General features: G+C 65.9%; 42 protein-coding genes. 9 read left to right on the forward strand and 33 right to left on the reverse strand.

Features of this window, described 5'->3' with window-relative positions; genetic code table 11:
• A partial coding sequence (locus VGQ44_19350; protein HEV8449001.1) for a S41 family peptidase occupies window positions 1-1,382 on the forward strand: 1,382 nt, incomplete at its 5' end.
• On the opposite strand, the gene VGQ44_19355 is transcribed toward VGQ44_19350, so the two are convergent.
• From VGQ44_19355 to VGQ44_19370, 4 genes are all read right to left on the reverse strand, one after another.
• Window positions 1,289-2,638 carry a hypothetical protein gene (locus VGQ44_19355; GenBank protein HEV8449002.1) on the reverse strand — a complete coding sequence of 450 codons (1,350 nt, stop codon included), beginning with the start codon at window positions 2,636-2,638 and terminating at the stop codon, window positions 1,289-1,291. The genes VGQ44_19350 and VGQ44_19355 overlap by 94 nt on opposite strands.
• A gap of 24 nt (window positions 2,639-2,662) precedes the next feature.
• Window positions 2,663-4,606, reverse strand: coding sequence for a hypothetical protein (locus VGQ44_19360; GenBank protein HEV8449003.1), 1,944 nt, complete (start codon window positions 4,604-4,606; stop codon window positions 2,663-2,665).
• 63 nt (window positions 4,607-4,669) lie between these two features.
• Window positions 4,670-5,752: a hypothetical protein gene (locus VGQ44_19365; GenBank protein ID HEV8449004.1), complete on the reverse strand. Its 1,083-nt coding sequence runs from the start codon at window positions 5,750-5,752 to the stop codon at window positions 4,670-4,672.
• Window positions 5,753-6,000: 248 nt separating this feature from the next.
• The gene (locus tag VGQ44_19370; protein HEV8449005.1) at window positions 6,001-6,282 is read right to left on the reverse strand and encodes a hypothetical protein; all 282 of its coding nucleotides are present in this window, start codon (window positions 6,280-6,282) and stop codon (window positions 6,001-6,003) included.
• Window positions 6,283-6,660: 378 nt separating this feature from the next.
• On the opposite strand from VGQ44_19370, the gene VGQ44_19375 reads away from it, so the two are divergent.
• Window positions 6,661-7,584, forward strand: coding sequence for an alpha/beta hydrolase (locus tag VGQ44_19375; protein HEV8449006.1), 924 nt, complete (start codon window positions 6,661-6,663; stop codon window positions 7,582-7,584).
• Window positions 7,585-7,618: 34 nt separating this feature from the next.
• Here VGQ44_19375 and ligD read toward each other — a convergent pair whose 3' ends face one another.
• The 3 genes from ligD to VGQ44_19390 form a co-directional block, all read right to left on the reverse strand.
• Window positions 7,619-8,563, reverse strand: coding sequence for a non-homologous end-joining DNA ligase (ligD, locus tag VGQ44_19380; protein HEV8449007.1), 945 nt, complete (start codon window positions 8,561-8,563; stop codon window positions 7,619-7,621).
• Window positions 8,564-8,625: 62 nt separating this feature from the next.
• Entirely contained in the window at window positions 8,626-8,970 is a 345-nt protein-coding gene (locus VGQ44_19385; protein HEV8449008.1) for a hypothetical protein, read from the reverse strand.
• A gap of 82 nt (window positions 8,971-9,052) precedes the next feature.
• A complete protein-coding gene (locus VGQ44_19390; GenBank protein HEV8449009.1) occupies window positions 9,053-9,550 on the reverse strand; it encodes a VOC family protein in 498 nt (165 codons plus the stop codon).
• Between the two features lie 214 nt (window positions 9,551-9,764).
• Between VGQ44_19390 and VGQ44_19395 the strand changes: the two genes are divergently transcribed.
• On the forward strand, window positions 9,765-10,094 hold the full coding sequence (locus tag VGQ44_19395; protein HEV8449010.1) for a PadR family transcriptional regulator: 330 nt from the start codon (window positions 9,765-9,767) through the stop codon (window positions 10,092-10,094).
• Window positions 10,095-10,224: 130 nt separating this feature from the next.
• Here the strand turns inward: VGQ44_19395 and VGQ44_19400 are convergent, their stop codons facing one another.
• The 4 genes from VGQ44_19400 to VGQ44_19415 all read right to left on the reverse strand — a co-directional run bounded on the left by VGQ44_19400 (window position 10,225) and on the right by VGQ44_19415 (window position 14,266).
• Window positions 10,225-11,556, reverse strand: a complete 1,332-nt coding sequence (locus tag VGQ44_19400) for an ankyrin repeat domain-containing protein (protein ID HEV8449011.1) — start codon at window positions 11,554-11,556, stop codon at window positions 10,225-10,227.
• 138 nt (window positions 11,557-11,694) lie between these two features.
• On the reverse strand, window positions 11,695-11,970 hold the full coding sequence (locus VGQ44_19405; GenBank protein ID HEV8449012.1) for a DUF3303 family protein: 276 nt from the start codon (window positions 11,968-11,970) through the stop codon (window positions 11,695-11,697).
• 19 nt (window positions 11,971-11,989) lie between these two features.
• A complete protein-coding gene (locus tag VGQ44_19410; GenBank protein ID HEV8449013.1) occupies window positions 11,990-13,414 on the reverse strand; it encodes a tetratricopeptide repeat protein in 1,425 nt (474 codons plus the stop codon).
• Between the two features lie 279 nt (window positions 13,415-13,693).
• On the reverse strand, window positions 13,694-14,266 hold the full coding sequence (locus VGQ44_19415) for a hypothetical protein (protein ID HEV8449014.1): 573 nt from the start codon (window positions 14,264-14,266) through the stop codon (window positions 13,694-13,696).
• A gap of 131 nt (window positions 14,267-14,397) precedes the next feature.
• Here VGQ44_19415 and VGQ44_19420 point away from each other — a divergent pair, with 131 nt between their 5' ends.
• Genes VGQ44_19420 through VGQ44_19435 form a run of 4 tightly spaced genes read left to right on the forward strand, consistent with a single transcriptional unit; the run spans window position 14,398 to window position 17,186 of the window.
• On the forward strand, window positions 14,398-15,435 hold the full coding sequence (locus VGQ44_19420) for a hypothetical protein (protein HEV8449015.1): 1,038 nt from the start codon (window positions 14,398-14,400) through the stop codon (window positions 15,433-15,435).
• 35 nt (window positions 15,436-15,470) lie between these two features.
• Entirely contained in the window at window positions 15,471-16,019 is a 549-nt protein-coding gene (locus VGQ44_19425; GenBank protein HEV8449016.1) for an RNA polymerase sigma factor, read from the forward strand.
• Window position 16,020: 1 nt separating this feature from the next.
• On the forward strand, window positions 16,021-16,515 hold the full coding sequence (locus VGQ44_19430) for an isoamylase early set domain-containing protein (protein ID HEV8449017.1): 495 nt from the start codon (window positions 16,021-16,023) through the stop codon (window positions 16,513-16,515).
• Window positions 16,515-17,186, forward strand: a complete 672-nt coding sequence (locus tag VGQ44_19435; GenBank protein ID HEV8449018.1) for a hypothetical protein — start codon at window positions 16,515-16,517, stop codon at window positions 17,184-17,186. The genes VGQ44_19430 and VGQ44_19435 overlap by 1 nt, the downstream gene beginning before the upstream one ends.
• 38 nt (window positions 17,187-17,224) lie before the next feature.
• Here the strand turns inward: VGQ44_19435 and VGQ44_19440 are convergent, their stop codons facing one another.
• The 19 genes from VGQ44_19440 to VGQ44_19530 all read right to left on the reverse strand — a co-directional run bounded on the left by VGQ44_19440 (window position 17,225) and on the right by VGQ44_19530 (window position 36,814).
• On the reverse strand, window positions 17,225-17,908 hold the full coding sequence (locus VGQ44_19440) for a class I SAM-dependent methyltransferase (GenBank protein ID HEV8449019.1): 684 nt from the start codon (window positions 17,906-17,908) through the stop codon (window positions 17,225-17,227).
• Window positions 17,909-18,034: 126 nt separating this feature from the next.
• Complete coding sequence (locus VGQ44_19445) at window positions 18,035-20,398, reverse strand: ABC transporter permease (GenBank protein ID HEV8449020.1); 2,364 nt, start codon at window positions 20,396-20,398, stop codon at window positions 18,035-18,037.
• 94 nt (window positions 20,399-20,492) lie between these two features.
• Entirely contained in the window at window positions 20,493-21,185 is a 693-nt protein-coding gene (locus VGQ44_19450) for an isoprenylcysteine carboxylmethyltransferase family protein (GenBank protein HEV8449021.1), read from the reverse strand.
• A 5-nt stretch (window positions 21,186-21,190) separates the two neighbouring features.
• A complete protein-coding gene (locus VGQ44_19455; GenBank protein ID HEV8449022.1) occupies window positions 21,191-21,766 on the reverse strand; it encodes a GNAT family N-acetyltransferase in 576 nt (191 codons plus the stop codon).
• Window positions 21,767-21,773: 7 nt separating this feature from the next.
• Window positions 21,774-22,457 (reverse strand): class I SAM-dependent methyltransferase, encoded by a 684-nt coding sequence (locus VGQ44_19460; protein ID HEV8449023.1) that lies wholly within the window; start codon window positions 22,455-22,457, stop codon window positions 21,774-21,776.
• Between the two features lie 33 nt (window positions 22,458-22,490).
• Complete coding sequence (locus VGQ44_19465; GenBank protein HEV8449024.1) at window positions 22,491-23,207, reverse strand: ATP-binding cassette domain-containing protein; 717 nt, start codon at window positions 23,205-23,207, stop codon at window positions 22,491-22,493.
• Entirely contained in the window at window positions 23,204-23,512 is a 309-nt protein-coding gene (locus VGQ44_19470; protein HEV8449025.1) for a hypothetical protein, read from the reverse strand. The genes VGQ44_19465 and VGQ44_19470 overlap by 4 nt, the downstream gene beginning before the upstream one ends.
• Before the next feature lie 53 nt (window positions 23,513-23,565).
• Window positions 23,566-23,901: a gamma-glutamylcyclotransferase family protein gene (locus tag VGQ44_19475; GenBank protein ID HEV8449026.1), complete on the reverse strand. Its 336-nt coding sequence runs from the start codon at window positions 23,899-23,901 to the stop codon at window positions 23,566-23,568.
• Between the two features lie 16 nt (window positions 23,902-23,917).
• On the reverse strand, window positions 23,918-26,623 hold the full coding sequence (locus tag VGQ44_19480; GenBank protein ID HEV8449027.1) for an ABC transporter permease: 2,706 nt from the start codon (window positions 26,621-26,623) through the stop codon (window positions 23,918-23,920).
• Window positions 26,623-26,970: a PadR family transcriptional regulator gene (locus VGQ44_19485; protein HEV8449028.1), complete on the reverse strand. Its 348-nt coding sequence runs from the start codon at window positions 26,968-26,970 to the stop codon at window positions 26,623-26,625. The genes VGQ44_19480 and VGQ44_19485 overlap by 1 nt, the downstream gene beginning before the upstream one ends.
• A gap of 242 nt (window positions 26,971-27,212) precedes the next feature.
• The gene (locus VGQ44_19490) at window positions 27,213-27,716 is read right to left on the reverse strand and encodes a L,D-transpeptidase (protein HEV8449029.1); all 504 of its coding nucleotides are present in this window, start codon (window positions 27,714-27,716) and stop codon (window positions 27,213-27,215) included.
• 125 nt (window positions 27,717-27,841) lie between these two features.
• Entirely contained in the window at window positions 27,842-28,153 is a 312-nt protein-coding gene (locus tag VGQ44_19495) for a hypothetical protein (GenBank protein HEV8449030.1), read from the reverse strand.
• Between the two features lie 98 nt (window positions 28,154-28,251).
• The gene (locus tag VGQ44_19500; GenBank protein ID HEV8449031.1) at window positions 28,252-29,718 is read right to left on the reverse strand and encodes a serine hydrolase domain-containing protein; all 1,467 of its coding nucleotides are present in this window, start codon (window positions 29,716-29,718) and stop codon (window positions 28,252-28,254) included.
• Window positions 29,715-29,972 (reverse strand): hypothetical protein, encoded by a 258-nt coding sequence (locus tag VGQ44_19505; GenBank protein HEV8449032.1) that lies wholly within the window; start codon window positions 29,970-29,972, stop codon window positions 29,715-29,717. The genes VGQ44_19500 and VGQ44_19505 overlap by 4 nt, the downstream gene beginning before the upstream one ends.
• Window positions 29,973-29,992: 20 nt before the next feature.
• Window positions 29,993-30,511, reverse strand: a complete 519-nt coding sequence (locus tag VGQ44_19510; protein ID HEV8449033.1) for a hypothetical protein — start codon at window positions 30,509-30,511, stop codon at window positions 29,993-29,995.
• 233 nt (window positions 30,512-30,744) lie between these two features.
• On the reverse strand, window positions 30,745-31,080 hold the full coding sequence (locus VGQ44_19515) for a four helix bundle protein (GenBank protein ID HEV8449034.1): 336 nt from the start codon (window positions 31,078-31,080) through the stop codon (window positions 30,745-30,747).
• Window positions 31,081-31,297: 217 nt separating this feature from the next.
• On the reverse strand, window positions 31,298-32,809 hold the full coding sequence (locus VGQ44_19520; protein ID HEV8449035.1) for a M20/M25/M40 family metallo-hydrolase: 1,512 nt from the start codon (window positions 32,807-32,809) through the stop codon (window positions 31,298-31,300).
• The gene (locus VGQ44_19525; GenBank protein HEV8449036.1) at window positions 32,722-35,913 is read right to left on the reverse strand and encodes a protein kinase; all 3,192 of its coding nucleotides are present in this window, start codon (window positions 35,911-35,913) and stop codon (window positions 32,722-32,724) included. The genes VGQ44_19520 and VGQ44_19525 overlap by 88 nt, the downstream gene beginning before the upstream one ends.
• Before the next feature lie 94 nt (window positions 35,914-36,007).
• Window positions 36,008-36,814: an N-acyl homoserine lactonase family protein gene (locus VGQ44_19530; protein HEV8449037.1), complete on the reverse strand. Its 807-nt coding sequence runs from the start codon at window positions 36,812-36,814 to the stop codon at window positions 36,008-36,010.
• A 141-nt stretch (window positions 36,815-36,955) separates the two neighbouring features.
• On the opposite strand from VGQ44_19530, the gene VGQ44_19535 reads away from it, so the two are divergent.
• Window positions 36,956-38,548: an amidase gene (locus tag VGQ44_19535; protein HEV8449038.1), complete on the forward strand. Its 1,593-nt coding sequence runs from the start codon at window positions 36,956-36,958 to the stop codon at window positions 38,546-38,548.
• 320 nt (window positions 38,549-38,868) lie between these two features.
• On the opposite strand, the gene VGQ44_19540 is transcribed toward VGQ44_19535, so the two are convergent.
• Together VGQ44_19540 and VGQ44_19545 are read right to left on the reverse strand one after the other, a co-directional pair.
• Window positions 38,869-39,633, reverse strand: a complete 765-nt coding sequence (locus VGQ44_19540) for a hypothetical protein (protein HEV8449039.1) — start codon at window positions 39,631-39,633, stop codon at window positions 38,869-38,871.
• A gap of 70 nt (window positions 39,634-39,703) precedes the next feature.
• Window positions 39,704-42,295 (reverse strand): DUF5916 domain-containing protein, encoded by a 2,592-nt coding sequence (locus VGQ44_19545; protein HEV8449040.1) that lies wholly within the window; start codon window positions 42,293-42,295, stop codon window positions 39,704-39,706.
• Window positions 42,296-42,629: 334 nt separating this feature from the next.
• Here VGQ44_19545 and VGQ44_19550 point away from each other — a divergent pair, with 334 nt between their 5' ends.
• A complete protein-coding gene (locus VGQ44_19550; protein HEV8449041.1) occupies window positions 42,630-43,109 on the forward strand; it encodes a hypothetical protein in 480 nt (159 codons plus the stop codon).
• A 37-nt stretch (window positions 43,110-43,146) separates the two neighbouring features.
• Here VGQ44_19550 and VGQ44_19555 read toward each other — a convergent pair.
• The coding region (locus VGQ44_19555) for a deoxyribonuclease IV (protein ID HEV8449042.1) at window positions 43,147-43,562 on the reverse strand (416 nt) is incomplete at its 5' end.

Consider the following 43,562-nt stretch of genomic DNA (forward strand, 5'->3'; position numbering starts at 1 on the left):
GCGCCTCGCCCGAGGTCGTCGGCACGACGATCAGCCGCGCCGACGCGATCGCCGACATCGACACGATGATGCGCATACTGGAGGACGTTCACCCGGATCTGTACGCTGAGCGCCCGCGGGATTCGGTCTCCATGGCGCGAGCGCGCATCGTGGCCGGCCTCCCACCGTCGATGAGTCGGGCCGAGCTGTGGGTGCGACTGGCGCCATTGACGGCGTCGTTGGGCGACGGGCACACGAGCGTTTATTTCCCGGGCGAGGAAGTCTCGCGGATGGTCGCCGGCGGCGCGCGGCTGTTTCCGCCTCAGGTCGTGCAGGACGACGCTGGACACCTGATCGTCGCGGCACCGGTCGCGCGGGACGTGGAGATCGAGGCCGGCGACCGCATCCTGTCCGTGAATGGGTTAAACGCGGACTCTTTGGTACGGGCCTGGACGAACGAGGTGAGCGGCGAGAGCATGCGTTTTCGCGTGGCCGGCGTGACGAGCGGGTTCAGGAGCATGCTGTTGCTTCATTCGATCGGCGCGCCATACACGCTCCAATTCGAGCGTGCCGGCGGACCACCGCGGCGTGCCGTGCTCGCGGGTCTGACCCAGGATTCACTCCGGGCGCTCGTCTTGGGGAACGCGGCAGGGAGACGCCGAACCGCCACGCCAAACTTCAGCTATGAGAAGCTCTCGCCTGGCGTCGGATACATGAATTTTCGAACGATGGGCGGCGACCCGTCGGTCTTTCGCGGCGACGTCGCGAAGATGTTCGCGCAGGTCGGCGCGGATTCCGTCCAAACGCTCTTCATCGATCTCAGAAGCAACGGCGGCGGCGATTCACGCTTGGGGGATGAGCTCCTGCGCCATCTCACCACCAAGCCGTACCGCATGGGCGGCGGCAAACAGTGGAAGATGAGCGGCGAATACCGGACGTACTTCAAGACATGGGTGCCTGCGCCGCTCCGCTGGATCCATGCGTGGAATTTCTTCGGAGTGGGCCGCCAGCTGATGCACGGACCCGACGGCAAGATCGTCGACCTGCCCGAATCGGCGGAGGCGCATTCATCGGCCGGCCCGTTCTTCACCGGTAACGTGTGCGTGCTGATCGGACGACAGACGTTTTCGAGCGCGGCGGACTTGGCCGACGGGATCAAGACCTACCGTCTCGCGACGCTCATCGGCGAGGAAACGGGCGGCCGGCCGAACGGCTTCGGCGAAGCCTACGTGTTTCGCCTACCCAAGTCGCAGCTCGCGGTGTCGGTGTCGTCGGCGCGATTCGTCCGCGCGAGCGGCGACACCTCGGATCACCGAGGCGTCGTCCCCGACGTCGCGGCCGGACCGTCCGAGCTCGCGGCGTCCACTCTCTCGATCCAGTCGCGCAACTGCTCGAAGTTCTGAGCGCCGAGCTTTTTGTCGACGAGCAGACCGTCGCGGAACAGAAGCGTCGTCGGCATCTGGTTCCGTGCTTCCGTGAGCGCGAGCCCCTTACCTGACAGCGGGACGCGAGGAACGCTGGTCTGGAACGCCGTCCACTGGCGCGTGATTTCGGCTTCCGAGCTGCCCGGGTCGGCCGCCGCCTCGATCGAGACGTCGGCGTGCGCGAAATAGTCGCGAGCTTGATCGAGGTTCGTGAACGCTTCCTGGCTGTGCGCACTCCACGGCGCCCAGATCATCACGACGTTGACCCGGTGACTCGGTCGTGCCGCGGTCCGGAAGATGTCGTCCCACGTCCGGCGATGGGGCAATGGCTCGGCGACGGCTGGCAGCGGTTGCGATGGAATGTCGAGCACGTTGCTCGCCATCATGAAGCCGCGATAGTCCGGTCCGTCGTAGCGGAAGCAGAGACGCCCGTCCTTCGTCCAGCTCGGGAACAGCGCCGAGCCCGCGAGCCCCGGGAGCGTGCGAATCGTGTGCTGCTGCAAATCCACGATCTGAATGTTGTATCCCGAACCCTGCGGCTTGAGCGAATGGAACGCGATGTAGCGCCCGTCCCATGAGAAATCGGCCTTCGCGCCCTTGATGCCGGTGTCGAAGATGTCGTCGCAGTTGTCGAGACCGCGCACGACGATGTTGCCGTCGACGAACGTCGTGATGCGCTTGCCGTCCTTCGAGATCAGCGGACGTTCGCCGGTGCCGATCTTGTCGCACGATTTGACCTTCTGGATCGGCAACACGGCTTTGTTGCCCTCGAGATAGTAATAGTTGCTCGTGATGGTGAGGATGAGGTCCTTCCCGTCGCGCTGCGCCCAGCTGTAGTAGTCGCCGAGGCCGGGAGGCGCGACGTTGCGCGTGACCTCGTTGGAGCGCGTGTCGCGAATCGAAACGCTCGGGCCGCCCGAGTAGATGACACGCGTTCCGTCGAGCGACCAGTACGCGTCGATGCCGTCCTCGCTGAACAGAATCTTCTTCGACGCGAGATCGACCATCGTCTCCGCGGTCTTGATGCCGTTGGGATGGCGCGCGTCGCTCTTTTCGGACGCGTACACGAGCGTGCGTCCGTCGGGCGAGATCCGCGCGTACGCGAACACGCCTTCCTTGGGCTTGAGCGTGAAGAGACGCGCGTACTTCGGCCCGGCTGTGGGAGCGCGCGCGCCGAGCAACAACACGCCTGGCAGCGCGAAGAAGAGAGCGGGGCGGGCGTGGACGAGGCGCATGAGAGGACTCTCAGAGAGGGCCGCTTACTGGCGGCCGGTGGTCCGAATCGACGACAGGTCCATCGTGTAGACCCGCGGTGTCGTGACGTCGTTCGTCACATACAACACCGTCTTGCCGTCCGGCGAGAGTGAGAGCTCGCCGGTGAACGACGGGATCGGAATGGTGAACAGCTTTTGCACCGCCTTGGTATCCACCGTTATCGCGTAGACGCCGACGTCGCGCTCTTCGGCCCACGGCAGTCCCATGACGACGACCTGCGAGCCGCCCGGCAGCACGCGCAGCCCAGTCGGGCCGTTGAGCATCTGAAAGGGCAGCTCGATCGTCGTGCGCCCGGTGCCGTCCGACGACACGACCTCGATGGCGTCGAGGTCGCCGTCGGCGGTGCGGCTCTTTCTGACGGCGAATCGGCTGGCCGTGCCGGACGAAGTCGGGTAAGGCGGCACATAACGCCCCGGGGTCTTTGGGAGCAGCGGAGTCTCGACCGAATCACCATCGATGACGAGACGCTTCAACTCGCCGCCGACCGAAACGAGCGCGGTCTTGGAATCGATTGCGAAGCCCGTGTTCGGAGCCGGCCCGATCACGAACTCGCGAAGCACCCGCGGAGGCGAGCTTCCATTCAATTCGATTCGTAGAAAAGACAGGTGCCGCGTGGCGCCGGCGCCGACCGCCGACGAGAGCACCAGCTCTTGGGAATCCGAAGTCCAGACGAGCAGTCCGCCGGTGAGACGGACGGTCGCGAGGCGCTGAACCTTGCCGGTCGCGATCTCCACGGCGGTCACGTACCGGTCGTTGTTCGGCAGACCTCCGATGTACGCGATCCATCGCTGGTCGGGAGACCACGCGCTCGCGAACCCCGATCTGTCGGATAGGTCGATCGACGCGCGGGGCGTGCCGTCGGCACGATTGATTCGAAGCTGGCACGCCGACGGCGAGCAGCGAAGCGACGAGATCATGCTGCCGTCGGGCGACCACGTCGCTTCGGTGATCGGATCCACCGAATCGTCGAGCAGCCGACGCGAGCCGTCGGCGATGGAGAAGCTGCGCATCCGCCGCGTGTCGCCGCGGTCGGAGAAGAGCAGCGTCGTGCCGTTCATCCACCCCTCGGCGGTCTGTCGCGGAACGAGCGGGAACGACGTGAGTTGTTTTCCCGTCGTGTCGGCGACGATCATGCGACCTGGAAAGCCGCCTTCGGCGTACGCCAGCAGAGAACCGTCGGCCGAGAGTCCGGGCCATCCGCCACTGACTTTGGATGCGACCGTCGTTTCACTCTTTCCGTCGATGGCGACGCGATGGATGCTCCCGGTCGTCTGCTTGAATTCCTCGTGGAGCGGGAGGCAGCTCCATTCGGGATCGCATGCCACCGGAGGATTCACGCCGTAATACAGCGAACGGCCATCCGGCGACCACCGGATGCTGCTCACGCTCGCGCGCATGGACGGGACGACGACGCGCTCCGGCCCGCCCATTAGGGGAACGATCACCAGGCCTTGACCCACGCCGACCGAATCGTCGGCCGCGAAGGCGAGCCACTTTCCGTCATTCGAGATCGACGGTGTGTCACCCTGCCGAGCGCTCGCTTGGCGAGCCGGCCCCGTCGCTTCGCCGGATCGCGGATCGAGCGGAAGAATCCAGACGTACTGGTCGGCGGAACCGGCGCTGACTTTCTTGAACGCCAGCGCGTTGCCGGCGGGTGACACGGCGAGATCCCACGCCTCGCCGTCGGCGAGCCGGACGTTGCGTTTGCCGGCACGATCGTACATCCACACGGCGCGCGCCGAGTCGCCGTAATAGACGCGCCGCGCGTCCGGCGTGAGGACCATCTGCGTGACGCGGACGTCCACCGGAAGCGCGTCGGTCAGCCGTGTCTGCGTCGGCGTTGCCGAGGCCGGCCGCGCGGGAGAGGTCGGCGTCTGTGCGGCGAGCGAAGTCGACGCGATCGCGAGCAATACCACGTGGCGCATCATGAACCGCGTGCTCCCGCGAAGGAGGTTCGACGAAATATCAGTGCTTCTTGAAGACTGCGCCAGCTAATTGCCGCGCGTCGGCGCGCAGCGTCGAACGTGTCGCACGAGTACCGTCGCCGGGACCCACGACTGCCACTTCGAAGGTCCAGTGCCCGGATGTCGCGTCGATTGAGTCGCGAGCCGCATTCCGGGCCACACGACGGTCTCGGTGTCGCGTCCGAAGGACGAAATCGCGGGCGGTCCCGCTGGCTTGGCCAACGGGACCGTCTCGAACGCAGAGAAGCCGCCTGGTCCCCACGTCCCTGAGAGAATTCTCGAGTACTTCATGTCGAGTCCGTTGACGTCGTCGGTCTGCAGCATGACGATGCGCACGCCATCGTCCTCCGGGGCGAGGTCGAAGCTCACAACGTCGCCGGGCACCATCGTCTGATCGAGCTGAAACGATTTGAAGTCGCGCGTCGTGGCGTGATGCAAGGTCACCGAATCCGGAGCGAGGCCGCGCCAAAAGACGTGAAAGGCGCCGTCGTGAGTGTGCGAAGGAATTGGTGCGGATCCCTCACGGTCGAGCACGCGAGTCTCGGGACCCCACGCGCCGCTCCAGGGGCGGTGACGAACGTAAAGTCCCGGACTCGCCGGGTCGCCCGGAATTCCTCCTGTCGACGCGGGCATATGGAAATACGCAATCGTCGCCCCCGACCGGTCCATCGCCGCGGCGAGCGGAAGCTCCCAGACCGGCTTGTGCGGCACGCTGAATCGCGCGACGTCCCACGTCCCGTGAGCACGAATGCCGGCAACCACGCCTGAGAACTGGTCGTCGGCGACCGGCAAAGCAACGATGACGTCGTCGCCTGCGGACGCGACGACATTTGGTCCGGGAAGAACGCTGAACGGAGCCGAAAACCCCGAGTCGGGGCGCGACCATCGAACGCCGTCCGTTGTGGCGTGGACCAGGTGTCCAGTTCCGAGCGTCGTCCAAACCACGTGGACCGTTCCGCGCAAGCCCGGAACGACCCACGCGTCCTCTCCGGCCACGTCGCTCATGAAGGGAGGCTTCGTGATCGGCGCCGCGTGTCCGTTCATGTCGAATGAGACGCCGAGGAGTCGTCCCCACGACCGCTGCGTCTCGGTATCGGCGTACGTGCTCATTCTGTCCGCGATCAGCGCCGTACCAGCGTCAAGCGGCAGCAAAGTTGGACCTTCTCGCCTTCCGCCGAACCCGAATGACGCTCCGTTGACGAACAGCGTTTCGGGACCCGTCCATTCCCACGTGCACGCCGAGCGATCGCTCAGTTGTTGCGATTCGGCCGGGATTGGGGAGCTCGATCGGGAACACCCGGCAAGCGACACGAGCGAGACCAACGCGGCGATCGCGCAGCGCGACCTCGCGGCGAGGTTCAGGACAGATCGATCTCCCTTCGGCCGCGGAGCGACGAAAGGAGCGCCACCACCGTGAGAACGATCAAGAACGGATCGATCACCAGCAGGTCGACGCGGCTGCACGAGTCCGGACAGAGCACCCCTAAGCTCATCAAGAACTCGTAGACCGCGTAGGCCGTCCAGATGAACGCGGCCCCCCACACCGTCGCGCGGTGGGTTCGAAGGGCGATGGCGAAAAACAGCGCGGCAGGCACGAACGCCGCCAGCGGCCACTCTCGCAAAAAGCCTAGCACTAACATGACCTGATGCCCGAACGGTTGTGCGACGGTCGACCCACGAGACGCGCCGAACGATTGTCAGACCTGCGACACCCCGAGAGGCCTCTCGCCCCGCAGGGGATTGGGTTCCATCATTAGATACGAATCCGGACAACCCGCTGCCTCACTCATTTCATTGCCATGAGACTCAATATTGCGCTTGCCCTGTTCGGTCTCGCTACACCCCTCGGCGGGGGCGGTCTTGGCGTAAACCTCGGTGCCGGCAGGTTCGGCCCCCTCAGCCCCCTCAGCCCCCCCAGCCCCCCCAGCCCACCCAGTTCCCCGGCCGCCGCGCCGTGCACGACGGCGACGGCACCGTGCGAGCGCTGGATCACCTTCGGTTCGGGGCCCGCCCGATCGATGGTGTACGCGTCGTACCCGCTCGACGTGGTCGACCCGGCGATCACGCGCGCCCTCGTCATGGTGCACGGCGCCGGGCGAAACGCGGACCACTATTTCGAGACCAGCACCGCCGCCGGCTTCCTCGCCGGCGCGCTCGAGAACACGATCATCGTCGCGCCGCACTTCATCGCGGGGCGGGACAAGCCGGCGGCCAACGAAGTGATGTGGCCGGAAGGGCAGAACTCGTGGCGCTCCGGCGGCATGTCGCCGACGAACCCTACCATCTCGTCATTCGATTTCTTGGATGAGATCATCCGCAAGCTGGCCGACAAAAAAGTCTTTCCCAACCTCACCAAAATCGTCGTCGCGGGTCACTCGGCCGGCGGGCAGGTCGCGACGCGGTACGAGATGACGAGCAAGACGTACGGGACGCCGGGTGTGAGCATCACGTACGTCGTCGCCAATCCGTCGACGTACGCGTGGCCCGCGGCTGTGCGTCCCCTGCCGACAGGAAACGCCGACCCGGCGACGGCCGACAAAGAAGCGCTCGGCCCCGACGGCGAGAAGGTCAACACGAGTTTTCAGTTCGGCGCGTTCGATACGACGAAAGCGCGCAACTACAATCGCTGGCCCGCGGGCCTCGAGAATCGGGCGGGCTACAGCGCAGGCCCGTCGAACGAGCAACTGGTGAAACAGCTCGTCGACCGGCCGACGACCTACCTGCTTGGTCAGGTCGACGTGCTACCCCTCGGCGGCTTCGACGGATCGGCGAACGCTATGGCGCAGGGTCCGACACGGCGGGCGCGAGGGGAAGCTTTCTTCAAGTACGTGACCGAAACGCTCGGCGCCAAGCACAACGCGATCATCGTTCCCGAGTGCGGGCACAACGATCGCTGCATCTTCACGACGGACATCGTATTTCCGGTGATCTTTCCCAAATAGCGGCGAAGGCGGGGGGCGTCCAAAGAGTTGCGCGTTATGTCGCCGTCTCGCGAATGACTTGGCGCGCTGCTTTGTCCGAGCGCAGCCCGAGGAAGCGCGGATGTCGAAGCTGCCCGTCTCTCGTCCATTCGGTGAACCCGATTTGCGCGACGAGGTCGGGGCGAACCCAATGGACGCCGCGGGTCGGCGTCCTGCCGCGAACGAACGGGGATCGCACGCGCTCTCGGGACGCGAGGCGGGCGGAGAGGCTCTTTAGAGTTCGCTCGTCGAAGCCCGTTCCCACCTTACCCGCGTACACGAGCGACCCGTCGTCGTAGTAGCCGAGCAGCAGGGCACCCAGGCCCGAGCGCGCTCCGGCCGGGTCCGTCCAACCGCCGATCACCAGCTCTTGCTCGTTCACGCACTTGAACTTGAGCCAGTCGCGCGAGCGTCCGGACTCGTAGCGTGAGTCGGCGCGCTTGGCGATGACGCCCTCGAGCCCGTTCGCGCACGCGTCGCGCCAGGCCTGTTCACCGTCTTCGGCACGGTGAGCCGTGAAGCGCAGGCGCCGGTTGAACGAAAGGAGACGCCGCAAAACGAGCTTTCGATGCAGAAGCGAGAGCCGGGTGAGATCGAAGCCGCCGGCATAGACGACGTCGAACACGTAGAGGTAGACGGCGACGCCGGTGCGTTTCGCGCGGACGGGGTCCCGGAGCTGCATTCGGCGCTGGAGCCTGGCGAAGCTGGTTCGCTTGCCCTCGAATGCGACGATCTCGCCATCGACGACGTAGTCGCCGGCGGGCTGAGCGCGAAAGGCTTCTTCGATCTCGGGATATTGGCGGTTGAGAGACAGCTTGTTGCGCGAGAGCAGCCGAACACCACGACGGTCCCGGAATACCAGACAGCGGACGCCGTCGAATTTCGGTTCGAAGATCCAGGCCGGGTCGGAGAAGCGCTCTTCGGTGAGCGTAGCGAGCATCGGCGGGACCCACCTGGGCATCGAACGTTCTCGCAGCCGAGACCTCGCATCCGCGGGCAGCGTCGCGAGCGGGGAGGAGGCGCTCAATGGGTGGCGTGCGCCGCGTTGTCGACGATGGCGTCGGCCCCCTCGGAGTGCGCGCAGTGCGCGCAACAATAGAAGGAGCCGTCGGCCTCGACCCCGTGGCCGATGACCTTGCAGCCGCAGTGCTCACACACGGGCGCCAGCTTCTGGATGGCGCACTCGAAACTGTCGAACGTATGCGCCTGTCCGGCGGTCACCACCTGAAACGACATCTCGTAGTCGTTGCCGCACACTTCGCATATGGCCATGGCGGATTCCTCGGCTGTGGGGGAGCGACGGATCGCACGGCCGAGATCGATAGAGTCTCGAGCCTCGTGCGACGCCACGGCGGGGGCGAGCAACATGTGTGCTAGACGTGAGAGCGCGCCGGCGCGGGACGCCGGCGCGGGACGCCGGCGCGCTCTCGGATAATTCCGCGGCAGGGAATCAGGCGTGCGTGCCCTGCGCCGCGAACTGCTCCATCCATGCGTCCTGACGCTGCTTCAACTCGTCCGATGTGAGATCCTCTTTGTGGGTGGCGATCGTCCATTGGTAGCCTTCGGGATCGATGATCGTCCCACAGCGATCGCCCCAGAACTGATCCGACATCTGGCCCATCGGTCCGTCGGCGGGCTTCGCACCGGCCGATTTCGCGCGGTTGTACAGCGTGTCGGCGTCGTCGACGTACACCCAGAGCCCGATCGGCGACGCGCCGAGGGCGTGGGCCGACTTCGCGCCCATCATCGCGTCGTGGAGCATGACGCTCGAATCGCCGATTCTGATTTCGGCGTGCAGAACCTTGCCGTCCGGTCCCACGGCTCGAGATCTTTCTTCTGCGCCAAAGGCGCGCTTGTACCAGTCAATGGCCTTGGACGCGTCGTCCAGAGTGAGCGCCGGGGTGACCGTGTGGAATCCTTCCGGAACTGCTCGCTTTGCTTTCGCCATGTGTCGCCTCCTGAGATGAGTCGGGGCGCAAGCCGCGGCGTCGAGGCTCGCGAGAGGGAATCCGCGCTGCAAAGACTGCGCCCGGCTCGCGGGCCGGCGACCAGTCCGCGCGTAAGAAACGTGTCGCGCAAAAGCGGCGCGCGCTTCTCCTCCTCTTGATTACCAACTGGAAGGCGCGTATCGTGTCTCCACTTGGTAGCCAAGTGGTGACCGAATGACCGACCGTTCCACCGACCTCATCGCCGGCACGCTCGACATGCTCGTGCTCAAGAGCTTGAGCCTCGAGCCGATGCACGGCTTTGGCATCTCCCGCCGCATCGAGCAGATCACGCAGGGCGTGTTCAAGGTCAACCCTGGGTCGTTGCTGCTGGCGTTCCAGCGCATGCAGCGCGCGGGGCTGATCGCGCCCGAATGGCGTGCCTCGGACAACAACCGCCGCGCAAAGTTCTACAAGCTCACACCGAAGGGAAAAAAGCAACTCGAGTCCGAGCGACGCGACTGGCAGCGGCGAACCGCCGCCATCGCGCGCCTGCTGGAAGCGTAGACGCCGTCGAGAACCACAGGGGGCGCATGAGCTGGCCATCGATCGCAGAGGGATTGCGCCGGTCTGTTTGCCGCCGCGATCGATCCAATCTCGGCGTTGAGACAGGAGTAGATCGCGCCAGCCAGAACTCCTACGTCGCGCTTCCCGCGCCGTGATGTCGCAAGAGCGCGTCGATCCGCTCGTCGCCCGATGGGTACGCCGCGTTCACGTCCGCGCCCGCGGCGATCAGCGTCTCGAGCATCGCGGGATAGTCCACGCCATTCACGGGCATGTGAACGGCGAAATGGATCGTGGAGTCGAGTACCGTCCCCTTCCAGACGTTCAGCACTTCGAGCGGAGCGCCGAGCGAGAGGAGGCGATGCACGACGGTCGTCATCCCGTTCGGCGCCGCCCAGTGTAGGGCGGTCATGTCGTAGCCGTCCTTCGATGCCGGGTCGACGCCCAACTCGAGCAGAAACTCCGCGACATTTGCTCGCGCGAACTTGCAGGCCCACGCGAGGGCGAGCTCGATGTGTGCGGTCGGATCGTCGGGCAGCTTCCGCCATCGAGGCGCGACCAGCGGAACACCAGGAGCGACCGAGCTCTTGTCGACGACGAAGCGTCGAATGAGATCGATCCGTCCGAGCGCGGCCGCTGTGACGACGTTGTCGATTCGCGCTCCGCGTTTGGCCAGCGTCTCAGCGGCATCGCCGTAGCCGAAATCCAGTGCGGTCATGATCGGCGACTCGTCGTCACCGACTCCATTCGCCGCGGCTCCGTAGTCCATGAGGACGTCCACGAGCGCCGGCATCAGGCCGGCTCCGGCGGGATGCGCGCTGGAGACGAGAAGGTTCATCGTCGTCTGCCAGTAGCCACCACCGTATGTCTCAGCGGCGGCGTCCACTTCGGCACCGGCGTCGAGCAGGAAGCGCGCGATCGCCACCGCGTTCTTCGGAGTCATCTGGCGGAAGTCCTCGACGCCGTTGGCTGCGACGTAGTGCAGAAGCGTCGCGCGGTGGACGCGGCGAGAACGCGCTCGAATGAGCGATGGATTCGCTCGCACGAGCGACTCGAGCGTGGCGAGGTCGCCGCTGACGACGGCGTCGGCGGCGCGCTCGAAGTCGTCGTACGGTCGCCGCTTGCCTTCGGCTTCCTCGACGTGCTGCGCGAACGCCCCCCAAGTCGCGAAGCCGTGCGCTCCGGCGATGAGATGTTGGGCGTCGGCGAGGAGAAACGGCTTCGCCGGCGCCGATCCTCCGCGTTCGTTCACCCGCGATTCAATGTGCTCGACCGCCCGGCCGATGCTGTCGCGCACGAATGGCGAGATCGAAGCTCCGAGGGAGGCGGCGAGCGATTCGAGCCACTGTCGAGCCCAATCCCGAACTGCTGATGGGTCGGTCGATCGGGCGGCGTCGACGAGTGCCTTCGCGCGCTTCTTGTATTGCTCGAGGCTAGGCGACGGCGGGAGCGGAAGCGTATCCATACGAAGCTCCTTTCAAGAGTCCGCCCGGAGTCCGCTCTGGTTGGGCGTGAAGGAGTTCGTACGCTCTCGATTGTCGAACTGACGGGTGGGCATGGCCCTTTCCGCGGACTGGATGCGCCCCTCGCGCTGAGGGGGAGGCTAGGCCTCCCGGCGCGGCGAGTCAAGCACGAGCGCCGCGGCCTCGGCCGACGTGACCACGGGGTGGACCTCGAAATCCACGATGTCCCGCCACGCGCCCATCCATTCGTCGAGCAACGCGCGATCGTCGCATTCCATCACTTGATAGCAGTGCGCGAGATCGGGAGTGACCCAACTCCCGAGGTAGCGCAGTCCGTCGGGCGCGAGGCGTCCGCCGCTTCGAAATCGAGCGTAGACGGGCTTGGCGTCACCGTTTCGAAAATGCTCGACGATCATGTAGATCACTCGCCCCTCCTCAGGCCGCCGACGCGACCGCATTCGCCGCCGCCGAGCGGCGTAGACGTTCCTGTCGCATCACCCCCTTCAGGAGATGGTGCTCGATGGCCTTGTTGATCGGGCTGAGCGAGAAGATGATCGCCATCTTCACGCCGAGCAGCAGGAAGTAATTGTCGTTGTTCAGCAGGCGCAGCGCGGTCCCGAGAATGGCGTCCTGGAAGATGAACAGCACGATCGCGACGGCGAGCGTCAGGGCTTTCGCCTTGCGCCCGATCTTCGCGCGCGTCAGCTCGTCGATCGAGTCCCGGAGCTCGCGATTCGTTCGCTCGATCTCCGCCTTCTGCCGCTTGATCACGACGTTTTCCTTGCGCGTCTGTTCGGCCTCGAACATCGCTTTCGCGTCGGCCAATGTCCTGGCGTTGTCCTCTCGCTCGATCTGCTCTCGCAGCTCGTGAAAGCGCTTGAAATGAGACAGGCTCTTGTCCGGGAGACGCATTCGTTCGTAGAGATCGGACAGTTGCCGGTGTACCTGGGCGATCTTCGGCTTCACCTTCAGTTCTTCGGCCGCCGACAGCGCGCGCTGAAGAAGCGCGCGAGCGTCACTCCAGCGAGCCCGCAAAACCTGGATTTCGGCGAGCCGCAGGAGATTCGTCACCGCGCCGGCCAGCAAGTGATGCTGCTGGCGAATGTCGAGCGCCTGCTCGCTCAGTGCCTCGGCCTCGTCCAGACGCCCGGCGCAGAAGTGAAACGAGGCCAGCTCGGTCAGCGAGTTCGATATGTGCAACGGATGTGCATTCCGTTCGGCCAGCGCGAGCGCGCGGTGGAACATCTCGGTTGCCTCGGCGTCGTTCCGCTGGCGCATGTAGACCCGGCCGAGCCCGTGTAGCCCGTAGATGCCGAAATAAAAGTCGTCGGCCCTGGCGCTCTCCTCGTAGGTGACGTTGTACATCTCCAGCGCCTCGTCGAGATGTCCCATCTCGAGATGGATACCGCCCATGCTGTTGGCCGTCGCGGCGAGGAAGATCGGGTACGTGCCCGACGCCTTGAGCAACTCGAACGCCTCGAACAGCACCTTGAGCGCGAGATCGAAGTTCCCGAACGTGCGATAGATGGCGCCGATCAGCATCGCCGATAGACCCAGCCCGTCCGGATCGTCTCGCTCGGAGAAGGCCGCGCGCGCCTCGATGATCAATTGGAGCGAGGCGTGGAGCTCTTCGGCGATGAACTGGTCGATCCCCTGGAGGAAGATCGCGTACGGCCGGGCGAACTCCGCACCGTCGGCCGCGTCCGCCCACTGACGGAAGTCATCGGCAAGAGCGCGGCGCTCATCCCGTGCGACGAAGCGAAATCGTCGTAGCGCGCGAGAGAAGTGGGTGTGCAGCTCCGACGGCGAAGAATTCCGGACGGCGGCGAGGTGCTGCGTGACCTCTTCGAGGTCCGTCATGGCGTTGCCCAGCGCCGGGCATGGAAGAACTCGCCAGAATGTGCACGGCACCCGGCCACGGAAACAACTCCGCTGATCTCAGACTCGCGAGCCGGCGCCTCGGCCGCTCGACTCGATCCTAGCCTCGAGCAGAAGCCTCGAGAAGAAGCCTTCAGCTCTACCTGCGACTCGCAGTTAGGGCTCAAAGCTCCTGCTCGAAGCTGCCGCTCGAGGCTAGGCTCGTTCCGCCGCCCGCGATGCCCGCTCCCAGCCGGAACCGAGACGGTCGCCGTTGCGCCGTTACCGACCGTGTAGCGTCACGAGAACCCTGACCGGATCGACGTACGCCTGGCTGATGATCACCGAGGCCGGTCCAAAGTTGGTCCCCGCCGGGCCAGCGACTTTGATCAGGTATTGACCTGTGCCTTTGAGATTCGGCACCGCGAAATCGCCATTCGCGTCCGAGATTCCGTTCCCGACGAGCGTCTGGTTGATGTTCACGGTGTCGGCGCCCGGATGCGGCGTGAAGGTGAACGTTTGTTCGTACACCGAGACCGCGGCACCCGCGATGGGATCGGTGGCGAGCGTGTCGGTGGCGCCGGGGCGCGGCGAGCCGACGTGGACTTGCAGCGTGAAGCTCGCGACTGGCTTCGGATTGGAGTTCGGCGGGGTGAGGTTGGTGTCGGGGTGTCCTCCCCCGGGATTGCCCGGCGGTGTCTTGCTGGAATCGCCCGACGATCCGCCTGCTGAAGTCGATGGATTCGGGCCGGTCAGGCTCGTTTGCGAGCCAGTCGTGTCGCTGCAGGCGCCGATGACAACCACGATGGCCGCGGTCATCAAGGTCGCGACCCGGCTCGTCACAACTCCGTTCATTCTCCCTCCACGATGTGAGACTTGGTGAACACGCCGAGTGATACCTCGAACCGCCGTGGTGAAGTCACTGTCCGGTCGCTGTGACTTTTCTCGGAAATGCGAGGGTATACGGCGGTAGCCAGGAGTGTGTCGTGAGCGACTTCGTGAGTCGTTGGTGCGGCAGGAGCCCCGGTTTGCGTGGCCTCATTCTTGTCCTCGCGGCGGGCGGCTGGACGCGGGTCGGCGGGCAGGTCGCGTTCAACCCGTCGGCGCAGTTGTGGCCGAGTAGCGCGGACGCAGCGCGTCCGGCCGTCTCTGTTTTCGGAAGCGCCGTCGCGTGCGCGCTCGTCACATGCGATCCTGCGCCTTCGTTCGGCCTCGATGTCGGCGTGCGGGGGCCGCTTCGTGTGGCGGTCGCCGGCCCGCGATCGACGCCGCAATTCGGCCTCTCGTATTCGTGGCGACACGTCGACATCGCGACACGCGTTGGGCAGGGGATGACGATCCCGTTCCTGCTGAAGAGCGGACCCGAGGACATGCAGGTTCACTTCGATAGCGACTCGTTTGGCCGCCTCCAATCCGAGACGACATATGTCACTCATGCGGCTGCCGCGCATTCAGCGAAATGGTCGTCGGCCGAGGCCAGGGTCACCTGGCGGGAAGACCGGTGGTGGGCGACCGCGCTGGTGAGTCGTGTGGCGATCGCGCGGCAAGGATCCGGGCTGTTGGCCGGGGTGCAACTCGGCGCGGAGCTTGGGCACGGTGTGTCGCTGCTCCTCGGGGCGACGTCGTCGCCGAGACTCCTCGAGAGCGCACAGCCGCAAGCCGGAGGTAGCGCGCTGAGCCTCGGCTTCGGCTTCAACGCCGGGGTGTTTTCTCGCCGATCGAGCGCTGACACGCGGAGCTCTTCGAGTGCCGCGTTTGCGATGTCGTCCATCGGGGCGGGACGGATTCGCATCGCTATCCGCGTAGCCGCGGCGGATTCGGTGGAATTCGCGTCCGACTGCACGCAGTGGCGCCCCGTTCAAATGACCAAAGACGCTGACCGCTGGGTCGTCGAAGTCGCGGCGATCGCCGGGCTTCACCGCGCCAACATTCGAGTCAACGGCGCCAAATGGACCTCGCCGCCGGGGCTCGCGCCGATGGACGACGATTTTGCGGGCGAGGTGGGAATGTTCGTCGTCCAGTGACGTTCGGCGGCCGTGCCGAGGTACCACCAATCGGAATGACGGACGCCGAGTTGGTGCGAAGTACCCTCGATGGCGATGCGCGAGCTTTTACCGAACTGGTCGATCGTCACGCGCCCGCGTGTCTGCGCTACGCGACGCGGATGCTGGGCGAGCGCGCCGACGCTGAAGACGCGGCCCAGGAGGCGTTTCTGCGCGCGCATCGGGCGCTGGCGAGCTACGATCGGCATCTGTCGTTTCGAACGTGGTTGTTCGCGATTCTCATCAATCGTTGCCGCACGGCGATGGCGCGCCGTGCGCGGCGCGAACGAAAGGTGGTCACAGACACCGACGCGATCTCGCTGTCGTTCGTCGCCGATGGCAGCGAAGCGTTGGAGTTGCGCAACGAGATCGAATGGGCGTTGGCCGCGTTGTCGGCCGAACAACGCGAGGCGTTTCTGCTGCACCACGTCGAAGGGCTGGGCTACGACGAGATGGCCGAAGCCACCGGGGCCGGCGTGTCGGCGCTCAAGATGCGAGTGAAGCGCGCCTCCGAACGACTGAAGGTCCTGCTCGAGGAAGGAGCGAAAGTCGATGACCGACCATGAAGTGACATCCACAGACGAACGGCTTGACCCAATCGTCGAGCGCGCGGCGGCGTTGCTGCGACGGCCGGAGCCGGTGGGGCAAGCCTGGCGCGACGCGCTGATGGCGAGCGTCGCTGTACCGGCGCAACGACGGGGTACGACGATGCGCGTGTGGGTTCCGCTTGGAATCGCCGCGGCCGTATGCGCGGTCGTCGGTGTACAGCGGCTCAATGCCGGAAATGGCGGCGATCAAGTGCGATTTGCCGTCTCGGCGCCGAGCGCGAAGCGGGTGTCGCTCGTCGGAGACTTCAACGGGTGGAATCCGACGGCAGTGCCGATGCGCCGTGGCTCGAGCGACGTGTGGGTCGTCAAGGTCCGTCTTCAGCCGGGGCGCCACGTGTTCGCGTTCTCGATCGACGGCGCGCTGCGTGCAGACTCGGCGGCGCCGCGAGCGGTCGAAGACGATTTCGGCGTGCCCGGATCGGTGGTCGTTGTTCCGGGGCGGGGAACCGACTGATGCGAGGACTGACTTCATCGAATCCGTATCGACTCGTGGGCATCGTCGCGTTCATCGCCATGCCGTCGCTCTCGTACGCGCAAGGCGGCGGCACCCAGGCCTGGCCCGCGGCGCCGCAACTGCCGGCGAACATAGAGGTGGTGGTCAATCGCTTTCTCGATTCCGCGCGAACGCGAGGATTGCCGACCAGTCCGCTCACCTCGAAGGCCGCCGAGGGCGTGCTCAAGGGAGCCGACAGCGCGCGAATCGTCAGCGCCGTTCGCAAACTGTTCGATGAACTGGATAGCGCTCGCAAGACGCTGGGCCCGAGCGCGCCGAGCGCGGAGCTGGTCGCGGCGGCGAGCGCGCTGCACGCGGGAGTGACGCCTGCGCAGCTGGCCCACGTCGCTCAACTTGGGAGCGGACAAGGGAAATCGGAGCGGCTGGTGATGCCGCTCGTCGTTCTCGCGGACCTCGTCGCTCGCCGCGTCTCAACGGACGTCGCCGTCGCGTCGCTCGAGACGCTGCTGGCGCGCGCGGCACCGGACGCCGAGTACGCGACCCTTCGCACCGCGATTGAGCGCGACATCGCCAACGGAAAGTCGCCCGACGCGGCTATGCGCGCGCAGAGCGCGGCGGTGGTTCGGACGTTGGACGCGAAAGCGGGGGGAGTTCGGCCGCCCGAAGAATGAGGCGGCGTCTCGTCATCGTTTCGCGCCGCATTCGAATCTCACGACGGCTTTCGTCCGACGGCACAGATCCAACCCTTCGATCGCTCGACCGAGACCTGAACGTCGGAGAAGCCCGCGTTCGAGAGTAGGGCCCGATGCCCGTCGACACTCAGGTAGGTCGCGCCGAGCAGTCCGGTCATCACCGGCCGGAAGAGCCAATCGAAGCTGCGACCCTTGTACGTCTCGGCGAGAATCATGAACGTGCCGCCCGGGCCGAGCACGCGAAGGACTTCTTGCAGATCGGTCGCCAGATGCGGCCAGTAGTAGTGCGTCTCGACGGCGGTGACGACGTCGAACGTCGCCGGCGGAAAGGGCAGGTTCGAAACCGACGACTCTTGCACGTCGACTCGCCCCTCCGCGATACGCCCCGCGTTGTGCTTGCGCGACGCCGCAACGCTCGCCGCCGAATAGTCGACGCCGTAGACCTTGCCCATCGTCGCGATGTCGGCGAGAGTCGCGAGCGTTCGCCCGCCGCCGCAGCCGATGTCGAGCACGGTCGCGTCCCGCGCGATCTCGAGATGGCCGAGCCCCCACTGTGTGAGGCCGGAGTGGCCGCGGTTCATTTGCGCGAGCACGAACCGGCCGAGCAACCACTTCGGCTTCCGGCACTGCCTCGCGAACGCGACCGCCGCGCCCACGGCGACGGCCCACGTTACGATCTGGCGAGCGAGGTGCGGGTCCATTGTCGTTAACGACGAGAACCGACCATCCAAAGTTTCCGCGGGCGTCGATGGCGCGGCCGGCGGGCCGCGCGCGTTACACGCGATCGGTCGGGTTGGACTCCTTGCGTCAGCGACAGCGCCAGGACTCTACTCGGCGCGGAGTGCTCGGAGCGGGTCGATCCGGCTGGATCGATGCGACGGGACGTACGCGCCGGTGAGCGCCGCCGCGAAGACGATCGCTGCCGCGGCGGCGTACGCGGCGGGATCGAGTCGGCTGACTCCGTAGAGCGTGGACGCGACGAAGCGCGTGGCCAAGAAGCCGACGCTCAACCCGACGACGATTCCCGCGAGCGCGACCGATCCCGCGTCAGTCAGCTCGGCCGCTTTCACCTGGAACGGGGTCGCGCCGAGCGCCAAGCGCACGCCGATCTCGTGCGTGCGCGCCGCGACCGTGTACGACATCGTGCCATAGATGCCGATGGCCGCGAGCACGAGCGCGATGCCGCCGAAGATCGTCAGCGCCACGGTCGCGAATCTGCGGTCGGCGGAGCTTCTGGAAATGCGGTCGTCGAGTGTGCCGAAGGTGGCGGGCGTCATCGGCGCGACCTCATGAAGTCGTGCTCGAACCGACGGGATCAACGCCGCGGCGTCGCGTGTCGTGCGGACGAACGCGACCAGTTGGCCCTCGGTGCGCGTCGGGTGCTGCGCGAGCGGCACGTAGATCTCGTTCTGCCCTCCGCGCGGCATGCTCCACAGCGACGCTTCCGCCGCGACGCCGACGATCGTGAGCACCTGATTCCAGAGGTAGTTCGTCACGATCCCTTCGCCGATGGGATTTCGGCCTGGCCAGAGCGCGTTCGCGATTCCCGGCGTGACGATGGCGACCATCGGCGCCCCGGCGCGATCGGCCGACGTGAACGCGCGCCCGCTCACGAGCGGCTGATGCATCACGTCGAAATAGCCGGTCGACACGAGGCGGAATCCGGCCATCGCGGGAAAGTCATGATCGACGGGGTCGGTGGTGCGTCGTACGGGTCCCGCGGTGCTTCCCCAATCGAGCGGAAGGTGGTTCGCGAACGCGACGCCGCTCACACCCGGAAGGCTGCCAAGCTCGTCTCCCAAATGCGCGAGCTTGCCCATGTTCACGGTGTCGTCCGGGACGAGCGACGCCGTGACGACGCCGTGGACCTGAATGCCCGTGTCCGCAGAGAGGATGTTGCGCATCGTGCGAATGAGCAGCATCGATCCAACGAGAAGCACGATCGCCGTGGCGATCTCGAACCCGACGAGCCAGCGCCATACCGACGCGCGCACCGTCTGAGCCGAGCCCCGAGTACCGTGCAACAGAGATCCAGGGTCGCCGCCCGCCAAACGCAGGGCCGGGTACAGTCCAATGAGCACCGACGTGACGACGCTCAACGCGACAGCGAACGCCAAAACGCCGGCGTCGACATGGAGCTCGTCGATCCGCGGAACGAGACCCGTGCCGAGCAGGCGCACGACGCGTGTGAAGACGATCGCGAGGCCGACGCCGAGCGCCGCGCCGGCGACGGCGAGAATTGTGCTCTCGAGAAACAGCTGCCGAACGACGCGTCCGCGCGGGGCGCCGAGCGCAGAGCGCACCGCGAGCTCGCGCCCGCGAGACAGCCCGCGGGCCAACTGCGCGCTCACCAAGTTCGTGCAAGCGACGAGCAGCACGAGCGCGGCAGCGGCGAGCACCACGGTGAACGTCACGCGATACCGGCCGACCACGTAGTCGTGCAGCGGCGACAGATCCGCGTCGACGGCCGACGTCTCGATGCCATACGTCGAGAGTAATGATCGGGACAGCGCGGTCATCTCGGCGCGCGCGGCCATCTCGGTCGCGCCGGGTGCCAAGCGGGCGACGACTCGATAGTTGCGGCACGTGCGACAGGTGCCGGGCTCCTGCTCGTGCGGCCAGTACACGTCGGCGTCGTCGATGAACTTGAAGCCCGCGCGAGCGACACCGATGACGGGGACCGGCGTGTCGCCGACCTGAATTGTGCCCAAAGGCCGGCGCCCGCTCATTTGCGTTTGCCAGAAGTCGTACGAGACCATGACGACAGGAGGGCCGCCCTCGCGATTTTCGTCGGCCGTGAACTCTCGGCCGACGGCGGGCGGGGCGCCCAGCACAGAGAAGAACCCGCGCGAAACGCCCATCGTCGTCACGCGGCTGACGTTCGACCCCACGGTGACGGTTCGCGCTTGGACGAACTGCGCCGAAGCGAGCCCGCTGAACGAATGGCCGCGATTCCGCCAATCGGCAAAGTTGGGGTACGACGCCGCCTGAAGCGCGCCGCTGCGGGTCTTCTCGCGAAGAAAGACCAATCGATCCGGATTCGCGTAGGGCAGCGGGCGAATCAGGACGGTGTCGAGCACCGCGAACGCGGTGGTCGTCGCGCCGATGCCGAGGGCGAGCGTGACGAGCGCGAGGGCGGTGAAGCCGGGCTGGCGGCGAAGAGAGCGGAGGGCGTAGCGACTGGAGTCCATTCTCGGGGTGGATTGAGGTAGGACCACGCCGGGATAGACAGTGCAGGGAGGCCGAGGGTTGGGTAAAATCCTCGAATCGCCGCCGGCCGCGCCGTTACCAGACGTGCGGTATCAACCGAAACGGTACTTTCGCCTTGTAGTCCGCGTAGCCGGCGAGATTCGCGACCAGCATTCGCTCCTCGTCGAACAACCGCCAGATCAAGAACGGCAGCATCACCACGACGCCCATCAGGCCCCACCACGACCCGAGGGCAAGCGGTGTTCCGATCACGTACAGCAACGCGCTCGCGTACATCGGGTGTCGAACGATCGCGTATGGCCCGGTCGAAACGACCGTCTGATTCTCCGCGATCTCGATGGTCGCCGAGGTGAACGTGTTCTCGCGGTGGACGCGAAAAATGAAATAGAAGCCGATCACCACGAGCGCGTCGCCGATGAGAACGATCGCCGTCGAGACGGTGGACCACTGAAAACGGTGGTCGAGCGCCGGAATGACGAGCAGCGCAATGAATCCGAGCGAGGCGCCAAGCATCACGAGCTTCTGCGCCGGGCGTGTTTCCGCAGTCGGTCCGCCGCGCATGCGACGCTCGAGCAGGGCGGGGTCGCGCCGCATCAAGTCGAGCGTCGTGAGCAGCGACACGGTGAAAAAGACGGCGAGATACAACCAGCCCTGCCAATAGCGAATGGTCCCGGCGAGTCCGAAGACGAGCAGCCCCATCACGGCCGCCAGCAGGACGAGCGAGAGCAACGCTCGCGTCGCGAGATTCGACGTCCTCGCTGTCGCCATTGGCCTCAGCGTGTGTCCAGCGTCCAGACCTGCAGCTGGACGGCGGCGCCCTCCGCGCTTTTGGACGGCTCGTCGATCGTCGTCGCGAGCGAGAAGCCCAGCCGTTTGGGAACGGCGGCGCTCGGCTCGTTTCGAGCGTCACACCGGATCTCGAGGTGGGCGAACCGCCCGGTTCGTCGCGCGACGTCGATGATCGCGCGCACCGCCTCGGTCGCGAGGCCGCGCCCCGTTTCGTCGGCGCGAAGCCAATAGCCGATCTCGGCGCGGTCGGCGTCGGCGAACGCGACGCGCCCAGCGGCCGAGCGAGGGAAGAGGTCGATTTCGCCAAGCAGCGTTCGTTCGTCGCTCGTCAGCATGGCGAACCGCCACTCGCGATCGGTCTCGAACTCGGTGCCGAACGCCGCGAGTCGATCGGCGAGCAGCGGAACGACCGAGGGCGTCGCGACGCGCGGCGGAATCCACGGGGCGAGGTGCTCGTAGTTGGCGACGAGAATCGGGTGCAGCGCCTCGGCGTCCGCGGCACGCCAAGGTCGGAGGTACAAACGCTGCGTGCGAATTTCGAGCGGAACGGCGGCGGCCATTCGGCGTTCAGCTCAGCGAATATGAGACGAGGACGCGCCGCTGCTCCGGGAAGCGTCGGATATCGACGGCGCCGCAATATGGAGCGAACGTCGCGCGAAACTCGTCGTCGGAGAAGAAATGCTTGACGACACGGTACCGCGAGCCGTCCGACAGCGCGCGCTCCTGAAGATGATTGCCTTCTGCGTCCCGAAGCGCGGTTACCGACCCGGGCCACGGAGTCTGATCGCAAAACGCGATCCGGGCGCCGGAACGAAGCTGGCGATGCAATCCCTCGAGAAACGCCGCGACACGCGACGCCGGCACGTGGGCGAAGAAGTCGACCGCGAACGCGCCGTCGAACTCTCCGCCAATCGACGAGAGGTCGTACGCGTCGGCACGAACGAACGACACGCGCGATGCGTCGATCTCCTTGGCGCGCGCGACGGCGAGCACCGAGTCGTTGTAATCCGACGCGACGATCGTCGCCGCCGACTGAGCCACCCGTTCGGTCCAGAATCCGGGACCGCACGCGATTTCGAGCACTGCTCGCCCATACATCTCCTGACGAAGCGCTTCGATGACCGGCTCGAGCGCCGCGACAACCGCCGGATCGTCGTAGCCCATCGACGAGTCGTACCACTCGGCTCGCCGCGAGTAGTACAGCTGCATCTCCGCGACGATCGCGTTCGGGGAATCGTTTGCTTTCGTCATCACAGTCCCGGGATATCGGTCGGTCGGTATGGATTATAAGCCGCTCGCCCGGTACCACGTGCCGAGATAGTCCCGCCGAAACTGCTCGTGCTTCGTCGCGATGGCCGGCGGACCGAGCTCATATGTCGTTCCGCTCGTGCACCAGGTGACATGGTCCGCCGCGTCGAGGAGAGCGGATACTTCGTGCCCCGTAATGACGACGGCCGCCCCATCCGCGGCCATCTCAGACAGAACACCGACGATCGCCTCGGCGTCCTTCGGTGGAATGCCGCGAAGCGGCTCGTCGGCGAGGAGACACGTGGGCCGGCGTACGAGCGCCGCCGCGATCTCGGTGCGGCGCAACTCTCCGCCGGAAAGCTGAAATGGACGCCGGTCGAGTACGCCGGGGACGCCCATGCGCGCAACGGCGGCAGTCACGTCGCCGCCATCGAACCGGCGCCGGATCATCTCGAGTTGCCGTCGAATGGTGAACGCATTCGAGAGCAGGTCGTGGTCCGGCAAATAGAACACGCCTCGCAGCGCCAACCGGCGCAGCGAGGCGCGCGGATGCACGCGTCCGTCGCAATGCACCACGCCGCTGTCGGGCGCGATGCGTCCCGCGGCGATCTTGATCAGCGTCGATTTCCCCACGCCGTTGCGTCCGAGCATCACGCGCAGCTCTCCGGCCACGGCGCGCAAGCTCGCAGACGTCAGCACGCGGCGGCCGTCGAACGACTTCCCGACGCAATCGGCGGTGAGGACAGACGTCATCGCAGGCCGCTCTCGATCGCCCGCAGGCTCAACTCGCCGACCGCGGCGGGCATCGCCAGCGCGCCGATGAACACCACCGGGTGAATTGCGAGATTCCCAATCAGCGCCATCTCACGCCGGCGGAGCGTGTCGACGACGCCCAGGGCGACGCTCACGATCACCGCCTCGAGCGCGGCGGCCGTCGACACCGGCAGCGCAGGGAGGCTGGCGAACAACGCGACGATGGCCGCCACGGCGCGAGCCGCGACCCAGCACGTAGCGCCGCGAACGAAGTACGCCTGTAAGTAGGGCCAGTGCGCTCGCATTGCGGGGGTACCCACCGGCCCGGCCAAAGTGCCAGGTCGCCCTCAATCGCCGATCATGACCCCTTGGCGTACACCCACGCCTGCCGGCCCGACGCGAGCTGCGCGAGCATGCGAATGTAGCCGGCCGGTTCGTAGGCGTCGGCCTTCGCCAATTCGTCGTCCGTCACCTCGAACGCCGTGCCGGCAACTCGATGTTCGGTTTGCCCGGTGAAGGTGACGATGGCGTGACGCGCGCGTCCGCTCGTCGATACGAATTTCGGATCAGTGACTTCGAAGATCGACTGCTCGAAGCCGACCAAGTCGTCAGGGAAGCCGTCCAACAGGCGACCGAACGTAGAGAGCTGCACCGCGTCCTGGCGCAGCGTTCCATAGGAGAAGAGTAGGGGCATGCAGACTCGTTCAAGTCTAGGCGCGCATGGCGATCGCGGGGTCGATTCGCGCCGCGCGGAGAGCTGGTATCCAGCAAGCGACGACGCCGATGAGCGACATCAGCAAGGCCACCCCGGCAAAGGTCGCGGGATCGTGAGGCGCTACGCCGAACAACAGTCCGCGCATGACGCCCGCGCCGAAGAACGCCCCGACCACGCCGAGCACCAATCCGCTCACGAGCAACACGCCACCCTCGCCGAGAATCATGCGCTGCACTCGTCCGGAATCGGCGCCGAGGCTCATCCGAACGCCGATCTCGTTGGTGCGCGCGCTGACCGAGAACGCGAGCACACCGGCGATCCCGACGGCCGCGATGATCACGGCGAGCATTCCAAACGACGACACCAGCGCCGCGTTGAGCCGGCGCGGTGACAGCGCCTGCGACTTGATCTCCGCGATGGTCATCACCTGGCCGAGCGGCACGGTCGGCGCGATTGCCCGGACGATGCGCGTCGCCGCCGCGGTCAGCGCGGCGATGTTGCTGTCCGCTCGAACCACGATGCCGCCGCCGATGGCCAGTTCCTGCGCGAACGGCATGTACATGGCCGGCGGATACTCGGCGTCGAGGCCACCGTCACGCGTATTGCCGACAACGCCGACGATCGTGCGCCAATCGCCGCTGAATGGGGTGAAGCGAAGCACGTCGCCGGTCCAGGCGACGCGCTTGCCCACCGGATCCTGGCCGCGGAACAGCTTGTCGGCGAGCGCCTGGTTGATGACGACCACGCTGCCGGCGCCGCGTCTGTCGGTTGCCGCGAACGAACGTCCCTTCAACAAGGGAATGCCGGCGGCGTGGAAGTACTCAGGGTCCGCCGTGCGAACCTCGGCGCGCGGGACCGCTTCGCCGACCGCGAGAACCTTGCCTTCTGCCTTCACCTCGAAACCGACATCTCCGCCGCGCAGCGGAATCGTCGAGCCCACGCCGACCGCGACAACGCCCGGCAGCGCGCGGATCTCGCGAGAGATGCGGTCGTAACCTTCCTTGGCCGCGGCGTCGCCTTGCATGACGCGCGAGAAATCGCCGTCGCCAAGCGAAAGCAGTTGCGCCGGAATGGCGAGCACCTGTTCCGTCTTGAGACCGGTGTTCACTTCGGACAGCTGGACCATCGTGCGCGTGAGAAGGCCGGCACCGGCGAGCAGCACGACCGACACCGCGATTTGCGCGACGACCAGTCCGCGCTGCAGTCGCTGACGCCGTACTCCTCCCGTCGTGCGCCGAGCTCCCGCCGCGATCCAGGAGCCGAACGTGCCTTCCTTGGGCAGCGAGGCGACGAAGGAGAGAAGCAGCGCCACCCCCGTGGAAAGCGCGAGGGCAAAGCCGAGGACGGCGAAGTCCAATCGGATTTCATTCGAGCGCGTCGAGTAGCGCTGTGCGAGCGATGTCAGGAGGCGCACGCCGCCGACGGCGAATACGACGCCAAGCGCGGCCCCCGTGAGGGTAAGCAGCAGATTCTCGACGACCATCAGCCGTCGCAAGCGCAGGACGCCGGCGCCGAGCGCGGCGCGCACGACGAGCTCCTGCTCGCGGCGAACGCCCCGCATCAGCGTGAGATTCACCACGTTCGCGGCCGAGATGATGAGCACGAACGCGGCCGCCGCCATGAGGAGCCACAGCGTCAGGCGCGCTCGTTCGCCGAGTGCCACCTTGAACGGGATCACGGCGACGCGATAATGCGAGTTCGGATCGTACGAGTCCTTGTGGTCGCCCTGCATGCGCGCGTAAACGGCATTCACTTCGGTACGCGCCTGCTCGAGGCTCGAGCCGGACGCGAGCCGGGCGACGACCTCCGTCATACGGTGCGTGCGCCCTTGCACCATCTGGGCGCTCAAGTGGTGTTTGCTCACCACCATGTTCATGAGCGCGTCCATCCGGGTGGGGAAGGTCGGCGCCGGCTGTAGCACGCCGATCACCGTTGCCGATCCGGTTTCGGTCTTGATTTGCTTACCGACGATGCTCGTGTCGCCACCGAAGCGCTTCATCCAGAACTCGTGCGTCAGCACCATCACCGCTGGTACGCCCGGACCGTCGTCACTCGGACGCGTGACTCTGCCGAGAATCGGCGAAAGACCCATCACCTCGAAGTAGTTTCCCGTCACGAGGCCGACGTTCACTCGCTCCGCTTCGCGGTCGCCGCGCATCGTGATCGTCCACGTCGAGTATTCAGCGATGCCGCCGAGCGATTTCACCCCGCCGCGAAAATCCGTGACCTCGGGAACGGAAAAGTTGAGGTTCTCGCCGCCCGGCCCGTCCATCGACTGCCGGAGGTAGACCAGCCGGTCGCCGTCGCGATGCGGCAGAGGCTTGAGGAGCACGGCGCGGACGACGCTGAAGATCGCGGTGTTCGCGCCGATCCCGAGAGCGAGCGTGATGATCACGACGGACGTGAAGGCCCGGCTGTGGCGAAGCGACCGCGCGGCGTACTTCACGTCGGCGACGATGCCGTCCAGCCACGGGAGACCGCGACGATCGCGCACGGCTTCGGCGGCCTGCGTGACGCCGCCCGATTCCAACATCGCCGCGCGGCGCGCGGCGTCGGCATCCATCCCTCGTCGAATGTTCTCGGCGGTCGCCATCTCGACGTGCGCGCGCAGCTCTTCCTGGAGATCGTCGTCGCGGCGCGAGCCGCTGAAGAATCCAGCGACGCGAGCGAGCGCGACACGAATCCATCCGACGACGGCCATCAGGCCTCCCTGCCGCGGCGCGGCGTGAGAAAAGCGGCGATCAGTTCAGCGGTCTCATGCCAGTCGCGCGTCTCGCGAGCCAGCTGCTTCCGTCCGGCTGCCGTCAGCGAATAGAACTTCGCGCGGCGATTGTTTTCGGATTGGCGCCACTCGGCGACGATGGCGCCCTCCTGCTCGAGCTTGAGCAGGGCGGGGTAGAGCGTGCCGTAGTTGAGCGAGAGCCGATGCCCGCTCGTCTCTTCGATTCGGCGCGCGATGCCGTAACCGTGGAGCGCGCCGAGGGACTCGAGAGTTTTGAGGATCATGAGGGCGAGCGTGCCCTGCTTGACGTCGAGCTTGTCGGGCATCCGGGGGTCCTATGGGTTACCCATACGACGTTAGGGCGGGGCGGAAAGTTTCGCAATAGCGAAAACAGACGCCCGAACGGCGCGGGATCGCGGCCATTCGGGCGTCTGTCTTCGCTAGGGGAGCCAGATCCTGGGCTCGAAATCGGAGGCCTGACGTCGGATATCCGACGTCAGACCAACGCTCGCGGGGCGGACTCAGTGCCTCGCGGCGGCCGCCTCAGTCATGAGGCCGAGCCGCACGATCAATCGTAGATCACCATCGATACACTTCCGCCGGCGTCCTCGATTTGATGAGCGAGGCTGATCGCGTCGTCAGGGGCCATGCGAATACAGCCGTGCGACGCTGCCTCGCCGATCGACTCGGGGTCGTTCGTGCCGTGGATGAAGTAGTACGGCGCCTCGAAGTAGATCTTCACGCCTTGCATCGGGTTGCTCGGCGCGCCGGGCGCTTCGTAGTGCTTATTGCGCGCCCACCCGGTTGGCGGCGGGACCCACTGCGGATTCCAATCGATGTCGCCGGTCCGAAAATGTCCGGTCGGCGTCGGATGACTGGGGCGGCCGACGGCGACCCCGTATTTGTGCACGACCTCTCCGTCCTGAATCACCTTCAGCTCGCGATCGGAGAGACTGACCTCGATCCGCATCGCGGCCTGTTCGGCCCGATGGTGCGACCACAGCAGAGCTGCCGGGACCAGCGGAGCCACGGTCAGTAGCGTCGCGAAGCGTACTCGGCGCGTGAGTTTCATGGCGTCCTCCCATGTTCTTGATTCCTTAATGGGCAAGACGTTGGCCATGCACCGCTCGGTGGCGCGCGCGGAGCAGCTCGGTCGCTAGACCATCTTCATGGAACTCGAGGGAAGGTTCCGCGAGCTCAGTGCGGCGTGATCACGCGCTCGGATTTGGCGGGCGACGGCACGGCGCCGGGAGCAGCGTTTCGCTCGGCGAGCAACTTCGCCATGAAACGGTTCGCTTCCGAGATTCGCTCCACTTCGAGCGCGGTCGTCTCGACCGCGTTCTCGATTCGATCGAGGCGGGCGGTGAGATCGACCAGGGCGCCGGGCGGATTGCGGGTCAGCCGCTCGTGCCTGAGCTCGATCAAACGCAGGACGAATTTGAGCGTCGTCCCGAAGGCAACGACGCCAATGACGGACATGATGGCGATGTACGCCGTCTCATTGTTCATGCCTTGCTCCAGTCGATCAGCTCTTCCCGAATGGTCACTCTCTCTATCCGGACCTACGTTCCCAGCATCGGATCGGTTTCGAGCGCGTGGCCTTCACCTCACGGCATGCGCACCGCGACGCGTCCGACGACGCGGATCCAGCGCACCTCTCCCTTCGCGCCGCGCACGAACTCGATCGACTGGCCGCGCTCCGTTCCGTCGGTGACGACGGCGCGATCCGGACCGAAGAACGCGATCGGCATATCGGCGCCGAGGCGGCCGCTGTTCTGTTTCTCCTGGACGATGAGTTGCTTGTCATCCGCGCGCACGATCACGGTGTTGGTCGGCCGCGCGTACGTCCCGATGTACGGCGCCGGATTGGGCTGCTGCGCGAGCGGTTCCACGTTCGGCAGCGTCTCCACCAACCCGCGGTGGGCGATCGCCTGATTCCGCGCGTACGTCGCGCCGAGGTACGCTTTGAGCGCCTCGCGCTCGACGTCTTGGATGAGCCGCCAGCCGACGTTCGAGTTCGTGAGGATGGAGATGGCGAAGTTGCGCTCGGGGACGATCTCCAGGAGGAGAATATGCCCGGCGAGCGTGCCGCCATGGGACGCCGTGCGGATGTCGCCCATGCGCCGGAGGTGCCAGGCGATCCCGATGTCGTCGTCGGTGCTCTGCTTCCGCAGCTGTGGCGCGCGCATGAGCTCGAGCGACTCGCGCTTCAAGACACGCTCGCCGTTCTGCGCGGTGCCGTCGCCCATGTGAAACCGAGCATACGTCATCATGTCGGTGATGCACAGACCGACGCCGCCGGCCGTGACGCTCGACGACGGTACGAACGGCCGTTGCAGGGTCGGGGTTCCGTTCCGCGTGAAATGTCCGGCCGCGAACCGCTGCACGATGAATTCGCCGGCGGTCGTGCCCGCGTGCTCCAGTCCGAGCGGCTGGAAGACGAGATCGTGAATCGCGCGGTTGATCGGTTGGCCGGTGACGACCTCGATGACTCGCCCAGCGATGCTGAACCCTGCGTTGTTGTAGCTCCATGCCGCGCCAGGCGGCGCGACCTGCATCAGGTCCGTCACCGTCGGCGATTCGACGAAATCCTTGAGTGTCTCCGTGCCGCGATCGGGACCGGCGACTTGTCCTTCCCAACCGCCGAGATGCGTGAGCAGGTGCCAGACCGTGACCTGCCGGCTCGCGGCGGAGTCGCGCACGCGGAAGTCGGGCAGGTAAGTCCGAACCGGCGCGCGAAGGTCGACCTTGCCCTGCTCGACGAGCCGCATGATCGCCGTCGCCGCGAAGGTCTTCGAGATCGAGGCGATGGGAAAAACCGTGTGCGGCGTGACGGGGAGCGGATCTTCGACATTGGTCACGCCGAGTCCGCGCGTCGTCACGACCCCGTTCGAGATGATGCCGAGTGCGACGCCGGGCACGCCGAACTCCTTCATCTTCGCCTCGGCGAGGGTCGCGACCGCGTCGAAGCGTGGGTCGGTCGAGGATTGTGCGTGAAGTCGCGGTGCGGCGGCGACGAAGGCGAGTGTCAGCGTGACGGCGACACGTGTCGAACGCTTCGGTCCAGCGCTCATTTGTCGAAATCCTCCGCGGCATCCTCGTCGACCGGCGAAACCGGAGCGCTGAGCACTTCTTGCGCTTCCTTCAAATGCTCGCGACGGACGAGGAGATGCGTCCGCTGCGTGATCTCGCCGGCCCGGTCGTAGCGAATCATCGAAGGGATGTCCGCCGACTCGAGTATCGATTGGTCGAGAACCGCGAGCGCCTCCACGGGGTACTCGCGGAGCACAACGGGCTCACCGGGGTCGTAGATGATTCGACGCCGCATTACTGCCTCCCACGATACCGCTACTTGAGCTCCTTGACGAACCTCGCGTACTCGGCGCGGTGGACGGCGACCGTCGCTGACGGGCCGAACATCTGGATGAACAGCGTTCCGCGAGGCGTTTCTACGATCGCGGCGATGAGCGTCTGGCCGGTCCGCACCGAGTCCGCCGAACCCGCGCCGACTCCTCGCCGGTAGGTGCCGCGAAACTCGGCCGTCGTCACGGGAAACGTTCCGGACGAATCGCGGGTGACCGTCTCCGGGACGGCGGATCCATCGGGCGTCGAGAATTGGCTGCGCCAGCGGCCGAGGTTTGCCTCGACGTTTCCGCCCTGCGACGTGCCGAAGAAAAACACGACGACCTCGGCGTCGCTCGCCGCATCCGCACCCTGCACGACGAACTGCGCCAGTCTGGAGGACGACGCAGGCGGACGAACCGACCATCCGGCTGGTGCCTTGGTGTGATAGCCGAGCAGCGTGATCGTCGAGTCGCCGGCGGCATGCGCGGCGAATGAGCGCGGACCGGGGAGTGCGACGGCCACCCGAGCACTCGTGAAAGAGAGTGCGGCGACTGCGTAGATGAGGAAGAGACGTCGAGTCAAAGGCGTGCGCGGTTGAGACGATCAAAATTGGGAGGGAATCGCGTGTGCGCGCAATCAACGACGCCAACTTCCCAACGGCGCTGACTTCCAAAGAGCGCGAACTCCCCAACACCGCCACCGTCCCAAGAGCGCCAACGTCCCAACGACGGTAACTGCGTAGCGGCCTCTGGATGTCACGTACGGAGTAGGGAGCTCAGCATCTTGCTGATGGTGACCAAGCGATCGCGCAGCGGCCAAAAAGGATTTCGCCTGATCCTCCCAGCCGCGTAGTTGGCCCGGAGGTGCCGAATCGTCTTCTCGGACTCACTCCGCGCCACGCGTAGCCAATGATCGCGGCCGCCTTCTTTCCCGCGGCCGAACGCCTCGCTGATGTTCGCCGAGATTGCCTGCGACGATCCCCGTAGGCGCTCGGCGTGGAGGACCCGAGGCGTCGAGTCGAGCAAACGATTGATCTCGTCGGCAACGAGCCTGGCCGCCTCCAAGACGTTCAAGTTTCGATGATCGCCCATGCCGTAGCATGGGTCGCCCGACGCCAGGGTGCATCACCGTTGCCATCCGAGCAACACCGTTCCCACGCCACCGGATCTCGAGGCAAGTTTGCGACGTTGGCGTCGTCGGGAAGTCGGCGTGGTTGGGAAGTTGGCGTCGTTGGGGAGTTCGCGTCGTTGGGGAGTTCGCGTCGTTTGGAAGTCGGCGCCGTTGGGCAGTCAGCGCCGTTGGGCAGTTCTAAACGGATGGCCCTCCAGTCATCCGTTTCACCAATTCGTACAGGAACGTCTGTCCTTGATAGAACGACTCCACTTTGAGCCGCTCGTCGCGGCCGTGGAAGCGAATGTCGTCGCGGTCGTAGAAGAATCCCTGAATTCCGTACGTCGGAATGCCGGCCGAGCGCAAATACGCGCCGTCGGTGGCTCCCATGACCATCATCGGAACGGTCTGGACGCCCGGCCAAAGTTGCGTCGTCACGCCGGAGACGGCGGCCAAGAGATCCTGCCGCATCGGCGACGCCGGCCCGTGGATCGGCGTGCCGTCGATCGTGAGCGAAACGGCGGTATCGCCGATGATGCGCTTGAGGGTCGCCGTCACGTAGCCGATCGAATCGTCGGGCTGCACACGGCAGTTGACGTTCGCCGCGGCGAGCTGCGGCAGCGCATTCTTGGCGTGGCCGCCCTCGAGCTGCGTCGCGACGCATGTCGTGCGGAGCGTGGCGTTCCACGCGGTGGATGCGGCGGCGACACGCGGCATCGCGGCTGCGTCTCCTTTGGCCACAGCGGCGAGATCGGTGCGAATCGGTCCCTTCTCGATGGTCGACAGCGCGCGGAAGTATTCGCGCGTCACCTCGTTGGTCTTGAGCGGGAATCCGAATTTCGAGAGACGATCGAGGGCGCCGGCGAGGTGATAGATCGCGTTGTCGGCGACGGGCAGCGAGCTGTGTCCACCCTTGTTGTGCACCTCGAGCCGATAATTGACCACGTACTTCTCGCTCACCTGCAGATCGTTCGCCACGCGCGTGCCCGCGACGGCCTCGCCCCAGCCTCCCTCGTTCAGGCACAACTCGGCATCGATCAAGTCGCGCTTGTTCTTGAGCAGCCATTGGACGCCGTTGTAGGGTCCGCCGCCCTCTTCATCGGCGGTCAGCGCGACGATGATGTCACGGTCGGGCTTGAACCCTTCGCGCTTGTAGCGAATGAGATTCGCGATCCACACCGCGGCCTGCGCCTTGTCGTCGCCGACGCCGCGGCCATAGAAGTAGCCGTCCTTTTCGGTGAGCACGAACGGATCCATCGTCCAGTCTTCGCGCTTCGCTTCGACGACGTCGGTGTGCGCGAGGAGCAGAATCGGCTTTCGACGCCCGGTTCCGCGAAATCGCACGACGAGATTCGCTTTGTTCGGACTCGCGCCGCCGACGAAGATGTCGGCCGCCGGAAAGCCGGCCGCTTTGAGACGCTTGGCCACCGCTTCGGCGACCGGCGTCGTCGCGCCCGTCGTGTAGCCCGACTTGATCTCGATCATCTCTTTGTGGATCGAGCGGGCGAGCTGTCGCTCGGCTTCGGGCGGCATCGTCCGATCCTGGGCGTGAACCGCCGTGGCGCACAGCACGGCGACGAGTGCGACGCGAATCATGAGATCCTCGTGTAGTCGAGAGGTCACTAGCTCTTTCCGCCCGCCTGAAGCTTGGCGAGCCGCCGCTTCGCATCGGCGACCGACGGCTGCAGTTCGGGATCGGCGTTCTTCCACAACTCGACGAACTTGGAAAGATGCGAGATCGCTTTCTCGCGGTCGCCTTTCGCGTCGTACAACTCGCCGAGTCGCTTGTGCGCGCCGGCAAGGCCGACCCAGTCGTCGTCGTAACGGCCGTCGTACGGAACGCGCAGGAAAGTCTCCAGCTCGGCGATCGCCGAATCGGGCTTGTTCGCCAGGTCGTACGCGCGGCCGAGGTTGAAATGAACGGTCACCGGGTTTTCGGTCGCGGGATGACCGTCCGAGGCCGTGTCGGCCCGCTGAAACTCGCGAATCGCGTCGGCGTAGCGCTTTTCTGCCAGCGCGATCTCGCCTAACGCGGCGTGAATGGCGGGCTGCGTGCTTCGGAGAAGCGCCGTGTCCTTGATCTGTGCGAGCTGGGCGAGAATGGCCCGCGCGCGATCGGGCCTGCCCGCAACGGCGTAGTTGATGGCAAGCGACGTGTACGGGCGATCGCTCTCGGCGTAACTGGCGAGCGGACGCGCGGCGAGGGCCGCGTCGAGGCGCGCCGCGGCCCGCTGCGGCTGATTCCTGAGCCAGGAGTCGTACGCCGCCATGGTGATCGAGTCGGAGATCGGCATGGTAGCGCTTCCCGATTGCGCGGAGAGAGCCGCGGATTCGTGATAGCGTCGTTCGGCCTCACTCAGTCGGCCGTTCACCGCCAGCAGCTCTGAGGAGAGGTAGGTCGCGCTGGCCCGCACGTCAACGGAGCGCGACGCGGCGTTGACGCTGTCCAGAATGTGGCCCGCGCGCTCGTATTGACCAGCACTGTAGGCCACGAGGTACAGGCCGTACGCGTACGCCCCGCTGTTCGAAATCCGTTTCGCTTCCTGTGCGACCAAGGAATCCAGCAGTGCGGCTTTGCCTTGGTCAATCGCCATGTTGACCAGGTTCGGCAGCGGAATCGAGTTGTCCGGGCTGATGCGTGTCGACAGCCGGAAGAGGGATTCCGCCTTCGCGAATTCGCGCATCGATACGAGCGCCACGCCGAGATTGTTCGCCGCGTAGGCGGTGTCGCCCCGATCGATCAGCGCCTGGTACGCGGCGATGGCTCGTTGTCGATCGTGGCCGGGACCGCGTTGGAAGTAGTATGCCTCGGTCAGATATCGTTCGTTGTCCGACAACCGCGCGCGCAGCTGGTACGCCTTGGTGATGGCGGAGTCCACAGCCGACGCCGGATAGAAGTTGTTGGACATCGCCGTACCGAGCTTGCGCCACGCGGTTGCAAACCCGGTATCAATCGTGACGGCGCGGCGAAGCAGCGGAATCGCCTTGGTGAAATCGTGCTCGATGTCGAACGCCCGATTGCCCTCGGTATACGCTTTGAGCGCGTCGAACGACGACGTCGTCACTTGCTCCAGAGACGGACTCGCTTGCACGCTCTTGAGCGACTCGCCGATCTTGCCGCGCAGCCTGCGCGTAACGTCGTCGACACCGTTCACCAGCTTGCTCGGGCCGTCGACCGTCGTCTGAAACGAGGCGAGCACGGTGCCGGAATCGGACGCGACGAGCCGCAGCGCAATGACGAATCCGCCGCCCAGACCGGTGACGTCGCCGGTCACGATCGCCTTGACCCCCTCGCGCTGCGCCAGCTGTCGCGCGAGCGCGACGTCGAGCTTCGACGTCGGCGGCAACTGCATCCGCTTCAGCGCGGCGGCGACGTTGGCCGGATTGAACAGCTTGATCGATGGCGATTCGGCCAGATTCGCGCGCACTCCTTCGGCGACGACGCTCCCGACGCTCGAGTCGGCGCGGCTCACGCCGAAATCGGAAACGAGCACCACGTCGCGCTGGTTGAGCTTTCCGGCGGCGAACAGGGAACCGACCGGACCGACGCCGAATGCGCGCATCACCATGAACGCGATAATGAGCGCGACGAATGCGACGACGGCGTAGATGCCTCCTCGCGTCGTGCGCTTCCACGACACGTGCGGGCTCGCCTTGAGCGCGATCGTGGCCATCGTACCGTGCGGCACTGGTCCGCCGCCCGGCGTGAGTGACGGAGTCGCGGTGATGGCGCGCCGTGCCACCGATTGTACGTAGCCCGTGAACAGGATCACCGGCAGGCCGAGCGCCATGATGACCAGCGCGCCGGGGAGCACCCACGTCGGCAGTCCGATCGTGACCGTCGCCGCTTTCGCGATCGCCGCCACCGCGACCACCGCCACCACATACATGAGCAGCGCGCGTCGAAAGGCGGCCGGACCGTTCATGAGCACCGACGGCATCGCCTGCATCCCGCTGCCGCTCGTCACGCCATTGAGCGTGGCGATGATGTCGGAGGCGCTCTGCGGGCGGTCCTTGGCGTCCTTCGCCAGGCACCGCATCACCAGGTCGCTGAGCGCCGCCGGAGCCTCGGGTCGCAATTCGGCGACCGGTCGCGGAGGCTCGCCCATGTGGGCCGCGAGGACTCGGGCAGGTGTGCGGCCGTGAAACGGCGGCTCGCCGGCGAGCAACTCGAACGCCATGCAACCGAACGCGTAAATGTCGGCGCGATGGTCGACGTCCGGATCGCCGGCGGCCTGCTCCGGCGCCATATAGGCGGGCGTTCCGATCGAGGTGCCGAGCTGCGTGAGCGTCGCTTGGCTTTCGCGGCTGCCGGTGCGCGAGTCGCTCAACGCCTTGGCGATGCCGAAATCGGTGACGACCGCCGTGCCGCCCGACAGGAGAACGTTGTCCGGCTTGATGTCGCGGTGGACGATCCCGCGTTCGTGCGCGTACTGGAGCGCGCGGGCAACGTCGCCGAGGATGCGCAGAGTGTCCGTCATCGACAGCGGCGGCTGCTTCGTCATCCGCCGCCGCAGCGATTCGCCTTCGACGAACGGCATCGTGTAATACGGCAGGCCGTTCGTGTCGCCCGTCGCCAGCACCGGAACGATGTTCGCCTGCTGGAGCGACGCCGCCATCCGGATCTCGCGCTCGAATCGTTCGGCGCTGATGCCGGCGGCGAGCTCGGGCGACAGTACCTTGACCACGACCTTGCGTCCGAGCCGGATTTCGTCGGCTACGAAGACGCGTGACATCCCGCCGCCGCCGAGCTCTCGCTCGAGCGTGTAGGCTCCACTCAACGTCGACTGGAGCTGGGACTGGAGGTCAGACACGGCGGAAATCTACGAGACGGGGAGGCCGGACGGCCAGAAGCAAAACGACTCGAGACGCCACGGCCGGCGAACGCCGCCAGCGCGGCGGGTGCGTTTACCGAAGAGTGCCCTTGACCTTCTCCACGTCCCGTTGGTCGTGCTGAATGATCACCGTCGCCCTCAGATTCGCCGCCAACTTCTTGAACCGATCGAGCGATGCGATCGTCTGCGCGCGGTCGGTGTTGAACGTCGGTACGCCGTTCCCCTCGTAATTCTCTCGGAAGTGCGCAAGGTCGCCGGTGATGAGGACGTTGCCGGTTTCCTTGAGTTTCACGAGCAGACTGTGATGCCCCGGCGTGTGGCCTGGCGTACTCAGCATGATTACGCTCCCGTCGCCGAAGACATCCCTGTCGCCAACCACCGGCTCGACTTTCCCACCGCCGGTGGTCCACGGGGCGAAGATCGCGGCGTCCATCGGCGTGGCGGGCTTGGGATCGGTGACGACGTCCCAGTCGCCTTTGCCGATCAACAGCGTCGCGTGCGGAAATTGTCTCGCTTGCCCAGTGTGATCGCCGTGGTAGTGGCTGATCGCAACGTATTTGACCTGCGCCGGCGTCACCTCGAGTTGCGCGAGGAGGTCGGTGAGGGTCGTCTTGGGAGCCGTCGCCGTCGTTCCAACGGGGTTGCCGGTGTCCCAGATCAAATAGTCTTTGCCGTGCCCGATCAGGTAGCAACTGAACGTCAGCTGCACCATGAGACCGTTGTAGGCATAGGTGTCGGAGAACCGCTGGCCGACGTCGGTCGGCGCGGCGTTGGTCCCGCACTGAAGGCGCGTCAGCGTGACGGGCGCGGTCTGCGCGCGAGCCGTCATCGAGGCAAGTGCGGCCGCGCAGGCAACGAACGAGATGGTTTTTCGGCTCATCGGCAGAGAAAAGGGTGGCGATAAGCTGCAGACTTTTTTCGCCCGCTGCCAGCCGGTCGCCCGCACATCGACACCTACGACGCGTTCGACCGTCCACCGTCCACCTGTCCAGCTGTCGACCCGTCCACCATCTTTTGCCCGATGTCACCCACCCGTCGGGAGGCCCTCGTCGAACTGAGCGCGCTGCTCGCCATCCCGCTCGTTCGATGGCCCGAGCGCCTCGCCGATCCTCTCGCCGGCACAATCGTCGAGTACCAGGCGGGCCGCGCGCGGCGCGATTGGAGCGCGGCCGAGGTGACGAAGCAGGCGCTCGACCGGGCAAACGCTCTGAACGGCTGGCTGCGGGCGATCGATGAGCTGTCGCCGACGGCGTTGGACGACGCACGCGCTTCGGACGCGCGTGCCCGGAGCGGCTCCCTTCGCGGCCCGCTCGACGGCGTTCCTGTCTTCGCGAAGGCGATCTACGACATGAACGGCCTGCCCACGACCGGGTCCAGCGCCGCGTGGGCGCGGCTGTTTCCGGGCGCTGTCACGAGCGATGCGATCGAAGTGGCGCGAATGCGAGCCGCGGGCGCGATCGTCCTCGGGAAGACCGCCGCCGATGATTTCGCGTATCACGGCAACGGCACGAGCTCGCTCACGGGACAGGTGCGCAATCCGTACGATCCCGCGGGCGTGAAGACTCCGGGCGGTTCGAGCGCGGGGTCGGCAGTTTCGGTCGCATGCGGCATCGCGTTCGCGGCGCTCGGCACCGACGACGGCGGGTCGAATCGGATTCCGGCGCAATTCTGCGGGATCGTCGGCATGAAGCCAACGTTCGGGCTCGTGCCGCGGACGGGCGTCATACCGACATGGCCGTACCTCGACACGCACGGCCCGCTCGCGCGGCACGTCGCCGACGCCGCGTTGCTGCTCGACGCGATCGCCGGGCCCGACGCGTCCGACGGATTGGCCCTCACCGCGCCGTGGACGCGCGGCGCGCTCGCTGCACTAGACGACGACGCGCTGTCCGGTGCTCGACTCGGCCTCGTCGACGCGCACGTGCCGCGCGCGCAGATGAGCGCCGAATCGTTGGCTGTGTTCGACCGGGCGGTCGCGGATCTGCGAGCGGCGGGCGCGGTAGTCGAGTCGTGCGCGCCGACCGTAACGCGCGCCAACGTCCGCGATCTCTTCGCGCGGCTGGCGAAGGATCGAAGCGACGTGACGCCGAACGCAGACTCACCGGCGGCGACAGCGAACGCGCTGTACAGATATTTCCAGACGCACGGCGGCGACGCGCGAGCGGACGTCGAGCGCGGCCTCGCGCCCTACCGCGCCTTTTACGATGTCCTGCCGAAAGAATGGGCGGACATGGCTCGGCTCATCGATCAGCCGTATGAGCGCGATCCGGCCGGCGTGTCATTCGCGCGATCGCGGGAGGCAGCCGTCGCGCAACTGGCGGCGACGTTCCGCGAGCAGCGGATCGACGCGATGGTCTATCCGACGATGCCATTCCCCGCGCCGCGCGCCGTGGATCCTTGGCCGGACGTTCGCACGACACTCGGCTATGGAAACTGGATGGGACTGCCCGAGGTGTCGGTGCCGACTGGGCTGGGCGCGGATGGTATGCCCGCCGGAAACATTTCTTTCGTCGGACTGCCCGGACGCGACGCGCGGTTGCTCGCGCTCGCCCATGCGTACGAGCGCAAATCGTCGAGGTTTGTCGCTCCGCCCGCGCCGACTCCGCGCGGATAGTTTGCGTCAGACCGGCTGCGCGAGTCCCGCGGCCGATCGTCCGTGCGGGTCCTGCGTCGCTCGAATCTCGTTGACCATCTCGAGCGCCGGCTTCGAGGCCGTCGGCAGCCGCCGAAGCCGGCATCAAGAACGAGCCTGGCGTCACACGACCCGCTTCGAGCGCTTCGACGAGCGCCACGGGGACGGTCGCCGCGCTCATGTTGCCGTATTTCTGAACCGTGAGCATGACCTTCTCCATCGGCACGCCCGCGTATTTCGCCACGGCGATTCGCACATCGCCGCGACATCACACGGAAGGTACCCGCACTACAGCTCGCCGTTCAGTTCCTGACGACGCTGATGACCCGAATCACTCCGTCGCTCATGTTGCTCAGCACCCACGCCTGGCCCTTTGCCGCGCGAAAGGTCCCTCCCACCCATCTCGGGCCGCCACCCACCACGAGCTTCTGTTTTGCGTCCGCGGAATCGAGCGCGATCACCCAAGCCGCCCCCCCCTTCGCGCCGGCGCTCGGCCGCAATGTGCCGCCCGGGTCGATTTCGTGGAGGCTTACCGTGATCTCGTCCGTGACGAACGCGGGATGTTCCCTCCCGCCGGAGAAACGAGCCTTCTGGCCGGTCGACGACTGGTGGCAGTCGAGCGGCTTTTCCGAGACAGCCGCCTCGCAGAGGTTGCGGACGCCGGTCTGCGGTTCGAGCAGCTCGACGGTGATATTGTCGAACGGCGCATTGCCGGGATTGCGGGCGATGTGAGCGAATTTTCCAAAACTGTAGTGGAACGCGAGGTCGGCGGACGCGACCGTGGCGTCGGGGTTGCCCGGCCGCACGTTGACCAGCGTGCTCGGTCCGAGCGAAATCCAGAAATAGTCGGGGTCGTGCTCGTGCAGCAGCGTCGTGTCGTGAGCTGGAACGCGCACGCGCAGCACCCGAATCACCGAGTCCTCGTAGACGAGATGGTGGTGCGGCTCTCGCTGCGCCATCACGGCGCCAGGAATCGATTGCGAGAGCGCGAGACACGGCGCGGCGGCGGAGGCGACGACCAGGACGAACACGGCCGTGCGCGGCTTGCAGAGTTGTCTGAACGACATGAGGAGCCTCGCGGAAAGAAATCGCGCCGGCGTTCGGCCGGCGCGATGATCTCGGAGGCGGCGCGGTCGCTCAGCGATTCAGCCAGTAGGACAGCTTCACCAAGAACGTGTTCGCCGGATGCAACCGCATCAAGTCCTGGACATCGCCGGAGAAGTCCCGCGCGCCTTGCGTCGGGAGCGATCCCTGGCGCCCCTCATTCCAGACGAGAAAGAGCGTCGATCCCGGCCGGTACTCCCAGCGGAACACGAGGTTCGACTGGAACTCCTTGAAGTTGAAGCCGCCCGGATTGTTCGTGACCGACGTGTCGCCGTACGCCGCGTACCGATCGTCGTAGTCGGCGGCTCTCGGCGTGCTCGATAGTTGCCGGATGTTCGAGTAGGTGCCCTTCGAGATGAACGGCTGCGTGTACGCCTGGAGCGAGACGTTCGGCGAGAACGTGTAGTTCAACCGAATCGTCGCCGACGTGGTCGTCTGGTTGAGATGCGCGAAGGTGTAGTGCGTCGCCTTCACCGAATCGGTGAAGTTGCCGTACCACTGATTGTCCGACCTGTTGCGCGCGTAGTTGACCGAGAACGCCGAGCTGAAACGGCCGTGCACCTTGTAGTCGATCTCGGGGCCCGCGTTCCATGAATGACTCCGTCCGCCGGAGCCCACGAACCAGTTCGCGTTGAAATACGGGACGATCGACTTCTTGTCGTCACCGTTGAGGAACATCCACGGCGCGAGGTAGCCGTCCTGTCGCACCGCGGGGCCACCGCGCGAGGAACGGTCGTCGTATGTGGTGCCGAGCTGGCCGAGTGTGCCGCCGAAGTGCACGCCCATGTTGTTGCGGAGCGTGATGTGGGTGTTCGTGTTGTACGCGGCCTCGAGCGGAAGGCCGTCGGTGGTCCAATACTGCCACCAGTTGTTGTTCCACTGGATGCGATTCGTGAACGTGCGCTGCTTCCGGTCGAAGAAGCCGAACCAGTTGTTCCACGACTGTTGGTCGGCGCGGCGCAGATAGCCCAGATCGTTCACCTCGAACCCGGCGGAGCGGCGCAGGTACGACGTCTCGAACATGAGATTCTGTCCGGCGACCTTGCCGAAATGCACTTCTTCGGCGTCGCCGTCGAGCGTCGTGCGGTTCGAGTCGAGCGGCAGGCTCGCGTCGGGCCGCTGGTAGTAGTGCACCGCGTCGGTTTGCAGCGCGAGGATCTGTGCGGCGCTTCCGTCGACTCGGCTCTTGTCGAAGGTCGCGCTCAGCTCGTAGCGGTTCGCGAACATCCGATGATGGAAGTCCAGCGCCGCCGCGTACGCGCTCGACGACAGGAACGGCGAGGTCCAATGGTCGAGCTCTCGGTTCACCGCGGTGAGGATGCCGCCGATGGAGCTGTTGCCGTTCCGGAAATCCTGCTTCGCGCGCGCGACGGCGTAGTTCGTCGCCGGCTCGTACGTCGTATCGCCCTGGCTGGACGCGCGGCCCGTGGTTGCGTCGAGCACGCCGAAGGTGAGCCCGCTGGGGAATCGCCCCAGTAGCTTGGCGGCGCCGAGGATCGTCGTCGGCGCCTGCGGGACGGTGTCGCCGTACGTGCCCGCCAGTTGCGGCGTACGGCCGATGCGGCGGCTGTAGTACAGTCCCTCGCTGCTGCAGTTCACCTGGCTGCAGTTCACGTCGAAACGGAACAACCCTCGCCCGGCGACGAAGAACGGCCGGCGCTCGTCGAAGAACGATTCGTACGCCGAGAGATTGAGCACCGCGGGGTCGGCCTCGACCTGCCCGAAATCCGGATTGATCGTCGCATCGAGCGTCAGGTTCGACGCGACGCGATATTTGAGATCGCCACCGACGGTTGCCTGCGATTTCGTGCCGTAGCGGTTGTCCGTGATGTGCGCGGCGTTTTTCGTCACGACGTACGGCATCGCCTCGAGTCGGCGCGGCGCCTCGAGGTCATCGAGGCCGGCGAGCGATCCGAATTGCGAGACGAAGCCGGTCTTCGATTGGCGAAAGATCGGCCAGCTGTATCGCTCGTTGAAGCGATAGAGGTCGCGATCGACCGTGAAGCCGAACGTGTGGCTCTTGTCGCGGCCATACCGCAGCTGGGACAGCGGAATGCGGAACTCCGCCGTCCATCCGAGCGAGTCGATTCGCGTCGCGACGTCCCAGACGCCGTCCCATGCGCTGTCTTCGTTGCCGTCGTCGTAGATCGCCTGATCGATCTTCACGCCCGCGGCGTTCACCCCGAACTCGAATCCGGTCCGCCGGTCGTGATACGAGTCGATGAACAGCCAAATCATGTCCGACGGCGTGTACGTATCGCGCCGCTCGAGGATCTTGATGATGCTGTCCGGGTGCGGATCGAAGGCGCGCACGAACACGAACAGATTCGCCGCGTCGTAGGCGACCTTTGCTTCGGTTCGGAAACGGGGCTCTTTTCCTTCGGTCGGCTGCCACTGCTGGAACGCCGTGATCGGCGGCGCCGCGCGCCACACGACGTCGTCGTCCTTGCCGTCGATGACGGGCGGCGCTTCCGCGCGAACCGCGAACGCGCTGGAGTCCGTGGGCAGTGGAACCGGACGACGGGCTCCGCTGGGAGGGGGAGGCGTGCGATTGCTGTATTCCTGCGAGTGCGCCTCGGACTGCGCCAGAAGCACGAGCGTGACGCCAACCGCCAATCGAATCATCCGAATGTCGAGTCTGCTGGTGGAGGTTGCCCCGGTGTACCGGCCGTCCGGTCAACGCCATTGGACAGACTACAGGCGGATTTGGTTGGGAAGTTTCACCGATATGTCGTAAAGGAAACATCGTCAGCACCAACGACACGGCCGCCACAAAGAATCGCGGACAGGGCCTTCACATTTGCCGTCACGTCATTACGGCGGTACGAGGGAGGGCGAATCCTCGGCGGAACACACGACCCGTGTCGGGTGACACACCGACACAAATCGGGGAAATGAGGACGCTCGAAACGCTCCGAAAATGACATGAATGGATGACATTTCTACTCTCGGAGGTCGTATGTGGCAGAAACTGGGCATCGCAGCTGCCGCGTGCATTTCGGTCATCGGCTGTGCGAGCGGCGGAGCGAGCGGCGGAGCGAGCAGCGCGCCGGCGCCAGCGCCCGTTGTGGCGACGCAATCCGGCCAATCAAATCTGTTCGGCGCGGCGGCGAGCGAGTACACGCTCCTGAGCGTGGACGGACATCGATTGCCGTATGCGCCGCAGGCGGCGAGCGACGCCGCGCTTCCACCGACGGAAATCGTGAACGGCGCGCTGACCTTGCAATCGAGCGGCGCGTTCGTGATCTCGACTTCCTATCGCGAGCTGAAGACGGTCGATCGGCGCCTGTTCGACACCAGGTTCAGCGGTGCCTGCGCGCCGGACGGCAACGCGTTTCGCATGTTCTGGGACGGGGGCGGGGACACCCAACTCTCGATCAGCGGCGACACGGTGATCGTGAACAACAGTGGTAGCCTGTTCCGATACCTCAAGCACTAGCAACGGGGTCGCTCGGCCAGCGTCGAAGGGCGTGCCGCTACTGCGTCGACCGATAGCTTCGCAGCCGTGACAGCATGTGGGCATCGGTCGCCGTAGGGTCGGCACCCTTCGGCGTCTCGATCACCTTTGGAATGAGCGAAAGGCGCTCGTCGTTCATGATGGCGCGAAACGCACGGTCGCCGAGCGATCCTTCGCCGATCAGCTCGTGGCGGTCGCGCCGCGACGCGAACGGCGTCTTCGAGTCGTTGAGGTGCATCACCCGCAGCCGCTGCATGCCAAGCGTGTCCTGCAGCTTCGCCATCACGCCGTCGTAGTCGTTCACGAGATCGTAGCCCGCGGAATACGCGTGACAAGTGTCGAGACACACGGCGACGCGTTTGCGCAGCGGCTTCGACACGCCGTCGACGAGCGCCGCGAGATCCTCGAACGTCGCGCCGATCGCCGTGCCGCTTC

The organism is Gemmatimonadaceae bacterium, from assembly GCA_036003045.1.
Lineage (GTDB): Bacteria > Gemmatimonadota > Gemmatimonadetes > Gemmatimonadales > Gemmatimonadaceae > JAQBQB01.

Bases quoted from the DNA above. Each gene is read 5' to 3' on its own strand.
- VGQ44_19435 (HEV8449018.1), top strand. From the start codon at position 16,515: ATGCGAGGACTGACTTCATCGAATCCGTATCGACTCGTGGGCATCGTC.
- VGQ44_19480 (HEV8449027.1), bottom strand. From the start codon at position 26,623: ATGGCCGTCGTCGGATGGATTCGTGTCGCGCTCGCTCGCGTCGCTGGA.
- VGQ44_19475 (HEV8449026.1), bottom strand. From the start codon at position 23,901: ATGCCCCTACTCTTCTCCTATGGAACGCTGCGCCAGGACGCGGTGCAG.
- VGQ44_19545 (HEV8449040.1), bottom strand. From the start codon at position 42,295: ATGATTCGATTGGCGGTTGGCGTCACGCTCGTGCTTCTGGCGCAGTCC.
- VGQ44_19415 (HEV8449014.1), bottom strand. From the start codon at position 14,266: ATGAACGGAGTTGTGACGAGCCGGGTCGCGACCTTGATGACCGCGGCC.
- VGQ44_19425 (HEV8449016.1), top strand. From the start codon at position 15,471: ATGACGGACGCCGAGTTGGTGCGAAGTACCCTCGATGGCGATGCGCGA.
- VGQ44_19505 (HEV8449032.1), bottom strand. From the start codon at position 29,972: ATGCGGCGTCGAATCATCTACGACCCCGGTGAGCCCGTTGTGCTCCGC.
- VGQ44_19445 (HEV8449020.1), bottom strand. From the start codon at position 20,398: ATGGACTCCAGTCGCTACGCCCTCCGCTCTCTTCGCCGCCAGCCCGGC.
- VGQ44_19465 (HEV8449024.1), bottom strand. From the start codon at position 23,207: ATGACGTCTGTCCTCACCGCCGATTGCGTCGGGAAGTCGTTCGACGGC.
- VGQ44_19530 (HEV8449037.1), bottom strand. From the start codon at position 36,814: ATGAGCCGAAAAACCATCTCGTTCGTTGCCTGCGCGGCCGCACTTGCC.
- VGQ44_19360 (HEV8449003.1), bottom strand. From the start codon at position 4,606: ATGATGCGCCACGTGGTATTGCTCGCGATCGCGTCGACTTCGCTCGCC.
- VGQ44_19460 (HEV8449023.1), bottom strand. From the start codon at position 22,457: ATGACGAAAGCAAACGATTCCCCGAACGCGATCGTCGCGGAGATGCAG.
- VGQ44_19375 (HEV8449006.1), top strand. From the start codon at position 6,661: ATGGTGTACGCGTCGTACCCGCTCGACGTGGTCGACCCGGCGATCACG.
- VGQ44_19355 (HEV8449002.1), bottom strand. From the start codon at position 2,638: ATGCGCCTCGTCCACGCCCGCCCCGCTCTCTTCTTCGCGCTGCCAGGC.
- VGQ44_19490 (HEV8449029.1), bottom strand. From the start codon at position 27,716: ATGAAACTCACGCGCCGAGTACGCTTCGCGACGCTACTGACCGTGGCT.
- VGQ44_19390 (HEV8449009.1), bottom strand. From the start codon at position 9,550: ATGGCGAAAGCAAAGCGAGCAGTTCCGGAAGGATTCCACACGGTCACC.
- VGQ44_19400 (HEV8449011.1), bottom strand. From the start codon at position 11,556: ATGGATACGCTTCCGCTCCCGCCGTCGCCTAGCCTCGAGCAATACAAG.
- VGQ44_19410 (HEV8449013.1), bottom strand. From the start codon at position 13,414: ATGACGGACCTCGAAGAGGTCACGCAGCACCTCGCCGCCGTCCGGAAT.
- VGQ44_19535 (HEV8449038.1), top strand. From the start codon at position 36,956: ATGTCACCCACCCGTCGGGAGGCCCTCGTCGAACTGAGCGCGCTGCTC.
- VGQ44_19385 (HEV8449008.1), bottom strand. From the start codon at position 8,970: ATGTTGCTCGCCCCCGCCGTGGCGTCGCACGAGGCTCGAGACTCTATC.
- VGQ44_19470 (HEV8449025.1), bottom strand. From the start codon at position 23,512: ATGCGAGCGCACTGGCCCTACTTACAGGCGTACTTCGTTCGCGGCGCT.
- VGQ44_19405 (HEV8449012.1), bottom strand. From the start codon at position 11,970: ATGATCGTCGAGCATTTTCGAAACGGTGACGCCAAGCCCGTCTACGCT.
- VGQ44_19550 (HEV8449041.1), top strand. From the start codon at position 42,630: ATGTGGCAGAAACTGGGCATCGCAGCTGCCGCGTGCATTTCGGTCATC.
- VGQ44_19455 (HEV8449022.1), bottom strand. From the start codon at position 21,766: ATGGCCGCCGCCGTTCCGCTCGAAATTCGCACGCAGCGTTTGTACCTC.
- VGQ44_19485 (HEV8449028.1), bottom strand. From the start codon at position 26,970: ATGCCCGACAAGCTCGACGTCAAGCAGGGCACGCTCGCCCTCATGATC.
- VGQ44_19395 (HEV8449010.1), top strand. From the start codon at position 9,765: ATGACCGACCGTTCCACCGACCTCATCGCCGGCACGCTCGACATGCTC.
- VGQ44_19365 (HEV8449004.1), bottom strand. From the start codon at position 5,752: ATGAGCACGTACGCCGATACCGAGACGCAGCGGTCGTGGGGACGACTC.
- VGQ44_19500 (HEV8449031.1), bottom strand. From the start codon at position 29,718: ATGAGCGCTGGACCGAAGCGTTCGACACGTGTCGCCGTCACGCTGACA.
- VGQ44_19515 (HEV8449034.1), bottom strand. From the start codon at position 31,080: ATGGGCGATCATCGAAACTTGAACGTCTTGGAGGCGGCCAGGCTCGTT.
- VGQ44_19450 (HEV8449021.1), bottom strand. From the start codon at position 21,185: ATGGCGACAGCGAGGACGTCGAATCTCGCGACGCGAGCGTTGCTCTCG.
- VGQ44_19370 (HEV8449005.1), bottom strand. From the start codon at position 6,282: ATGTTAGTGCTAGGCTTTTTGCGAGAGTGGCCGCTGGCGGCGTTCGTG.
- VGQ44_19540 (HEV8449039.1), bottom strand. From the start codon at position 39,633: ATGTCGTTCAGACAACTCTGCAAGCCGCGCACGGCCGTGTTCGTCCTG.
- VGQ44_19440 (HEV8449019.1), bottom strand. From the start codon at position 17,908: ATGGACCCGCACCTCGCTCGCCAGATCGTAACGTGGGCCGTCGCCGTG.
- ligD (HEV8449007.1), bottom strand. From the start codon at position 8,563: ATGCCCAGGTGGGTCCCGCCGATGCTCGCTACGCTCACCGAAGAGCGC.
- VGQ44_19495 (HEV8449030.1), bottom strand. From the start codon at position 28,153: ATGAACAATGAGACGGCGTACATCGCCATCATGTCCGTCATTGGCGTC.